Raw genomic sequence first — 54,346 nt, forward strand, 5'->3', positions numbered from 1 at the left:
AGGCTAACTAAATACTATAAGAGAGTAGGGAAGGTTGCAAAAGATTGGGAATATGATCCAAACACAGCTAAGCTTTTGGTAGCAGGTAGCAGCTAAAGCAAATTTATTAAATTTCTTATAAACAATAAAAAATTGAAATTTAGTGGTGAAAAATGATTTGCTAAAAATTAAAATTGAAAAGGGAGAAAATTTAGAAAAGCAGCAAACGTCATTTTCTAATAGTTTGGGAAAATTATTTCAGGAAGCTAAGGATAATGGTATTCTTAGAATAATTCTATATCCATCATTAGAAAACATTATTTCAAGTCTTATTTTATTCAATGTATCTTTGAATCTAAGCGTAAAGCCTTCAATTTCAATTAGGCTTAATCCACCTCAAAAAATAAATGAACCTACTATACTTATTGGTTATTCGAATCTGAACTATAAAACATCAGATATATCATCCGCGTTGATTTCTTTAGCTCACGAAATAAATAGTGTTCCAGTCGGAAATTCTACTTTTGTTGAAATAAACGGCAGTATAGGCTCTGGCATTTATCTTGCTTTAAAAGGATCAGACATTATTAATGTTAGACCAGAGTATGCTATATTATCAATGGCTTCATCATACGCAAGCAAATACGTTGATAATGCTGGGAAGTTTTATTCTCTCGATGAACTAGTTGTAAATAGAATTATATCTAATGATAGTAATTTGAAGATGGAAACAATTACAGGACTAAAAATATTCAGGCCTCTATCTATGGATTTTTGTAAATCATTATCTATAACTCTAAATCCTATATACCTTACCCTATCAAATGAAGATGTTTGCGAAAAACATCTAAGAGAAAATGGGTTAGAAGGTCTAATAAATAGTAACATAGGGAAAATAGATGACGAAACGATGAAAAATTTAATTATATCAATAATAAATTTGATGAAAAATATATCGAAGAGAAATATAGATCCATATGATTATGCAGGAGCTATGGAAATATCTACAGCTAGAATAGTAATGGAAGACCCTAGGGAAGTCATGTATTCAATAATGTTGCTTATGGATACAATGGGTTTTGATTCAGTTGTGGGATTGATATCTGATTATGAAAATGAATATCCTCCAATAATTCATCATCTTAAATATGCGGTGAATAAATCGGTAGATGTTATACTAAATAACAGATTTAGCAAAGTCAATCAAATAAATTTTGGAAAAGTTTATACAGTAAATGATGATAATCTTCCTATAGGAGCTATTCAACGGCAACTAAAGATTTTAGGACTTATTGAAAAGGATGCGATATTAGGATATTTAGATAACGGTATATTGAAACTGCCTGTATTATCTTTTGAAGAATCTATGGGTTACAATTCAGCTAGCAGGTTTGTACAAACTTTTAAGGCTGATTTTGATGGTGATTTTATATGGGTGAAGATAGCTTAGGTTGTACCGCTACATTAATTTTACCCTCAAAAGATGCATACATCTTAGCAAAATCGTTAAATCCGGATAATATTAAAGACGTTCCTAATTATTTGAGTATAGATTGTAAAAGTGATGATAAAAAGCTTATATGTGTAATAAAAGTTTTGGATTGTAATGATCCTAAAAGAATTATGTCTTTAAAAAACACTATCGATGATTTATTAATTAATATAAAATCTATAATAGATTCAATATAATTTTTTAATAAAAATAATGGCAAACCTACCCTCTAGGAGTAAGGTTTATGTTCTGAAAATATTAAATAAATGATGTTTCCTAAAGAAAAGTTGTAAAAGGCAATAATCTATTATAGTAGCCATAAATAGGTTAATAGAGTTTGGCCTTTATTGTGATTAGTAGTTACTTTTAATGACTATTAATCACAAGGCCTCATCACTCTTCTTCTCCTCCCCACGCCTAGGTTAGGGAGTATGGACTCCCAGCCACGACGTGGGAAGTTTCATTGGGTGCCTTCCTCCACCTCTCGACTGCTCATTGACTTCATTGTGGCACCTTCCGATTTAATGATAACGGAAAAGTTTATAAATTTTTCCGTGATTAATAACATATGGTAATAACATATGGTTCAAGTTATATTTCACTCAAAAATATCATCAATGGGTCATGACAAATATGGAGACCCAAAATACGCAATATACGTTCCAAAGAGCGTTCATGAGAAGATTAAGGGCTTATTGGACAGAGAGGTGATTGTAGTTGTTATCCTACCAGATGATTAATAAGCTAATGGGTTCTAAGGAAGCTATTGAAAACTTCCAATTCGTTACAATAAATGGTAGGGTTGAGTTTGATGAGTTGGGTAAAGTAACTAGAATTGCTTACTCTTACTCAAATGGTGTAAAGGCTGGGATTAACTTAGCTTTAAGAGGAGTTTCCCTAAAACGCGTTTTGCTAAGAAACATTTGCTAATTCACAGTGTTATTAAATCTTTAAGGTTGGGTTTTAACGCTGTGTTGGTTAATCCAAAGGGTACTACAAATTCTGAGGAGCATGAAAAGGTGATGAGGAAAAAGGGTTTTGATAGGCATATTGCATCAGCTTACTTAATAGCATTAAGGATTAGAAGTAATTAAAAATAACGAGTAGTTACGTAAAAATGTTACAGACTTTAGGAACCAATCAAGGAGAGAAGGAAGTCAGAGCACTTGGATGACTCTGGGATATCTCTTAAAAAGAAATTTTACTGTATTCCTTCGGTTTTCGGTAAGACAAAATATGTAAGTTAATTAAGGCCTTTCCTTATTTTGTAAACCCCTAATTAAGAAAGTGAAGAACACTTTTAACGTAACTAAAACAATTTACAAAACATTATTTAAATTTATCTATATTCTAGGGGGCTGGACTTTCAATATTTTGTAATGGTTTAGGAAGTTCTATAACCTTTTGTTTTATTATTTCAACTTTTCTAACATTGCATATTTTCTTGGCTGCTTTAGTTATTTCTTGAGCCAAACTTCCCTCTTGTTCGCTAAAAACTGCTAATTTTACAAACTCATCAAAAGTTAACTGGCTTCCTTTACTTTCTATTATATCTCTCATAATGTTTCTAATAGCCTGCTTTTGGCTTGTTTTACATCTATATTGTGTAAACACAGCTGATGTAACTCTTATCTTTGCGCCATCTTTTGTTGTTACATTTAATATTATAGCAATTTTGCTACTTCTTCTCCTAGTTAGGCTTCTTAAATAATCCCTTAGTAGTTCATGGCCTTTAAATACTGTATAGGCGTTATCCTCATTTATTGAATTGATTTGGAACTTAAGCTTAGTATTTACATGAGAGTAATCTCCTGTTATATCGAAGAGGGTTATTTCAACTGTTCTTTTAATAACTTTTTCTTCGGAATCTGCTGGAGTTAACCCTATTTGTATTTTTCCAAAAGCATCTGGAGATATTACATTATACCATCTCTTTAACTTCCAAGTATCTTTTACTGAAGCCTTTGTCCTCTGCCTTGGCAACTTATCACACCTTATTTCTTATCGCACATTTAGAAATAAAAGTTCGAGGTTTTAAATACTTTGTAGTGTATTCTTAATTTATGTTAATTTAATACAAAATTAAATAAGAATTAAATATTTTAAAAAGCTATATCATTAAAGATTATGGTAAAATATTAATGATTTTTAATGACTTTTTGTGTTTATAAAACTAGAAAACAATATATAGCTCTATTTTTAAATAAAATTATAACCTAGAAAGAGAGCCAATTCAAGAATAGGATGGTAAGTTTGGACGAAATTAATATTAAATTCTATAATAATGAAGAAAATATTTTGTGCGATATATGCGGTAAGAAAAAAGCATCATATAAATGCAAAATATGTAATAGAAATGTATGCGAAGATGATTTTTATAAAGAAGAAGGTATATGTAAGATCTGTGCTATTTCTTTATGCCAAATATGTAAAACAAGGCTTTCGGTAACTTATTGTCAATATTGTGGGAGATTAGTTTGCACAGAGGATTCAATTCAATTGGATAATGTAAGAAGGATTTGCATAGATTGTTATAATAAAAAGAAACATCAAGATATTATAACTAACAAAGAATATATTCAAGGAGCAATTAGGCTTGCAAAAAGAATAATAAAATTATAGATTAATTAGTTATTGCAAAGGGCATTCTACTGAGTCCCTTGAATCTGGGAAGGGGAGCTAGTAAGGGATAGGGGTAATTGGTTAAAGACCCAGCCATTGGTTTACCGCTGGACGAATGGAGCGGAGTGGGTAAAACCCGCAGCTATGAAGTGATGAAGGCAGTAAATTAAAAACCTATGAACTACTCTATAGGAACCCTCATCCTTTAGGGTGGGGAGAAATTCAGTAAAATTAAATAGTATTGAAAAATACTAATTATGTTTACTGTTTACAAAATAAATAGATATAGTTAATACCTTCCAGCTAAAATAAGATAACTGGGGGCTAAGGATTAATGAAAGCTAAAGACCAAATAAAAGTAGACATTGATAATAGTAAAATTATAGTAGATGGGAGAAATTATGATTCAACTCACGTATTAATACAGGGAGCTAATCAGGTATCAGGCGAGATAAATGCATCTCAAGTCAAATTGGCAGTAATATTTAAGGAAATGCCGCAAGTAGAGCCAACTATGGAGGAAGCGATAAAAGTAGTTTCAAGCGGATCAGAATTTTTTATAGATGTTTTGGGTGAAAAAACAAAAAATGAGGCAGAAACAGAGGAAGGATACATTCTCTCAGGTGATATAATAACAATAAAATTTGAATCTGATGAAAATGGTGAAGAGCTGTTAATGAAAGTACCAAACGTGGGTGCGTTGAGAACAAACAAGCTTTATATAGACCTAGAAGGAGAAATTTCATCAAACATAATAGTACAACCCTTTATAATAGGAGCGATAAGTGTAAGGGGTCCAATCAAAGTTAAGGTCCAAGTATCAGGTGATTCTGTAAGGGTATTAAGAGAAGATTATAAAGCAAATAATGAAGAAAAGAAAATAGTTAGTGAGTCTACAGCACAAAATTCGTAATTAAAATATTTAAAATATTTTTAAATTTATTTAAAAATCTTTATTGTAAATATTTAAAATATTTTAAATTATGCATCAATTTATATCGTCATTAGGAGATTCTTCTAGCTTTTTCATTACTACAGGATTTTTAACCTTATTTAGTTCTTCTTGAGGTACATATTTAGGCAAGCTATATCTAGTATGGGTTAGTTCTGCAATTTCGTTTTTAGCCTTGAGACCGCTTAAAATTCTCCTCAACCTGTCTTCTCCAACAATTCCTTGAAATATTACTTTTAGGTCTCTCCAACTGATGGGAATTTTCGCCTCTTCTAGCACAGCTAATACTAATTTTTCTATATCAGAGTCATCTAGAGCTGTTGTAACGCTAAGCCCTGATTCATCGACTAAAGATGATTGGAGGTTCTCATATTCCTTGAATATTTTGGCTCTAATTGATTCTATTAATTCTTTTTTGGTCTGGTCATCAGTAGATAACGGCATTTCGCTCACCTCTTTATCCTATATATATAGAATAACCAAGGTATATAAAGTATTATATATGTTTTAACTCTTATACCTATTAAATTTTTACTTAAATAATTAAAATTTATTTTAATTAAAAAGTTGAAATTTTTGGCTTATAGTATGGATTTTTTGGTGGAATTACTTTTAGCAATGCTAATTATTCTACTTAAGATAGAATTGATTTAACTTAACATTGTTTATGGGACAAAAGTCCTCTTATATAGGATATTATCCGTTTGTTCCCATAATTTCATTTTAATCATTTTTATTCATGATCAAGTGTAGGGACTTAGCCCTTACAACTGAAAGCCTCGCCCTTTAGGGCGGGAATGAAAAAAGTTTTTTAAGTTTAAATACTTAAAATTGAGATAGTTGCCAAAGGGGTATGCGTCACTGAAATATGAGTATGCATCTACCCCAACTAACAAGTGTAATAAAATAGGGTTCCAAGCCGATCAACTCTTAAGGCATGAGGAGCGGGAGCCGATTTCTCCCGCAATATCGGTTTGGGGGATAATAGAGTAGCACCCGTAAAGGGGTGTAACCCTTAAGACCTCAGGGAATTCCTGCCCTTCAGGGCGGGGAGGAGGTCAGTAATCCCATGCCTAAGTCTAGAATTTTTGTTACTCCCCATACTCTCCTTAGCCTTGAAAGAAAACTTACCAACGATAACCTTAGCCTTTAAATCCCTAGCCAGCTCGGTTATCCTCTTAACTTCCTTAGTATGTTTAGTTTACTCTATTATTTGCTTTTATTAATTTATTTACATTTAAATATTTCATGAGACTCTACGTCTCTATTAACGATGCATCCTGGGTATATTAATGCATAAGAACCTATCCTTTTCCCTGGCAATATAGATACATTTATACCTGTTTGCGCATGATCTCCTATTATAGAACCTAATTTTTCCATACCTGTATCTATAACATCTTGTTTTACCTTCATTTTTATAGGTTTATGATCAAATCTAAGATTTGCTGTTATTGTACCAGCTCCTAGGTTTACATACTCTCCTACGATGCTATCTCCAACATAATTAAAATGAGGTAATTTTGCATGTTTCATTACTATAGATCCTTTCACCTCAACTGAATAGCCAACGCTAGAACCATCCATTAATATAGTATATGGTCTTATGTGAGATGTAGGTCCTATTGAAACTTTTCCAGAGATGTAAGCCGGCCCTTCTATAATAGTATAAGGTTTTATTTCGGTATTTTTATCTATAAATACATTCCCTTTGATTATAACTGTTTCATGCACATCTCCCATAATTACTTTATCTTTTACCTCCTCTTCTAATGCTAATCTATTTGCAAGTAATAGTTCCCAAGGCCTTCCTATATCTTGCCATTCGTTTCTAGGTATTTTTAAAACTGAAACGTCAAATTCCTTAGCCATGTCATTTATTGCATCGGTTACTTCATATTCATTTCTAGGAGAAAGCCTTAAATTATCTAAATATTTTTTTGCTTCATAAGGGAGCCTAATTATGCCGGCAAAGATCATGTTGGATTGGTATTCATTGTTTTTAGGTTTTTCTTTTATTTCCTTAACAATTTCATTATCAATTTTAACTACTCCATAATTCACGGGATTATTTGATTCGGTAACAACTATGCCAGGTGATTTCAACTTTATCAAATTATTGTAAACATTGTTCGATAAATATAAATCAGAATAAACTATAAGGTAATCGCCTTCTCCTCCATATTCCATTGCTAATTTAATAGCATGTCCTGTTCCTTTTTCCTCTAACTGGTCTACATATGTAATGTTTTTGTTATTTTCAATACAATTATTTATAGTATCGATAACTTGTTCCTTTTTATATGATATTATAATTATAATTTGATCAAAGTTTAAGTTTTTAATAAGTTTTTCAAGGTGCCTGCATATTAAAGGTTTGTTTAATATAGGCATAAGCGTTTTTTGTTTTGTTTCTGTCAAAGGCTTCAGTCTTTCCCCTTTACCTCCAGCTAACAAAACAAGTTTCATTATTTTCACCTATATAATTTTTCTAATTCTCCATGGTTTATTATTTTTATCTACCTCGATTATTTTCATGCTTTCTAATGAATTTAAATAACCCAGAATGCTCCTTGCGGCTATATATAAAAGGGGTCCATAAAGATCTGGATAAAGTTTGGGTAATAACTCATCAATTGAAACCCAATCTCTATTTATTAAAGAACTTAGTTGCAACATTTTCTTTTCTTTGCCAGCTATTATATCGGTTAGCCATTGCTGGACTTCGATTCTTGCTATGTCTGGTCCGTGTCCAGGATGAATATAGTTCCAATCATTAAGAGTAAGCACTTTTATCATAGATTCTTGATATTTTAAAAAATCAAGGAGGGTAAGGCCCCCTCCCGGCAATATATTATCTCCTGGGAAGAAATGATCTGATATAAAATAGCATACATGATCATCGCTATGGCCTGGGCATTTTATATATTTAACTATATTTTGTTTTACAGGCTCACAGTCATCTATTGGAATATATTCATTGCTCTCTAACGCATTAATTACATTATCATAATAATTTATTGTTTTGTTGATTATTAGCTTTATTTGGTCGTTTATTTTTGTAGATTTTTCATCGTATCCAAATACCTCTGCTATTCTCATTGCGCTGTACTTGAAATTTCCTTGAATTAATTGTTTATACGTATCCGGGTTCATGCATACATTTTTATTCTTAATACCAGTTATTCCATAAACATGGTCCCAATGTCCATGAGTGATTAAAATATAATTAACCTGATCTATATATTTTACCAGACCGTTCTCTGATGCTCCACTATCAATAAATATATTATATTTGCTATTTTTTACCAAATAATAGTTTGCTGGTCTATCTAATGGGACATTATAGCTTTCTAGTCTGATAATTTCCATACTATTTTTCCCATGAAAGAGATAAAATTTAGGGGTTAAAAATATGAACTAAAAATCTTTTGAATCTAAGTTAAAAAAGTAGATATCTTTTTTGTTTTTAATAATTAGTCAGGTGGATTAGGACTCCTCATCGGTGTAAACCTTGGATAGTCCGGGTTCTTCACATCATCCATATATTTTGTATGTGATTAGGGTATTTAAATTGTAAGTTTATGAGAAATAAAAATTCTCTGAAACTATTAGACTATGCATAAAATATTTTTAAATTAAAGCAAAACATTTTTAAAAATTTTGGTAAATACTTTTTGAGCTTTAAGATGGAGTTTAATAAGGATACAAACTGAATTTTTACCTATTTTCCTTATATGAGTCGTAATATTATACTAAGATCGGTGCATAGAATTGTCAAGTGTTGATGAATTTAAAAATATCGATAATCTAATGTTCCCTCTAGGGCAGATATCAGATGAAGAAGGAAAAGAACTAATTAATCAAATAGTTAATTTGTTGAGTAGAGCAGAGACTCAAAGTGCAAATATTAAATTGCAGTTTTCAACATATGCTAGCATGTTATTTGATGAACTAATAACAAAAATAAATCTTAGGCTTTATGCACAGAAAGGATTAAGCGTTATAGGATATCCATTAGCAGATGCTGTCGATTTGATAGATTGTTTAGGTGAAAGAGCTATAATGAGTCTTTTGGTAAATGCTGTCAGGATATTTAATAATGAAGAGGCAGAGTTTGATAATGATATATTAGACATATATTCAGATTGTCTTGGTTGGCTAAAGAAGCCCTCTGATTTAGACAAAATAACTTTAGCTGCAGCTATCTTTGTTTCTTTTACAGGGGCATTAAATAAATGGCTTAATAGTTTAAATTAATTTTAATTAGAAATTAGTTTTATTTAAGTTTTAGTTTTAACTAAATTTCATAATAATTTAAAATTTTGAATAATATAAAAAATTTAAATATAACTTCATTACTATAAAGAACTAGGATAAGCCTTGGTTAATCCCATAGGTTCATGGGTAGGATTTGGCTATTGGGGAGAAAGAGTTCTTAGCATGGTTGGTATAGGTATTCATTGGGGCATCTTACAATACGTTTTAGGATTACCTTTTGCAGCATTTATATTGCAATTGATTTATTTAAGAACAAAGGATAAAGATTATTTAAGGATTTCAAAGACATTAGTTAAAGCTATGGCAATAGTTTTCGCAGTAGGTGCAGCAACTGGGACCTTAGTTGAATTTGGCTTAATTGTAGTATGGCCAAATGTATTGACTGCTGTAGGTAAGTGGCTTTATTTCCCTATGTACGCTGAGGTTTTTGCATTTATAATGGAAGTTATGATAACATACCTTTTATATTATGGGTGGGATAAGCTATCAGATGTTACTAGAACTATATTAACGTTTTTTGCATTTATTGGTCCTTGGTATTCAGGAGCAATGATACTTTCTGCTAATGCTTACATGAACGTCCCAACAGGACTACTCCCAGATTATAATGCAACAACAGGCCAATGGCTCTATTCTCTTGGATATCCTAAGCTTTTATTAGACGTTCCATCTGCATACGTTGCTATACTAAACGTTACGAAACTAGAATCATTGGGTATGACAATTAAGGGTACAGCAAGTGATGGAGTATTGGTATATGTTCCAGTCTCAATAGTTAATAGATTGGTATACGAGTCCTTTAATCATTATACTGTAAATCAAAGCATATTAAAAGCAGTCCTAAATAGTAATGTGTTGTCTAATCAAGCGGTATTGCAAACACCAGTATTGAATATCGTTAATGCCATAATGGATTCAACAGTAAAATATTTTGGGATATATACTTATTTATTCCAATCACCTGACTTTATACCAACATTGCTTCATAGTATAGGGGCGGGATTAGTAGTAACAGGCTTCACCATGATTGCAGGATTTGGGACTAGATATATGAGCGTTAAAGATGAAAAATATAAGAAATATTTAGAAAAGGCATTAAAATTTTCAATAGTATTTTCATTAATTGTAATAATATATGAAGGTTTAATAGCGGGAGACATGATGGGGAAAACAGTTGCTAAATATAATCCTGAGAAGTTTGCTGCTATAGAAGGAACTCAGCCAGGATTTACATCTATTGCTAGCTTATTGCATTTAGATAAAGCAGAAGCGTTTTTAGCATATGGTTCATTTTCCGCTCACCTACCTAACTACTCGCAAATACCACAACTTTGGGGGCAATTGGGTAATTTTGGTGTAAACGTGTCTAGCTATTTACCTCCGTTGATAGTTGACTACTCATATTATGCTATGGTAATTGTAGGAGTTTTGCTAGGATTTTATGCGTTAATATTAACTGGATATTTGCTATTTAAAGGAGTTAGCAAAATAAATAGATTCTGGTTATATTTAGCAATTCCAGGAGCGGTCTTAGCCCAGTTTGCAAGCTTAATGGGATGGGGTACGAGAGAGATAGGAAGATTACCATGGATAGTTTATGGTGTAATGACATTGAATGTTGGAAGCACTTTAAATCAACCAACATTATGGCAAGATATTTTGGTAAGCCTCTTCTATACAGTAATAGTTATTGCTTTGATTTACACCGTTTATAGATTCCTTTGGATACCGAGCAAAAGGGAGGTTTTAGAAGAGGTGAAATGAAATGTTTATGGTATCTGTTTTTTGGCTAGCGTTTAACTTCGGGATTCATATCGTTTTAGTAAATATAATAATAGGGTTAGCGGTATTGGTGCCTTTGTTTAAATATCTTGGTATGAAAAGAAATGATTCAGACTTAATTAATTTATCAAGAAAAATGATGAAATGGTATGCTGTTACATATGGTGTTGCAGGAGTATTTGGTACAGCTTTTACCGTGTTTTTATTTTCTTTTTACCCATTCTTTACAGATGTAATAGGTAATTTATTGCTTATTCCCTTTGGTATATCAATTGTATTTGTTGGTCTAAACTTCTTCAGTTTGATTGCATATTGGTATGGTTGGGACCACTGGAGTTCGAAAACGCATAACCTGATAGGAATACTTATGGGAGCTTCGGCTATTATGATTCCATTTGGGTTCAGGCAGGTTTTTGCATTTTTAAATGAGCCCACAGGATTAACTTTTACGTCAACTAACCAGCCATACTTAAATGTGCTTATGGCATATACTAATCCAACTTTCTGGCCAATATACTTTAAGAGTATAGACGGTGCCCTTACAGCTGGTATGATTTCTACTATGGGAGGATTTGGCCTTATATATATAATTAATAGTGAAAATAAAAAATATTTTGAAAAATCAGTCAACATGTTATTATTACCTTCGTTTATAGGTTTACTTTTAATGATTCCTTTAGGATTTTGGTACTTAGAATCTTTATCGGGAATACCATATAAATTTAACAATATAATGGGAGGACTAGGATGGATTGTAGGAAATGATGGGGTATCATATAATTTTAGCTGGCTTTTTGTGTTGAGTATGCTTTTAACTGCGATACAAGTGCTTGCATTAGTTTACATTTTCTATAAAGGAATTAAAGGATCTTTAATAACTAAAGGTACCGCATACTCATCCATACTCGCAGCAGCATCTGCTATAGGCACAATAGAAAGCATGGAAATGTTAAATGCATTTAGCCAATTTCCAAGGTTTATAGCATCTTTAGGAAATCAACAAATTGCATCACTTCCATATCCATGGAATGTTACTCTATCGAGCGCGTTGAACTTAATAGATTATAATACTTTGGCGGCAGCGCCTTTTGCAACCTTCTTTACATCAGTAATGATGGCATTAATGATAGTAGTTCTGGGAGTTTTCATCTATGTTATATTATTTAAAAAGTAATTTTTTTATAAAAATTAAACATATAATGCATAAAGTTAAAATTCAAATATATTTAAAAACAGATTAGAACAAGTTGAATATAAGTGGTGGTAAAGATGCCAAAAGAGATGATATGCAGCTTTTGCGGAAAATCAATAGAGCCAGGAACAGGGAGAATGTATATAGGGCTAAGAGGAGAAATTCTATGGTTCTGCAGCAGCAAATGCTATAAAAATTCAATTAAGCTTAGCAGGAAACCTAGGGAATTGAAGTGGGTAACAAAGCTTTCTAGGAAAACTATTTGATTGCAAAACAAATTTGTGTTGTTTAAATTATAGGATTTTAGCCTTATTTTAGAAGCAAATGTTATATAAGTATATTTAAATTCTCAGTATAACCTAAAATTTTGGTGAGAGATACATGGCAATGGCTGCACCTCCATCTGCATACGATAGGGCTATAACTATATTTTCACCTGATGGTGAACTATACCAAGTTAGGTACGCATTTGAAGCTGTTAAAAAAGGTTGGACGAGCTTAGGCATAATGGTTACTCAAGGAGTCGTTTTGGCTGCTGAAAAAAGAAAAATGCTTCCATTACTTGATCTTGAAGGAGTAGAAAAGATCTATAAAGTTGATGATCATATAGGAGTAACCTTTGCCGGCATGGGTAGTGATGGTAGAGTTTTGATTGATTACGCAAGGCAAGTATCTATAAGACATAGACTAACTTATGGAGAAGCTCCTTCAGTTGAGTATATAACAAAAGCAGTTGCCGATATAAAACAAGCTTATACTCAACATGGCGGATTCAGACCTTTCGGTGTCGCTCTAATATTTGGCGGAGTTAATAGCGATAACATACCAAAACTTTTTAGGACAGAACCAGGTGGTCAATACTTTAGTTATTATGCAGTTGCAATAGGTTTAGGAGGAGATGTTGCAAACAGCTATATGGAAAAACAATATAATAAGGATATGAGTTTAAGCGATGCTATAGAGTTAGCTGTCAAATCTTTATTTAAGAGCAGGGCTGCAACAAGCGATGAAAAGAAAGAAGAATTAATAAACAACTTCGGTCAATACGTAGAAATAGCATATATAGATACGAAACAAAAAGTATTTACAAGATTAAGTGAAAAAGAAATAAATGATATAGCTATTGATAATAAAGGGGAATTATTGAGCTAGCTATTTTTAAAAGATAGAGATAAAATTTAGTATATCTGTTTTTAATATATTAAGATGTATGGTGGTGAAATTGACAAAGAAACAGGAATTTATAATAGCATGGATTGAAATAAAAGGTCAAAAATTTGAAATTCCAGTAAAACCAGATTTGGCATTTAAATTTAGAGAAGGCGAAAAAGTTAGTATATCAGAAGTTTTGTGGGCCGATACTATTTTTAAGGATGTTAAAAAAGGATTAAAGGCAAGCCCCGATTCATTAAAGAAAGCTTTTGGAACTGATGATATAATTAAAATAGCAGAAAAAATCTTGAGAGAAGGTCAAATTCAGTTAACTGAGGAAGAAAGAAAGAAGATGATTGAAGCAAAGCGAAAGCAGATAATTAATTATATTGTAAAAAATACTATTGACCCTAAAGCGGGAAAGCCGATTCCAGAACAAAGAATTGAAAATGCTTTGGATCAAATTAGATTAAACATAGATCCCTTTAAAGCAGCTGAAGCACAGGCATTAGAAGCAGTTAAAAAGCTGTCTATACTAATGCCAATTAAAATAGCCAAAGCTTTATTGGAAATATCTATACCTTCAGAATATTCGTCAAGAGCTTATAAGGAAATTCAGAGATTAGGAGAAGTGAAGAAGACTAATTGGGGATCTGATGGTAGTTTAAAAGTAGAACTTGAAATACCCGCAGGTGCCCAACTAGAGGTGATAGATAAGATTCAAACGCTTGCAAAGGGGCAAGCAAATGTATCTGTTAAGGTGGTATAATCATGAATGTAACCAGAAGGGTGTTAGTTCCAGGAGAAAAAATAGAAGGGGTAAATATTTCAGATTTTTATGTTTATGATTATAAGAACGAAAAAAGGGTTTCAATAATAGGCGTTATAGATCTAAAACAAGAAGGGCAGGTGTCTTATTCTCCTCTGAATGGAGTTTATTTACCTAAAGAAGGCGATACGGTTATTGGATTAGTTACATCTCACGGAGTAGCTAATTGGTTTTTGGATATAAATTCTCCTTATCAAGCTATATTAAGCGTTCAAGATTTCTTTGGGTCTAAACAAAGCAGCCAATTACCAGATGATCCTTTTAAATATCTTCAGATAGGTGAGTATGTTAAAGCAAAAATCGCGGCGTTTGATAGGATTAGAAACCCTTTATTAACAGTTCAGGATAAAGGTTTGGGAAAAATTGTTGAAGGCATAGTTGTTGCTGTACATCCAACTAGAGTTCCAAGAATTATAGGCAAAAAGGGGTCTATGATAGAAATGTTAAAGAACACAACAGGCTGTGAATTTTTTGTTGCTGTTAATGGTATGATTCATATAAAATGTCAAAATGAACAATTGGAAAATATAGCATCAAATGCAGTTAAAATGATAGAATTACAATCTCACATAACTGGACTGACAGAAAAAGTTAAGAAATTCATAGAGGAGGAAAGGAAAGTAAGAGGTGCGTAAAATAATGGCAAGACCACAAAGGTTTATAGATGATGAAGGAAAAAGACTTGATGGTAGGAGGCCAGATGAGATTAGGCCTGTAAAAATGCAAGTAGGTGTGCTATCAAATGCTGATGGCTCTGCATTAGTCGAATATGGATTAACAAAAGTTTTGGCAGCCGTTTATGGCCCAAAAGAGTCTCAAAAATCCATATCATTGCCTGATAGGGCGTCTCTAAGGGTTAGGTACCATATGGCTCCATTTTCTACTGAAGAAAGGAAAAATCCTGCCCCGAGTAGGAGGGAAGTGGAACTATCAAAGGTATTAAGAGAATCTCTTGAGCCTATTGTTATAACTGATTATTTTCCAAGAACATCTATAGATATTTTTATAGAGGTCTTACAATCAGATGGAGGAACTAGGACAGTTGGTGCAACTGCAGCATCTTTAGCTTTAGCTGATGCAGGAATTCCCATGAAAGCCCTAGTTGCAGGGGTAGCTATAGGTAAGGTAGACAATGTATTAGTAGTAGACTTAAATGAGGTTGAAGATATGTATGGTGATGCGGATATGCCGATAGTTGCAGCTCCAGATTTGGGCCAAATAACTTTATATCAATTAAATGGTGTTTTAAGTAAAGAAGAGTTTCATAATGCCATAGATATGGCTATTAAGGTAATTAGTAAACTTGTTGATACCGAGAAGGAGACTTTAAGAGACTCATATAAGGAGGTTGGTGAAGAATGAGTACGACACCGTATAGAGTTCAAATAATTCCCAAGATAAAGAGGGAGTCTTATCTTAATTTATATAGAAAAGGTCAAAGAGCAGATGAAAGAGATTTTTATTCCCCCAGAAAGATAACAATTCAAACAAATGTGTTAGAAAAAGCTAATGGATCTTCATTAGTAAAATTGGGTAACACCCAAGTAATGGCTGGAATAAAAATAGAACCAGGGGAGCCATTTTTTGATACCCCAGATCAAGGAGTATTACAAGTTCATGCAGAATTAGTTCCGTTAGCTTCACCTCAATTTGAGCCAGGACCGCCCGACGAAAATTCTATTGAATTGGCTAGAGTAATTGACAGAAGTCTGAGGGATCCAAAAGCAATTGATTTAAACTCCCTTGCAATAAGGCATGGAGATAAGGTTTGGATGATATGGCTTGATTTATATATTTTAGACTATGATGGTAACCTCTTTGATGCAAGTATGTTAGCAGCTATGGCAGCACTTTTAACAGCTAAAATGCCCGAATATGAAGAGCTTGAAACGGGAGAAATTAAAGTAAGTAAAAATATTTCAAATAATCCAATAAAGATGAATAAAAAAGTTGTTACGGTTACAACTGCTAAAATAGAAAATTATATTTTGGTAGATCCTAATTTAGATGAAGAAATAATATCTGATACAAAGTCTGTAATAGCTTTTGATGAACAAGGTAATATAGTTGGAGCCCAGAAAACTGGCATGGGTTCCTTATCCCAAGAGGAAATTGATAATATTATAAACGTATCAAGTTCAGCAGCTCAAGTATATTTTAAATTGCTAAACGATGCACTAAAAAGTGAAGTGAAAGAAGAAAAAGGGTGATAAATAATGGTCTACAGCCACACAAAAATAGTAGGTCCCTCTGGTAAGTATGGTCCTAGGTATGGATCTACTTTAAGAAAAAGAGTAAAGTCAGTCATGGAAAAAATGTATCAAGATCACCAATGTCCCTTCTGTGGAAGTGTTGGTACAGTAAAAAGAGAATCTGCTGGAATATGGGTATGCAAAAAATGTGGTCATAAGTTTGCTGGAGGATCTTTTACACCAAGATCTGAGCTATCAATATATCTTCCTAGATACTACAAATCAATGTAACTCGTGATGTATATTGTTTGATATACCTTCGAAAATTAGAGAATTTTTTAATAAAAATACAATTATACAACCCATTTTGATAACAAGTAGTAGAGATCCGAGCCAAAGGACAAGAACTTTTATAAATGAAATATCAAGTGTTTTACCAAATAGTATAAAAATCACACGAGGTAAGCTATCTTTAGAGGATTTAAATTATATAATTTTAAAATATAATATAGAAGAATTAATTATAATAGGAGAGTTTAAGGGAAATCCAGGAAGGATAGAAATATACATTCCAAATAAAAATTATGATAGGCCGAAAAAATCTTTTGAAATGATTATCAATGGTGTTACTTTAAGGAAGGAATTAGGTATAAATGAGAAAATAAAAGTGAAAGGGGTTGTTATTAAAAAGTTAAATGAATATAACGAAATAGATCTTAAATATATTGAATTTTTATCTAAAATATTTAAGATTCCGCTTAGTAACGAAAATTTAAAAGATAATGAAGCTTATCTTCTTGTTAAATTTAATTTACCAATGTTAGATATTTCGGTTTTTAATAATAAAGGTAAAAACATAGGTCCAAATTTTAGGTTAAAACTTAAAGGCGTATAATAATGGAGATAATATTTAAAATTTGTGTAGGTAATGTGGCAAACGCTTTATATAGGTCTTTAATCGCTGAAGTTAATCAAGAAGCTCCAAAAAAAGGGAAAGTTAGTATTGAATATAATAATGATTGTTTATATTTAACAATTAGTAGCGATACATTATCAGGTTTGCGTGCTTTATCAAATTCGTATTTAAATCTTATTTATGCTATGCTGACCTCCTTCCCGTCTTGAGGGGCTCCTCTAGGCGTTTCATAGTTTTATAGTTTGCACCTTTATTTTCATTATTTAATAGCTAGTTGGTAAAAGCCAACTTGTTCCATTTTCAACATTATAAAAAGGGTGGTCTTCTGTTCATTATTTATCCTTAATCTGAAGAATCCTTCTGCTTTTTTTAAGACTAGGATATAGTTATTTATGTCTACCCAAAAAGATGCCTTATTTAATCCTTTCAAAATTAAAACCTACTCATAATATGGGATATTTTGTATTTGTTATAATTAAAATCATGTTAATTTTTACAATATAATTTATTTATAGAATGGTTTTAATACATCATATCTATTGTATCGAGCCACCATTTTATTTCATCATTAGACATTTTTTTATGGTAATTTATACCTTCGATTTCGGCCATGACAACTTCAATATCATCATTTTTATTTTTTCTTAGTACTATATGCATGCTTCTATTATAATCTGATGTATCATCCAATTCAGAAGCTTCTTGAAGAGAAGGTGTATTAAAATAAATCTCTATTAAATCATTTTCTTCTTTATATGAATAAGTTGGATTGTTTTCTAAAAATTTCATAAGTTTTTGATATTTTATCAATTACCTTCACCACCAATAGTTGTAAAGCCCGCCCATCTGAGCGGAAAGTTTATTGACTCAATATTGTTAAGAATAAAAAAGGTTATAAATTTTTGATTTTTTTGAAGTTGCTACACGATAAGTCTAATAGACTATGAGCCATATGCCACCCTTAGCAGAGGGGGCTCTGATAATTTATGCAGACCCTGCGAGGAGTGCTTGAGGTGAGAGATACCTATGGGGCAAGAACTTCCAATCTTTATCGCAGGAGCAGTTATATTTGTTTATTTTAGTAATTGGAGTTAATATTTATAGATATAATTTTCCAAAATGTTAAAATAAATATTCTAACTTTTTAACTTTATTAAATTATTATTATTGGATGTAACATGAATTCGAAAAATCTAATAAATTTGCTAAAAGGTATTAGACCATGGAGCCTACCTATGACTTTGTTTGACTATATCTGACCTCTTCCCCGCCCTGAAGGGCGAGTTTCCTGAGGTCTTAAGGGTTACACCCCTTTTATGCTACTCTATTATCCCCCAAGCCGATATTGCGGGAGAAATCGGCTCCCGCTCCTCATGTTTTAAGGGTTGATCGGCCTGGAGTCCTATTTTATTACACTTGTTAGTTGGGGTAGAGGCGTACCTCATGTTTCAGTGACGCATACCCCTTCAGCAGCTGTATCAATTTTTAATAAGTTTCTAAACTTAAAAAACTTTACCCCGCCCCTAGAAGGGGTTTGTCGTTCGCTTTATCATATTCTATATCTCTTATGTTATTTATGTTCATTACTGTGAATAAATAAACCGAAGGTGGAAGCCCAACTATTAATGGTATATAACTAATCCGGCCAGTTGCCAAATAGAAAGCTCCTAATGGAATGACTACTCCCCAAGCTAAGTAAGCTGTTAGCTCTCCCAAGGCGTTATATTTCAAATAGAGCGGAAATCCAGAGTAGCCGTAGGCTAAAATAAAACCTATTAAACCTAAAATTATCGATAAAGGCCTTCCCTCAAGCGTCAATATTAAGCCAAGAGAAATCGCTATAGCAGACATAGCATATCCAAACATTAGTGTGGCATCTGGACTTAGTATTTTATGTATAATTAAATGAAATCTTCTAACCATACCTTTTTCGCTATCTATACCTTTTTTAAAATCGAAATAATCATTAAAAACGTTTGAAGCTATATGTAAGATGATAGAGCCAATTAAACCAATAATTGTTAGCCAAAGACTTATTCTATGAAATATTATTGACGATACTATTATAACTGATAAAGCGAACGACAAACCCCTTCTAGGGGCGGGGTAAAGTTTTTTAAGTTTAGAAACTTATTAAAAATTGATACAGCTGCTGAAGGGGTATGCGTCACTGAAACATGAGGTACGCCTCTACCCCAACTAACAAGTGTAATAAAATAGGACTCCAGGCCGATCAACCCTTAAAACATGAGGAGCGGGAGCCGATTTCTCCCGCAATATCGGCTTGGGGGATAATAGAGTAGCACCCGTAAAAGGGGTGTAACCCTTGAGACCTCAGGAAACTCGCCCTTCAGGGCGGGGAGGAGGTCAGAGAAACGCTGGGGCTAAAACAATTGCCATACTATTAGGTAAAACTAAAGCAAAAGCTTTATTCTTAATTGAATTATTTATGCCTTATGCCTTTATATATTTAGGTATTTTTATATTTAAAATTTTGCCGATAACAACCATATTTGCTAACGTAACATTAATATATAATTATTTCATAATAAAAAATTTAATTAAAGACAGATTAGCGACATTAGATGTAATTACAGCAATGCAGGCATTATTCTTTGGAATTTTTTATTCTATCAGTATTGGTGTATTCAAATTATTTTAATAGAAACCTTAATATTAATTAAAAAGAACGATAGCTAACTTTAAAAATTCCTCTTCTAACTTACAGTGTAGAGCTAAGAATAAGATAAATGATGAGGTAGAAAATTATGTCTAAATCTATGTACCATTATATAGCAAATGCATGGAAAAAACCCTATGAAAAAGAGCATGCGGTATTAATGCGCCAAAGATTGATTGCATGGAGAAATGAGCCTACTATAACTAAACTTGAAAAGCCTACTAGACTGAATAGGGCAAGAGCCTTAGGATATAAAGCTAAGCAAGGAGTAATTGTTGTTAGAGTCAAGGTAAGAAAAGGTGGAATGAGAAAGCAAAGACCAGTATCTGGTAGAAGACCTAAAAGAATGGGGGTAAATGCTATAACAGTCGGTAAGAGCTTAAGACTAATTGCTGAGGAAAGGGCGCAGAACAGATATCCTGATTTGGTGGTGCTAGGGAGCTATTACGTTGGTGAAGATGGTATTCATAAATGGTATGAAGTAATCCTAGTTGACCCAAATAATCCATCAATAAAGAACGATAAAGATTATTCATGGGTTATAAATAGTTCTAGCAAATACGGGAGACCAAATCGCGGACTTACATATGCAGGCAAGAAGGTGCGCGGGATTGCTAATGGAAGAGGGCTTAATAATAGTCATAGCCATAAATGGAAGAAAAAAGAAAAGGAAAGGAAGTTAAGAAAAGGACACGAAGCAAATAGGCATGTAAGATATTTTAATACGAGTAGGGATTAAACTATTTTTTGGTGCAGGTGTTGATTAAATCTGTAGAAATAAGAGTTTTTGTTCACGCTACAGAAGATAAGGAAAAGATTATAACTGCTTTAAAAAACATTATTAAGGATGATTTTAATATTATAGAAGAACATTACGAAGGTTATTATGGTAACTCGATTGTTGTAATAAGTTGTTCTATAGAAGGTGAAAATGCGGAAAAAATTCTTGATAATATACTAGATAATTTGTCAAGGCCTGATAAAGATGATATTTTAAAGACATTTTATGATAGGATTGGAAAAGGTAGTGCATTTCATATTAGGCTTAATAAGCAAAAAGCATATCTTGGAGAATATGCAATAAGTGATTCAGATGATGTAATTAAATTGGTCTTTAAGTTAGATAATAAATTCAGCTTAGAAAAATTAAGACAGTTAATAGTAAATAAGCACAGTAACGTGGGAAAATGAATTATATAGACCTTTCAGTAAATCCGAAAAGCTATGATGAATGGGTTAAAATGGCTGAAAAATTAAGCAAATTAGGTTTTAATTATGTCGGTTTGGAATCAAAATTTATTAATGACAAAATTATGAAAATTGCAGAAGAATACTCAATTAATATAATTAAAAGGAATACTTATAAAATAAATAATAAAGAAGAATTAAACGATATACTAAAAATTAACAGAAAAGATTTTATGTTAGTTGTTGAGCCTAAAAATAATCATATTTTAAATTCATTGAGTCTAATTCAAGAGGTTAACTCTATAAGAATAAATGTTGAAAATAATATTAGAATTAATAAGAGCCTAAAAAATTTATTTAATATCGCTAAAAAAGGAGTTATTGAAATAAGCATGAGACCTCTTTTATATAATAATAATAATTTATTTTTTTTAAGAGAATTTATAAATTTAATTAGGAATTCTGTTAAATTAAAAGTTAAGTTTTATGTAGTTAGTGATGCAACCTATGAATACGAGCTTTGGCATCCAGCTTACATTAAAAGTTTATTTATGATCTTAGGTATTGAAAAATCCCATGCTATAATGGCTTTAACTACTTATCCATATAGTGCTTTTCTTCAATCGAAATCTTAACCATATTTAATTATTTTATAAGCAATTCTTGTTTTTAGAACATCAGGTAATTATTGTTTATTGTTATATAATAGAAATATTTTAAAATTTCTTATGCTATACAAATTTGGTGAATTTTGTGGAAGAAAAAGTTGATCTTAACATAAAAGTTTTATTGGTCGAATATACTAAAGATGCTCCAAAAATTATAGCTTCTGCTTCAAAGATGAGTACTTCTAAAAAGACTGTTAGAGGACTTCTTGAAATAAAACAAGATGAAATAGATACCTGGATAAAAGAAACGTTTAAAAGAAATCACTTTAGCCCATGGGAACATAGCTCCTATACATTTATGATTGAAGGTTGTTCTAGAGTGTGTTCTCATCAGCTTGTAAGGCATAGAATTGCAAGCTTTACTCAACAAAGTATGAGGTATACAGAGGCTTCTCTAAGGGATATGGCTTTATTATTAGGCTCTAAAATTAATATGAATTGTCCTGAAAAACCAAAAAAAGGTGATAGAGAAGCTTACAAGTGCTATAGTGAAGCTCTTAGAAATTCAGTATCTATGTTGAGTACTAAGGAATTAATAGATGCAGCAAACTTAGCATATGTATTTCCTCCAATGATGAAAAAAGAAAGAGCAGAAATCTATGCGAAATCATTGATAATAGCTACGGCAAACTATTATCATCTTCTCTCGACAGGATTATCAAAAGAAGATTCAAGATTTATAATACCGATGTCTGTAAGAACTAAAATTACAGTAACTATGAACGCTAGGGAACTTATTCAAACTTTCTTCCCATTAAGGATGTGCACAAGAGCCCAATGGGAAATTAGAAAAGTAGCATGGCTACTATGGAGTGAATTAATTAAAGTTCACCCAGAATTATTTAAATATGCAGGGCCGAGTTGTGTGCATCTTGAAAATATAAACAGGGATGAACCACAAACTTTAAAGGATTTTATAGAAGGTAATAGTCTCTTTACTATAAATAGATGTCCAGAATTAGTTAAAAATAATGGAATAAGAGCTTGTCTTTTAACAGCTTATAATACTTTAAACTTATAATTTTAAATAAGAATTGACAAAAATCATAAAAAGTTTTAAAAGATATAATGCTAATAATAATAATTAGCCGGGTCGTCTAGCGGCCAAGGATTCGGGGCTCTGGACTCAAATATGGGAGAACCCCCGAGACCGGGGTTCGAATCCCCGCCCGGCTATAATTAAATTGCAAATGGGTTTCAATGTTTAATAATTGGTTCAATAATTTTATACAATTCTGGATCGGAATTTCTAATCTTATCAATGCTCCATGGTTTCCATTTTCCGTTCTTTACTTTACCAATAACATTAATTATCCACGATTTATAAATTTGTGAGCAATTGTTATAATTTTTACAGCTATTGTTTATAAATTCATAAATTTGACTTATAGCTTCTTCATCGCTCATTCTCTTAATATTTATAAGATATCTTGATATTACATAGAGTATTAACCTAGTTCTGCCATCGGGAACGCCGCTCTTTATTATTTTATCAATCCAATTGAATTTTTCTATTAAGCTTTCTCTATATATTGTGATAGCGCAATCCGAAGGATTTGGGCAATATTTTTTTATTAATTCTTGAACTGATTTATTGCACTCATCGTCGGATTTTTGACAATTATTAATTATTTTTTCAAATTCCACTTTACAAGCACCAGAATTTTTTATTGCTTAAGAGGATAATATCTTCATAGTTATAAAGCTGCGAAGGTTTTTAAATAACCTATAATAATTATGTTCCAAAGACCATCTGAATTCTTGCTATTTCAGGTCCTGTTGTATCTTCTCCGACTATAGCTCCTTTTGTATTAACTATTAGTCCTGTTCTTATAAATGATACTCCAAAGTTAACTGTTCCTGTTTTAAAAGGAACTTTAAATATATCTTCTAAAAACTTTATTTCTTCATCTGAAACATCAGGATGAACCAAACCACCTACATTGGTCACGGCTATGATGGCTCCTACAGTAGGTATACCAACTACGCTTCTTTTAAATACTTCTACACCCAAATTATCTTGGATTTGTTTAATTATATCGTCCTCAAAATAAGGATAAACTAGTGCTGCTTTATCATTAGCTACAATTAAATTTCCAACAGCGTTATTTCTGCTAGATAAAACTAATACATTTAAATCTTTAGAAGACTTTTTTATCAAATCAACTTCATTATCAGTTATGCTTCTAGATAAAATTAATCCATTATTATTACCAGACATTAAAACTCCGATGAGTCTAGTGTTAGCTATAGAGATTTCTGTTATATCTGTTTGCAATATTTGGCTTATCTCTTCTACATCTTTCTTTTGAAGCCCTTGGGGAATAAATGTTATTTTATCATTACCATACACGTAAACTCCTATATTGCTATTCCCAAAAATAGACATTTTAGCAATTTCGAAAGGCAAAAACTTCACCTATAATTTTATTGTTTATTTTTTATTTCATATTTTCCTACTCTTACTTTTTCTCCGGCAAGTCTAACTAACACTTTTTTAACAGATTCTCCTTCTTCAGGTTTGAATTCCTTCATTTCAACTATTATTTTTACCCTTCTTGGAGGTTTCTCTATGCTGTTTTTCCATATAAATGAGTTTACATCGTCCATAATAACTACATCTTGGAGACTAACCTTTACATTTTTTGACACAAATTTCCTAATATAATCAACAGCCCTTTTTGCTCTATTACTCCTTCTTCCGAAGTAAATTCTTTTTAATGGCACAACATAAACAAATGCCTCTCCAACTTCCATAGACCATCCCTCACACTTTCAATTTTGAGGTCCTCCAATTTCTTCTTCTAGGGTTGCTTGTATATTTTCTTAATGTTTTAACCACGACCCAAACTGGAACGGATTCATTACTTTTATTGGCTTTTGCAAGTCTCAATTTTCTTGCTAAATGCTTATTCCTTGCCATTGTTTTTCACCTACTTCCACTTAAATTTGAACTCGTACTCCTTTCTAGATCTGTTGTCTAGTTCTATTAATATATTTTTTACAACATCTTCAGTAACTGGGGTATTTAATCTACCCATTTGGACTAGTCTAATTATAGTTTCTTCTGCAATTTTTGCCAAATCTGGTTTAACTAGCTTTAAGTTATTTAACCTATCTAAGGCATTTGGTTCCATAATAGCCCTTAAAATAGCTAGCTTTTGTGCTTCTTGTTCTTCTTCCATTCTTTTCCTTCTTTGTTCTTCTTCCATTCTTTTCCTGAGTTCTAATAGTCTTCTTTGTTTTATAGCCTCTAATTCATCATCATCGCTGTAATCGCTAAAGTCATCACTCAAACTTCTCACCACTAGTTTTAGTTAAAAATGAGCCTAATAAACAATTTTTTGTTTATTAAAAATTTCTGAGATTCATTATGCAATGTTAAACATAACAATGATTTTTTATAAATATAAATTTTTATGGAGCTAACCTCCTTCCCGCCCTAAAGATCGAATTGGTTGTAAATAAGTTTTAATAGATTTATAATTTAAATATATATTAAGGGCGAATTAAAAATTGGTCAGAACATTCATCGCAGTAGACATGAATGATGCTAGTATTATAGGAAAGATTGAAAAAATTATAGATCATTTAAAAAGCTTTAATGTTAAAATGAAGTTTGTTGAAACTGAAAACTTACATATAACTCTAAGATTTTTGGGAGAAATAAGCGAATCCGATGTAAAGGTTATTAAGGAAAATATAATAGATAAATTAAAATGCAGTCCTTTTAATATGACTTTAAAAGGTGTAGGGGCATTTCCCAGTACCGAAAATCCGAGAGTAATATGGATAGGTATACTAGAAGGTTTTGAAACACTTAAAAATATAAAAAAAGAAATAGACAATATGCTTGTAAAGAACGGATTTAAGATAAATTATGAAGAATTCGTTCCTCATTTAACCATTGCAAGGGTAAAATTTGGAAAATCGAATGCTTTATCTAAGTTTTTAATTGATTATAAGGATATTGAATTTGGCAATGTAAATATTAATTCTATTAAGTTAAAGAAAAGTACTTTGACTAAAAACGGTCCTATTTATAATAATTTAGCGGAGGCAATTTGTAAATGAATTGCAACAGGTCAGAATTAGAAGCATACGTTTTAGATAAAATTAAGCCAAATAAATTCCAAAGAAATATATTAGAAAAATTTTCGAATATAATCAAACAAAGACTTTATAGCTGTATGGAAAAGAATGGTTTAGAGGTAGAAATAGAAGAAGTAGGTAGTTTTGCTAAAAATACATTATTAAATGATAAGTGGGAATCTGATATATTTGTCTTAATAAAAAATAAAGATGATGATTGGATCAATAATAAAGGGAAAGATCTTTTATTATCATGTTTAGGAGATTTTCCTACAATTATAAAATATAGCCAGCACCCTTATGTAACAGTTTCATATATGGGACTAGAAGCTGATGTTGTTCCAACAGTATTTGTAGAAAAACCAAGGAAGAAAGGAATGGGAGTTGAAAGAACTCCGTTTCATACTAGATATATAAATTCTAAACTCAATGAATGTCAGAAAGATGATGTAAGGCTGTTAAAGTCTTTTCTAAAAGGTATATCAATATATGGCGCTGAAAGCCATGTAGAAGGATTTTCTGGATATCTTTCAGAGTTGCTAATAGCATATTATAAATCATTTCACAATACATTAATAAACGCATCAAAATGGAGAGAACTAGTATACATAGATATAGAAGAAAATGGAGATAAAGATTACTTAGTTAAAAAATATCCTATGTCTAGGTTGATAGTTGTTGATCCTATAGATCCTTATAGAAACGTTGCAGCTGCTGTTAGTATAAAAAGTTTGTCAACATTTATATTGGCTTCAAAACTTTATCTAGAAAATCCTAATGCAGCATTTTTTCATAGATTCTCATATAATATTAAGTCAAATATAAATGCACCTTTATTACTAATATTACTCTATGGAGATTATTTTAATTATCCACCCACAGATGTTTGGGGGAAATTAAAGAAGATTTCGGAAAATTTAGAAAAATTTGTAGAAAATTTTGGAATTAGAATACTTAAGGTATCTTATTATACAAATGAAACAAATTTGGGAGCTATAGGTTTTTTAATAGATAACCCGACTATACCTAAGATAGATTTTCTGGAAGGGCCTTCAGTTTATGATGATGTTAATAGCATAAAATCTTTTATCAAAAAAAGGATTAGTGAGGGAGGTATATCATTTATTAAATATAATAAATTATATGGAGGGAGGGATAAGAAAATTAGAGACTTAATTGATTATATAAAGAACACTATATCAGAATCAGGTGTAAATTACACTAAAAAAATTGAAGTTGATATTTTCGAGAATTATGAAAAAATAAGAGTTAATGGTGATATCAAAGAATGGGTGAAGAACTCTCTTTATTCAACTCCTGCATGGATGGTAAATATATAGGAGATTTAATTTCATTAAACATACTTTGTTATCCAAATTATAAAAAATGTAATATATATAATAGGTTAGATCAAGCTGAACTTTTGGGAATAGAAAAAATTTGCAATTTTGGGGATTATCTTATTTTTAGTAATAAATACAATAAATTTCATATATTAGGAAAAGGCCATTCTAGTATGGTTTTTCTGGGCTATGTTAAAAAGTTAGGATTAAAGGCTATTAAGGTTAGAAGGACTGATAGTAAAAGAATAAAACTAATTGATGAAGGAAAAATTCTAGAAAAATTATCTAAATATGGCATAACACCAAAGGTATATGGATACTCAAATGATTTTTTAATTATGGATTATGTCGGCAGGATTAACCTAAAATACATAATACAGAAAGAGAATAAATTAGGCATTTTAAATTATGTAATAGAAGGTCTCCAATCTGCTAAAATTATGGATTATACGGGTATAATACATAATGAATTAAATAGGCCGTGGAAAAACGTATATTATCCTAGTTATCCGAGGGCTTTTCCAGCTCTTATAATAGACCTAGAATCCTATTCAACAGGGTGTGGTAATATAAACAAATATGTTGGAGGCATAATTGGGAAATTAAATCTTATTAAATATTCAGTTAATTTACAAAAATTACTTTATAGGTATAAGGCAAAAAACTGTGATCCATTAATGTTTAATTATTTAAGAAAAGAATTAATAAGAATCATTAACATTAGCTTTATCTGAATCATTCATGTTGGATTTGCCACTTATGTTATCTGGTACACTGCTTTTTGTATTTTCTAATAGGGCATAACCATTATCAGAGTATAACTTATTAAACATTGATAATGTGAAAAATTTTATGCTCTTGGGTTTCATGCTTAAAGGTTCACCGCAAACTGGGCAGGTGTGCCCATCAAAACCGCTTAGAGCTTTTTTAGGCACTGGAGGTCCATTAAATTTATTTTTATCTTTTTTGTCTCCTATGGCATATCTGTATAGAATTGTTCCGCATTTTTTACATACTATTAATATCTTTCCCTCGCTTGAAGCCTGATTCAATTTTGGTCACCAATAACGCCTGTAATCCTCAGTATTACTTATTTCTCAGAATATATTAATAAGTAACCTATTTGCATAATTTTAAATAGAGCAAGTAATTCAATAATTAAAAAATAAAACATAATTGAAAGTTTGCATAATTTTAATATAAATGAGTTAGTATTACTGAGTAGAAAATTTAGGTAAACGTAACTCAGATTTAATTAAAAAATAAAAAAGATCTCATAGAATTTGCTTTTAAAAATATCAGGAAAAAGAACAAAATTAATTTAACTATATAATAAATTTTTATGGTCTTTTTATTATCGATGAAACTAGAATATGCGTTAGAATTTTTAATCTCATAATGCGAACTAGAAAAAGGAAGGGGCCGTCGTCTAGCTTGGTAGGATGCCAGCCTGGGGAGCATTTCCCTATCCACCAGAGATATGCCTAGATCGCTGGTGGTCCGGGGTTCAAATCCCCGCGGCCCCACTAGGGTGAGAAAATGAGTTCCAATATAATAAAGGTGGGAAATAAGCAGATAGAGATAAATGATGAAGTGCTATTGAAGATAAGGAAATATGCAAATACAGAGATGACTTTAGAGGAGCTATCTAAACAACTAGGTCTAGATGGGTGGGAAGAGGCTTATGAATTTATCAAAAAGGTTCCAGCTTGGTTACTCAGAAGTTACAGCAAAAGTTTAGTTAAGGGAAGTTGAAATCTTAATCCAATATCAAATCAGGTTTTAATGATAAAATTTTATTTTGCAGTTCTCTTCTAATAAATTTACTCATATGCACCAATGCAGCTCCTTTATTAGGTATTCCGTATATTATTAAAGAATTATCAGGAGCACAGGATAGTACAGGTAATGCGAGAATATCCTCCTCTCCGTTAACATAAATTATTGTTTTTTTACTGTCATTTAATATTTTGCATAAATTGTCTAAATTATCGTATATTAATATTCCTGCCGGATTTTTTACATTTATAAAAGTGTATTGATTAATTAATTCAGAATTTAATGAAAAAACTTCTTTATTTCTAAGAGTTTTGCCATCGATTATAATTATATCTGGTTTTCTATTAGCCTTAAAACAATAATATGTAACAACGTCTCCTACACATGCAACTTTTTTCCAATTATATGAATCTATGTACTGACTTAGTTCCCCGTAAACCAGTTTTCCTCTTGGTTGTGAAAAATCAAATCTTACTTTTTGAGGTATTGTTAATCCAAGTAATTTCATAATTAATATCCTCATATCATTTTATTATATAGGAACCTGAAACTTTGATAGCAAACGTTCCTTTTTTGTTAAACTTTAAATCTTTAGCTATTTCCGATTCATTACTTATTACAATAAATAAACCTTCCCAATCTTCAGTAAAGCTATTTCCACCACAAATAGGGCACACATTGGCGTCTCTTGGAACTAGATACCCACAATTCTTACAAGCCTTCATAGCTATTTTCTTTGTAGGCGCTTTTCTTGGCATAGTAATCACCAATCTCTTAATTTAAAATAAAATTAATATGTTTTTATTAAATCTTATATTTTTTATAATAATTTATTAAAAATTATTAAAAATTATTTTATATCATAATTTCAAGTAAGTTTATAAAATAATGATTTATCTAATATAACATAAATTTGTATTAACAGGTAGCAAAATATCTATTCCTAATTTCTATTGAAAATATGTCTAAAAAGAGGTTGGGATAATGCCTAGAAAGGAAGAGGAGGAAGAGGAAGAAGAGTCAAGTGAAGAAGAATTCGAAGACTTAGACGAAGAATGGGAAGAAGATGAAGAAGAATTCGAAGACTTAGACGAAGAATCGGAAGAGGAGGAAGAGGAAGAAGAGTCAAGTGAAGAAGAATTCTAGACCTTAAATATTATTGCTTAATTTTTTGATTTGGTTGTATTTTAGTTTCTAGGTTTATATAATTTATAATTATTTATTTAAAATTTTCTAAAAATAATATATAAATATATAAAAGCACTGCTATGATATTAATAAGCAGAGAATAGAGAGCGTTTACACTATGTCTGAGAATCAAGATAAATGGTATATTCAAAATGGAGGTAAAAACAATCTTTTTGAAATAGCAGATACATCAAAGAACGTTAAATTAATGGTTTTTAGACTTCTTGGAGCTCTTAAATATTTTTATTCTTTTAAAGAATTAGAAGAGAGATTAAATGTACCGGCACAGATCCTATGGAGATATGTAACCTTAAGAACTGTGCCAGAAAGGACTACTGCAGAGAAAATTTTAAACAAAATACGTTCAACGCATATAATAGATGACATATTAGCTAAATATTATATAGAAAATGAAGAACTTTGGTCTCTTTTAAGTAATCCAGGTATTATGACATTAGCTGGTCTAAGGGCTTTAGATGATCTAAAAGATGAAAAAATTAATGTAGTCGTTACAGCTCCAGACAGTTATGCAGCTGCCTTAGGAGCAACATTTTCATCATTATTTCATGCTAAGTTATGTGCGGCATCACATAGTCCCTACTCTAAGCATATAATATCTAAAAACTACAAGCTAACGTCAGAATTTTTTGACGTTTTACTTTTACCTAGAGAATGTGTGGCAAGGAAAAGTAAAATAATAATTATAATGATTGATGGAAATAAAACGGCTCTATTGAGCTCAATGTTAGATTTGGCAATAACAAGGCAGGCTCATGTAGAAGGGATAGTAGCTGTCATAGGTTCTAAGAGTAAAATAGATGAGCTTTCTAAGTCTAAACTTAAATATAATACAAAATCTATAGTATTGATTAACACTGATGATATAAAAGAAACAAAGCACAAAGAACAGAATATTAAAATGGATTTTAAATAATTAAAATTAAATTTTCTCAATAAAAATATATAAATTTGTTAATCTAACAATTTAAAATTAAATTAAGCCTTTAGTTGGTTAAAATAAGTTAACAAATTCCTTCATGAAGGTATATATTTTAATGCTTATTCTGACCTCTTCCCCGCCCTGAATAGCGGGAATTCCCTGAGGTCTTAAGGGTTACACCCCTTTTATGGTACTCTATTATCCCCCAAGCCGATATTGCGGGAGAAATCGGCTCCCGCTCCTCATGTTTTAAGAGTTGATCGGCTTGGAGTCCTATTTTATTACACTTGTTAGTTGGGGTAGATGCATACTCATGTTTCAGTAACGCATACCCCATTAGCAGCTGTCCAATTTTTAATAAGTTTTTAATCTTAAAAAAAAACTTTACACCGCCTCTAGAAGGGGCTTGTCGTTCTTTTTATCATGATAATGAATCATAAATTGAATAATTTCGATACTAAAGCTTTAAGATCTTATTTTTTAAGAGTTAGATCTTATTAAGGGCTTGATCCAAGTCGTTTATTATGTCTTGTACGTCTTCTAGACCTACAGATAGTCTGATTAATTTTTCAGAAATGCCTAATTCTTTTTTGTCATTTTCACTAATATATCTTGAAGCAGTTATTGAAGGTAATGTAATAAGGCTTTCAGTTCCACCTAAGCTTGGGGATGGTTTGACTAACTTTAGATTTTTTATGAAATCTTTTGTTTCTTTCACATTACCCTTAATTTCAAATGATAAAACCCCTCCAAAATAGGGTTTTTCAAAAACTTTTTTAGCTACACTATTGTAGGGGCTATCTTTTAGGCCTGGATATAAAACCCTCGAGATTTTACTTTTATCCTGTAAAAATTCTGATATAGCCTGTGCATTTTCCGATTGCTGTTGAATTCTAATAGGCAAGGTTTTTATTCCACGTAGTGTTAAATAAGCTTCAAACGGTTGTTGCATATTACCTAATAATCTTCTCCACTCCCATAAATCATTAATTAAACTTGATTTACCAGATATTGAGCCTCCCATACTATCATTATGACCAGACATGTATTTGGTAGTACTGTTTAATATTAGATTGAAACCATATTTAGACGGTTTTAACAATATTGGAGAAGCAAACGTGTTATCAATTATTATATTTGACTCTGTCTTTTTTATTATTTTTCCGATTTCAGAGACATCTAAAACTTTTAAGGTTGGATTTGTTAAGGATTCTATTAAAATCAGATCATAATTATTGTCTTCTATTTCCCTAATAATGCTTTCATGACTAGGAAATACTTTTTTTATTGTGATACAATATTTATCGGATAGATTTTCAAAAAATTGTATCGTCGAGCCATACATTTCTTTTAATAGTAATACTTTTGATCCCTTATTTAAAAAATTCATTCCTAAAGTTGATATTGCTGCCATTCCACTGCTGAAAACCAAGGCATCTTCCGTTTGCTCTAAAGAAGCTATAACTCTTTCAAGGACTCTTAAAGATGGATTTTCTTCCCTATAATATTTTATTACTATATTTCTATCGCTTTTTTTAGATAATTCCTCATCTATGTATTTATAAACAGATCCTAAATATATAGGGGGAATAATTGAGCCGAATTCATCCGAATAATCATTTATTATGGATTTTGTTTTGTCTCCCATCTTAATCCCCTCAGTGTTTTGAAGTTAAGAATTTAAGTAAAAAACGTTTGTAGTATATTTCCTTATAAAATATTTATTACTGTTTTGTTAAATTTTTTGAAATAAATAATAAATATTCTTGTTTTTATATAGCGAACTTATAAACTTTAAAAAAACAATTTACACGGATCAAAATGGTATTTGATGAGAAACTTAAAATATTAAATAGGTTGCCAGTCTTAACATATAATAGAGAAAATGTAGCTATAATTAGTGATATACATCTTGGATACGAAGAAGCTATGGCATCCCAAGGAGTATATTTACCAAGGTTGCAATTAAAGAGGGCAAAAAATATTATAAGTGAAATAAGTAAATATAATTTTAAAAAAATTATAATAGCAGGTGATTTAAAACACGTATTTGAAAAATTGACAAGGCAAGAAAGAGCAGAGATATTGGAATTTATGAGTAGTGTAGCAAAATTGAACATTAAAGAAATTATATTGGTTAAAGGTAATCATGATACTTACGTATCAAATTTACTAAAAGACTTGGGCATACAAGTAGAAGAAAACTACTTAGATTTAGGTGATGGAATAGCGGTTGCTCATGGTCATAAAATTTTTGATAATATTGAGAAATATCAATTTATTGTAATGGGTCATGAACATCCCAGCGTAGAGATTAATTTATCTGGTAGCAAAATAAGGTTACAGGCATTACTAAAAATGCCTCTAAAGAATGGATCAATCGCATTAGTTTTACCCCCGATAGGCTTATATCAAACTGGCACTGTTGTTAATCTAGATAAAAATTCGTACTTATCCCCAATATCTAGAGAATTAGGGGATATAGAAAATGTTATACCAATTATAGTTGATAGAGAAATAGGGATTATAGAATTACCCAAGTTAGGAAACATATTTAGAAAACAAGATATATAATAAATGGATAAATTCCTATGAAAAATTTAAGTTTATATTTTAGGAAAATTAATTTTATTATATATTTTAGTTATTAATTAATCTGAATATTTTGTAGTATAACAAATTAATTTTTATTAAATAAATTTAACCTTTTTTGCGACTTTTTAACATGGTTAAAGGTGATTAAAATGAGCTTAGTTAAAATTGAAAGACTTGCAACAGGGGTTATTGGTTTTGACAAATTAATATCTGGAGGAATTCCAAGAGGATTCTTTGTTGCTGTGGTTGGAGAACCTGGAACTGGAAAAACTATTTTCGGTATACATTATTCTTGGCAAGGTATAAAAGAGAATGACAAAATAATATATGTAACGACGGAAGAGAGCAGAGAAAGTATAATCAGACAAGCAAAGATGTTTGGGATGAACTTAGATGAGGCTGTAGATAATAATAAGATGATAATTATAGATGCCCTCATGAAATCAACTAATGATGAATGGACACTTACAGAAACTGATGTGGACGAGCTTGTTAAGAAGATAATAGACGCTAAAAGAAAATTGGGTTATGGTAGAGCAAGGCTCGTTATAGACAGTATGTCTACATTTTGGCTGGATAAACCTGCAATGGCCAGAGTTTATAGTTACAATATAAAGAGAGTATTATATAAATGGGATTTTACAGCGTTATTAACAAGCCAATATGCAATAACAACTTCAAGCGCATTTGGTTGGGGAGTAGAGCATGTAGCTGATGGTATTATTAGGTTTGGAAGAAGAATTTCTAATGGAGAATTAAAAAGATATGTTCTTGTAGAAAAAATGAGGCAGACTCCACATGATTTAAGAGTACATTACATTAAAATAGAAGATAAGGTAGGCATGAGAATAGAAGAGGCAACAAATTTAAGGCATGAAGATATATCTATGCCAGACAAGTTAAAAAAGAAAATTCAAGATAATAAAGATAATTTTTAACACAAAAAATTAAATATTTTTGAACATCTTAATAAATCTTTTATATTATTTTGGTTTGAATTTAAATTTTCAGATTTTTATTATAAGTATTTATTATATCCTTTTTAAATAATTTTTTAAATAATTTTTTAAATTTTTTCTTATTCCTTTATCTATTAAAATTACTATTAAATAAAATATTAATGCTTGTATTAATCCAGGAATAGCCAAATATTTTATATCGATTAAGAGTCTGTTTGAAGGAGATCCTAAGGGCCTTATTATATAAGATAAGATTGATGATACCATTATATATAATAACAACTTTGGAGTTAATTGTAATGCAATACTTTTGTTAACGTTTTTTGGTATAAAAAACCAAGAGGTTATTATAACAGATAATAAATATCTTATAAAATATACTATTCCCCATATTAATAATATATCCTGCAGAGGCATTTTCTTAAATAATATAAATACAAAGGCTAGCATGGCTATATAAATAATTGATGGCAATACTCCAAGCAGATTCATCTTTGCAAAACCCTTAGCGGCTTTTATTCCGCTTTCTCTTATACTTCCAGAAGCTATTTGCGATATACCATTATTAACTATTTCTATAATAGCAGTTATTAAGAAAAAAGAAACTGCTATAGATGCCCAAGAATAAATGGGATTATATATGTAAATTACGTATTTAGGGTACATAATGCCGTATATTAATAAGGGCAAGACCAATGTTAATGAGATCTCTAGATTCCTAATTGCCGTTTTAAAATCTCCTGTTCTTAGAACATATGAATGCAGATACCTAAGTCCCACATTTGTTGAATCTCTTAATAAAGTAGATACTGAAGATGAAACAAAAAATGCAGCTACAATTAATGATCCTACAAGAGGATAAGCAATCATAGCATCTAAAGAAGGTATCAATCCAAATCCAACACCTAAAGCTGTTGCATGAGATCCAAGGGTCCATTCTTTAAGTGTATTTTTAATATTTTTTGCATTGTCTTTTGATACCCTATCTCTAATCCAATATAATCCAATAATAGAACTTATAATAAATGATACTAAAGTTGATAAAAAGGCTAATAATAGAGAATTTGATATTAGATATAGCGCTATAAATATCAATGAACTATATAATGTTCTATATAACAATTCTAATAGAGAAAGCCTTACAGGCCTTGCTGCATCTATGGCTGTCCTTATTACATAATAGAATGATTGAAATGATATAGACAAGGCCGCAACTATTAAAGTTAATAAACTAACTTTAGAGTAAAATATAAGGAATATAATTCCAATTATCAATGTGAAAATCCATTGAATAAATGCAAATACTACGCTAGAGATATACGCTCCACTTTGTTTTTCTACAATGTACCTGTATATCCATAAAGAAAATAGGCTAAGGGGTATGGTTGCATAAGAAATTATTCTTTTCGTTGCTAGTTGATAAATAGCATAATCTGTTGGGATTAATTTTCTAGCTAAAACAATTGTAGCAATAAGGTTTATTAAAATAGATATAAAGTAAATTATTGTTCTTGATGTAGAAACTCTTATAGCCTCTAATCTTTGCGATGTTTTTTCTTGATTCACTTCATAATTCAAATAAAGTCCCCTAAGTTGTGTAAGGAAGTTGAGATAAAACGTATTTTCTTATTTCATTTAATGATGGCAAACTTTCCACAAGCTTTCCATTATCAATATATTTTTTCATTAGGTTTATAGGTTTGTCTTCTTTATTGATACAATGTGGAAGTTCGTTATCATCCCAATATTTAATGTAATATTCGAGAGGTTTACAAGAATAAACTTTTTTAGCTCCGGGAAGTTTTCCTCTCTTCGTATAAGGTTCCCATCCTTTTCCTCTATCTATTTCAACTATATCCATACTTAAGTCAACACTTGGAGCCATAGCTATAGAAGTTCCAACACCAAATCCGTCAACTATATCTCTAAGATTAGCGATGCTGTTTTCGTCTAAACCCCCGCTAACAATTATCTTTACATGTTTAAAGCCATTAATATCTAAGGTCCATTTTATTTCTTCAACAATATCTCTCATATTCCCTCTCCTGCTAGCGGGAGTATCTAATCTAATCCCCCAAAGCTTATCACCTAATAATTGAGCAGCCATTAAAGCCTCTTTTCTTTCATCATCTAAAGTATCTGTTAATGCCACGAGATTTATCTTTCCTTCATATACTTTTGCAAACCACTTCCATGCTTCTTTTTGATCTCCAAAAACTAGTATTAAAGCATGAGGCATTGTGCCCTGAGGCTTTAAGCCAAGATATTTTTCAGATAAAACGCCGCTTATCGAATCTGCACCTCCTATATAAGCTGCTCTATCAGCTGCTGGAAAGACTGCGGGATGCAGAGCCCTTATACCAAAAAATAATAAAAGTTTGTCCCCGATTACTTTCTTTAAGCTAGCTGCTTTTGTTGCAATGCTGGAAGAAAACCTTAAAAGTCCTAAAAGAGGAGCTTCAAGTAATGCAAAATCTAAATATTTACCTTCTACAATCATTAGAGGCATCTTTCTAGTAAATATTGTGCCCTCTGGAACAGAATATAGAGTAAATGGCTTTTCTTTAAGTAAGGCGATAGCCTCTTCTAGCCCAGCATAAACTGCCCATTCTCTTCCCTCTGGAGGTCGCCCATAGAGGTGGACTTCCATCCTAACCCTAACATCAGTTAGTCCAGCTTTTTCTAAGACTTCCTTAGTCCTTTTGAAGTAAATATCAGTTGCTTCTCCATTCATAATCTCTTCTAGGCTTGCCATATATATCCTAGGTTCTTTGTTCTCGTTCATAATTACTACCCCCTATTTAAATTATTTAAAAGTTATTTAAAATCTTTGAGTTTTAGCAGTTATATAAAACCAGATTCGGATTCCAATTAAATACAAGATTTTAGTTCTGACCTCCTGCCAGCCCTGAAGGGTAGTTCACCCCTCCATAAAGTGAGAAGCTTGTCGCTCGCTTTGTCAGAATAATTGCTTAAATAAGTTTAAAGGTTTTTAATATTTAGAATTAAAATTATAGGAGCGCTAGCATTTTAAAATTGTTTAGATTTAGAAAATTTATATTGATAAAATGAACGGCAAACCTCGCCCTTCAGGGCGGGGAAGAGCTGTGAATGTATGATAATATTTTATTTTCTAGTTTTTCTTTGCTTGTTTGTCCCACTATTGAGTCTACAACTTCGTTATTCATTATTATAATGATTGACGGTATATGTTTTACCTTATATTTGTCTGCAATTGAATAGCTTGAGTCGACATCAACTTTACCATATAAAACACCAGGAGTAATATGCTGAGCAGCAACTTCTTTAAAAGTTTGTAGGAATGTTATACATGGTCCGCACCATTCAGCTGTAAAGTATAAGAATATTAGCTTATTATTTCTTAATAATTCATTAATGTTTTCTGATTTTACTTCTACGACTATTTCCTTAAGAGAGTCTTCCAACTTCTTTGCTCTTAGAATTAATAGTTTTGATAGCTCTTTTCCTAACTCTTCTGTTTTTTCCTGATTCATCTTTTACCCCTTTGATATATTAAAATTTGGGAATAAATAGATTCCTTTTACAACATTACAAGAGAATTGCTCTTTATAGTAAAGAAGTTTGTGAAGTAGTTTATTGGATTTTATATTAAGAACTTATTTAAATTGAAATAAAGAGCGCCGGGGGAGGGACTCGAACCCTCGACCGCCCGGTTAACAGCCGGGCGCTCTACCTGCTGAGCTACCCCGGCTAGCCAAAACTATTGTTCAATGCTTGGGTTTAAAGACTTTGCGAATTTAAATAATATAATAAAATTTTTATACCTTGGCTTATGGCCTCAGATCTTTTAAAAATAGGTATTTACTTAGTTTTTATTAAAATTAAATATTTAGTATTAGCTTAAAATTTTTTCAACTTTCCCCAATATTTTTGCTTTACCTCCAGTTGGTTTTACAAGTAAGGCCCCACAAGATAAGCATCTTGCAGAAAATGATGAATGGCTAAAAACTATTTGTTTATGACCACAATTAGGACATTCTACTATAAGGAATCTGCTCCTTGGCTGGGGGACAAGGATTCTATTTCTTGAAAGATTCGATTTCATTTATTTCACCTTGTTGGTTCTACCAATTCTATTTTCTTTAACCTAATGCCTAGTATAGTTCTCTTAAATCCGCACTTGCTACATGTTATTAAAAGACTGACTTTCTTAGTTGTTTTAGCAAATCTTTTTTGCTCAGGCTTTCTTTTGCTTCCATAGCCTTTATTTTTCCTTAAATATCTCCTCTGACCTTCAGATAATGTTCTTCTTTTACCAGATTTATAAACTGCAACGCTATGTTCAGTGTGCTCATTACACCTAGGGCAATATGTCCTTATTTTCTTTGGGAACTTCATTTTAAACTCACTCTCTTTTCCCATATTGGCTTATGCAAAGCTCCTTATTAATCTTTCTTCTGCAGGTTATTAATAATTTTATATGGCAAAGTTTTTACTAAGTTAACATAATTGAGCGATGATAATAATAGGGCTTCTTCCAAGGGTATTAATGATACTTCATTTTTTTCCATAAATTTTCCGTTTAATAATGTTAAATCTCTGTTAAACTTTGCTAAAACGAATTCTCCAAATGATATGATACCTCCTGATAAATATAAAGAATAATTGTTTTTAATAGTTTCCACAACGTTGAGAAATTCCTTATCTATTCCTTGATAATTTTTTACATCTATATCTTCCAACCTAGCTTCAGAAATAAGGTTTGTCATACTTATTACTACATTATAAAATCTTTTGCACAATTCTAGATCATTTGAGCAGTATGTACTCCATAGTTTTCTTGAATCCTTAATATCATCAGCATTAATTTGTTCATGAATTCCAATTGCAGCCTTGTATGGGCCACCAGCCGGTATTCTTTCTGACAACTATTTTCCCCCCTGTTATTACCAAGTAACCTTTTGTGGCTAAATAAATAGCTTGCTGCGAAGGAAGGCTTAGTTCTTCGTTTTTATTAAACTTCACATTATATCCTAAAATTCTTATATTATCTAGGTCCAATTTTGCTTTAACATCAACTTCACCATAAAACGGGGAGACCCATTTGCCTAATTTAAATTCTCCACAAACCGGTAACACAAGCAAAGAAGATTTTCCGTTCAATGTACCAGGGATTCTGGTCAATCTACTTGGATCTTGCGTAACCATAGAATCTATTTCAACTCTTATATTTTGAACAGCATTGTTAATATCTTCTTTACTAACCTCTTTAATCCCAAAATTAGCAATTAACCCTCTCCATCCAGGATCCTTCACTGTAGGCAGAGCTGGTTTTTTTCCTTTGCTACTTTTAGGAAATATTATATCTATATCTAAATCTTGAGCCATAATGAACTTTGCTATTTCACTCCTTTCTTCCCTTCCAAGCTGTTTGCATAACTCGCAAAAGCCTCTTACATGATAACCCCTGTTTCCTGTAAAATAAATTTGGTAGGTTCCCCCAAAATAATTATTTATTATATAACCAATAGTTTCCGCATATTTTAACCCTTTTTCTATACATGAATCATCAGTTATATCGTTTTTCATTATACAATCTTTTTCATGGTCTAAATCAATATCGAATAAAAAATCTGACCCTTTCCAACCTTTTTCTTCCATGGATCCAGCTTCAGGTAGATCGTAAACGGCGATAGAGTAGTAAACATGTCTTGGTGTGTTTTTAATTAAATAATCGTAAAGTTTTTTAAGGCTGTCAAATGATAAATGCCTCACATACGATTGTTTTTCAAAAGGTTGAAAGGCAAATTCTCTCCTTTCCATATCCTTTGGTATTATTAATGGTGGATTTAAAGAATAATATTCTCGATATAGATATTTTAGTGTTAGGTCTCCATTCCATTCTTTTATTTTGATTTCTTTTTCTTCTTCAACCATTTTTATTTCCTTTTGTTATATATTAGTTTAAAATTTATAGCTATTCTGGTTCTTTTGAATAGATCCGATCTTCATGAAAATGAGTATTTCTTATTTTTAATATTTATTCTGAGCCCTCCATAAAGGATTTTCTAAGGTCTTAAAGGTATAACCTTTATAGGTGCTACTCCTTTATGATAATGAGAACGACAAACCTCGGGATGGATGGCCTCCTTATAGAAACGTTTTTATATCATAACTGTGTATAATTTATTAGACCTCTGGCTAAAAATCTACTTATACCCTCGGGACTGAGGAACTTACGCCTGTGGAGATTGAATCCTCCATAACCTATCTTCCACACTACAAAAGAGTTATTTTGATGGAATTTCCGCTTAAAGGGGGATCGAGGTTTCTTTAAGGAAATCCTCTTTGCAAGGTGAGGATGCCCCTTCCGTAAGGATGGGGTAGTTAACTCTTAATCTATTCTAGGAGAAACATAGAAAGTTATTTTTCCACCATTTTGATATTCCATTTCAACTTTTACTGGAGCATCTTGAGAGTACATTAGAGTTACTAAGTCGGCTTCTTTTGCGGCTATCAACATATTAGAGAAATACTCAATACTATATGTTGATGAATCGGGGGAATCTATATTTAATTCTATTATATTTTGCTTTTCTAATGATAATTCTATTTCAGCACTTTCTATATCGCCTCTTCCTGTTATTATTAACTTATCTTCTTTATCATTGGCGCTTATAGTTAATGAATCACTGATGGCTTCTATATCATTGATTATATCAATAAAAGAATTGTTTGTTAGTTTAGCTCTTACAGTAAAAGTTATTTTTGGCTCTGGTAGTTTATCCTGACTTAAACTGAGCTGTGGTATTCTAAAGATTCTTTCTCCTTTTCCAATATATTTTAAAGTTATGTTGTTTTCGTCAGTTATAAGTTCGAGCATATCGTCTTTTTCTGCTCTTTTCAAGACATCAGATAATACAGAAAAAGATACGCCTATACTTTCTTCATTATTTACTTCAAATTCATCAAATGAAGACTTTGGGTAGATAAAATCAACCATAACAATCCTGCTCGTATCTAATGCTCTAAAATGAAGTCCGTTATCGTTTGCTATAAAAACACCTTCATCTATTATTTTTTCAATAGATCCTATTATATATCTCCAAGTTCTTGGCTCTTTGAATTTTAATTTCACAATCTTTCCCCAATTATATAAATTGTAAACTAATATTTTAGTTTTTTATGCTGACAGAACTGATGACTAGCTTAAAGTTTTAGGTCAAACAGAATGCCATTCATTAATTAAGTTATGTTTTTAAAAATTTTAAAATTTTATTAACTATTAAACACTTTGGTATTTCTATTATCTTGCTGTGTTTTAATACTATATTAATATTCCCTTATAAATAGTTTAAAAAGATTTATATAGCTCAAGTTGGTTTTAAAATATGTGAGTTTAAAAAGCAGGTGAAGGTTTTGGAGAATGAAGATAATGAAGATGAATCTTTTGAAGAAGAAAATGTAAATGAAAAAGAAGAATCAGGCAAACCTACAGTCAAAATAGAAAATATAGTTGCAACTGTAATATTAGATACTGCTTTGGATTTAAATTTAATCGAGACTAGGATACCAGATGTAGATTATAATCCAGATCAATTCCCAGGATTAGTTTATAGGTTGCAAAACCCTAAGATAACGGCTCTTATATTTAAATCTGGGAAAATGGTTGTTACAGGCGCAAAAAGTGTAAAGCAGCTAGTATGGGCTGTAAAAACAATATTAAAGAAGCTTATGATAAAAGGGGTTCCTATGCAAGGTAAACCTCAAATACAGATACAAAACATCGTTGCATCGGCAAATCTTAATGTAGTTGTTGATCTGGAAAAAGCTGCGTTTACTTTACCAAAGAGCATGTATGAGCCTGAACAATTCCCAGGACTGATTTATAGAATGGAAAAACCAAGGGTAGTGCTTTTAATATTCAGCAGTGGAAAAATGGTAATAACTGGAGCTAAAAGAGAAAGCGAAGTTGAAGATGCTGTTAATGGGATATATGACATATTAAAAAGCAACAAATGCATAAAAGAAGAAGGCAGTTTTTAAATTAAAACTTTTTTTATCTGAACAATAATATTTAAAATTTTCTCTGGTTAGAGTATAGCTAAGTTTATTAAATGTATTTATTAATCCGAGAATAGTATACACCAATGGGTGCAATGAGAATTGACATATCACGAAACAGTCTTGTCAGAAAAGAGAAAGATGTGTTATTGGATTTATTTAAATAGACCTGAAAAATTAAATGCTCTAGATACTAGGACTTGGGAAAAATTAATATATGAATTAAACAAGGCTTGCGAATCTGATAGCGTTGCGGTTGTTTTAACGGGTAAAGGTAGAGCTTTCAGCACAGGAGACGATATAGAAAACATGCTTAAACTTAATACAAAACAGGAAGCTCTTAATTTCTTCAATGGAATTAAGCAATCTTTAAATATAATGTTATCATGTAAAAAACCTATTATTGCATTGGTCAATGGATTAGCTGTTGGTGGGGGTGCGGAGCTTCTTTTAGCAGCAGATATAGTTGTTGCGGCAGAAAATTCATGGTTTAGTTACCCAGAAATTAGTTTGGGAGTCATACCTCCTATACTAATAAGTGTTGGTGGGGGGGTCTTTGGTTTTAGAAGGGCTAAATATTTGGCCTTAACAGGTACTAGATTCTCTGCTTATGAAGCTAAAAATATGGGGTTAGTTGATGAAATAGTTCCTCAGTCAGATTTAGAAAAAGAAGCTTTTGCTATTGCAGATACGTTATCAAACTATACGCCAGAATCGATCAGATCAATCAAAAAAATAGTTTACGAAATTTATTGGAAAGACATAGAAAAGGCTATAGATGAACTAACAAACTTGGTAATAACAGAAGATGCAAAATACAGAATGGAAAGTTTCGAATCCCATAAACTAAAACCTGTAAAAAATCATAATATAATAGGCAATAAATAATATAAATTTTTGAGATATGATTAAAAACCCTATTATTCAATAATAGAAATGTGCCGGGGTGCCCGAGCGGTCCAAGGGGACGGGCTTGAGACCCGTTGTCCCAAGCGGGACGCGTGGGTTCAAATCCCACCCCCGGCGTTCCCGTCCCCATGTTTTTTATATTTTCCTGAGCTTTTCCAAGCTCTAGGATAAATTCCTCTTTCCATAACAATTCTTGTAGGCTGGAATGCAAGTCCTTTGTCATTTTGTTTTATTTCATTCGAGCTCATTAATGCTTTGGCTAATCCAATTAACTCTCCTTTTAATGTTAGCAGCGCAACTATATCTCCTCTATTTATCCCTTCGTTAAAGTACGATATTCCAGGTACTGCAAGAGGAGAACCATTTATTACGCTTTCTACAGCAGTATCTCTAACTAAAATTTTCCCCAATTCGCAAACACTAAATTCTCCAGGTATAATAACTTTCCTAAGTAGGTCTTCTTTACCAGTTTTTTTAAATTGATATATTGCTTCTGAAATTTCTTGCATCGTTACTGCGCTGTCTTCGCTAAAAGGGCCTGTTTTTATCCTTCTTAACTCCCTCATATGGGCGCCAGTCCCTAAAACCAACCCTATATCCCAACATAATTTTCTCATATAAGTCCCGGCTTCTGATTCTATAGTTAAAAGTACTTTTCTATCATTTATTTCATTTATTTCTATATTAAATATTTTTTTAGTTCTTAAAACCCTTTTTACATGACTTCTTATAGGGGGCCTTTGATATATTTCTCCTATAAATTCATTTATTACATTGTTAATTGATTTTATATCAGCATCTTTATGCAATTGCATTAAGCATACGTAGGCTTTTTTTGAGTGAGTTACAAAGCCTATAATCTTTGTCATGGATCCAAGAGCTACAGGCAGGACGCCTGTTACTTTAGGATATCCCTGCCTTACTCTTAAGAGTAAGGCTCTAGGGTTCCTCCATGTCCTGCCTTATCTATATTTAATAATTTTTTTATCCATGCAACTACTTCATGGCTAGTTGGGCCAGGCGGTTTATCCAAAACTATAATCCCATAGTTAAGATATTTATTTAGAGGTCTTTCTAATGGATAATAACCGTAGTTCTCATCAGTACCTTCTGGAAATTTTTCTAAAAATGGTTTAGTGTTATTACACATTTGGTTTATTTTATTTATAAATTCAAAGCCTTTTTCGTATATCCCTTGCAAAATATTCACCGCATTATTAAGGATTGGGTTAAGCTAATACAACTTTTTCTCTAGCCTTCATAAATTCTATTAAGTTAGAATTTTTTAATTGAGCTAATACTTCCTCATCGTTTGCTCCTTTTTGTATGTTTATTAGTTTATCTAATGGTATTAGGTGTTTTATATTTACTCTTCTCCTTTTAATTCCGCTAACTGATTTTGGACCAGTTACTAATACAAAATTTTGATCAATAATATCTACCACAACACACTTTCTTCCTGACTCTTTTCCAACACTTTTTATACAAATTCTCCCTATCTCAATTGCAGGCATTCCTATCACCTAATATTTATCTTTGCTTGTGTTCCTTTTTAAAACTTTAATTGATAAAACCAATAAAATTTATACAGCTAAACATATAATTAAAATTTAAACTTTTTCGTCTCATCTGCTTTGATTTGATCTTCACCTAATATGAAATATTTTCCGCTCTCTCTATACTCCTGCTTCCATATAGGCGCTTCATGTTTTACTTCATCTACTATTTCTTCTAATGCTGGAAACACGTTTTTTCTAGATTCCCCGGAAATAGCCACTATCATCGTTAAATCTCCAGGTTTTCTTTCACCAACATAATGATATATTAAAACAGAAAATAAATTGAATTTATTTATTTCTTTAATAGCAATTTCTTTAAGTTTTTCTTCTATTAACTCTGCTGAGTGTTCATATAGCAGTTTATTTACTTTTTCATTTTTGTTTATTTTTCTTACTATGCCTATAAATATGGCAATGGCTCCAACGTTTTCCTCTGTATATAGTTTATTTATTAGATCATTTAAATCAATATGTTCATTAGTTAAAATTCTTACATCTATAACGCCTCCAGACGATGGTGGTAATAAAAATATTGTATCAACGTTATTAGGTATGATTTCATTTCCCGATAATGATTTGCCATTAGCTACTAATTGTACTGAATTAAATAACTGGCTTAGTTGGGTCGAATTATTTCTTGTTGCTATTTTTCTTTTTATCATATCTAATACATCATTGGCTTTGATATTTTCATGTTCAAATTCTATAATTATTTCATTGCTACCGAAAATTTCTTTAAATATTGAATAAAGCTTAATTTTTATTGATTTCATGAGATCACCTTTTTTGTTTGTTTTTGTTTTTCTTCCCTTATTTTTTCTAATTCTTTTATAAGGTCCTTGCTACTTTTTTCGAAACAAGATTGGTCTATTCTTTCTGCTAATAACTTGAAAAAAGATGCAGCGCACTTACTGCTATGAAACTCTAGCTTTAAGGTTCCTTTATTTATAATTATTCCCTGGCCATCGCTGAACTTCCTTCCACATACTATGCATTCGTGATCTCGTTTTGCCATGTTTATCTCCAGAGTGAAATAGAAACGTAGAGTTAATAAGAACTGACTGCTAACTTTTCTTAGGTTAACCAGATGTGGCTAGACATAAAATGGTAGATGTAAAATGGAAGAAGTTCAACAATCGATAGCTGATAGGTTGCATTCAAAAGTAAGGCAATTAATTGAAGAGAGAGGATGGAAGAAGCTCACCGAGATACAAGAACAATCGATACCTTTTGTCTTAGCAGGATATAATACATTAATAATGGCTCCTACAGGAGAAGGAAAGACTGAAGCCGCATTATTACCATTGTTATCAAAGCTTTTAAATGAAAAGCAAGAACCTGTAGATATATTATATATAACGCCTATGAAGGCATTAATCAACGATATACATAAAAGGGTGTCTTGGTGGGCTGAAAAGTTAGGTTTCAGAGTATCTAAAAAACATGGTGATACTCCAGCAAGCGAAAGAACGAAAAGAGTTAAACAAGTACCTAACATATTGATAACAACCCCTGAAAGTTTAGAAATAGATTTGGATTGGGCGCCCAAATTCAGACAATATTATAAAAACGTCAAGTATGTAATAATAGATGAACTTCATGAATTGCTCAGCTCAAAAAGGGGAGCTCAATTATTGCTATTGCTTGAAAGATTGAAATATTTATCTGGCTATGATTTTCAAAGGATAGGGCTATCGGCTACTATAGGCTCTCCTAAAAAGGCTATAGATCTATTAAGCGGTAGTAGCAAAAGAGAAAGGCAAATTGCTTCAGTTGATTTTTCAAAGGAATATAAATTTGAAGTAAAATATATAAATGATAATAGTGAAGATCCTTGGTTGGATCTAGCTAAATCTTTAACACAGACTATAGAGAAGCCAAGTTTGGTTTTTGTAAACAGCAGGTATATTGCAGAAAGGGTTAAACATTCTTTAGAAACCATTGGGGCTAAAGATATATTTGTTCATCATTCCAGCGTATCTGCCCAGCTAAAAGAAGAAGCAGAAAACAAACTAAAACAAGGACAACTCTCGGCAATAGTATGTACGAAAACCCTTGAATTAGGTATTGATGTAGGATCTGTTAGAAAAGTCATACAAATTAAGTCTCCGGGAAAAGTTTCTAGCCTTATACAAAGGGTTGGAAGAAGTGGTCATATTTCTGGGGGATTGTCTGTAGGAGATATAATATCTATAGGGCCAATAGATTTTGCAGAAGCAATATCAGAGGCTAGCCTAGCCAAGCACAGTTTTGTGGAAGATGAAATAATGGATGAAGCTCCGATAGATGTCATAGCAAAAGAAATAATAGGGTTTACTTTAGAAGAAGGGCAAACCGATTTAAACATAATTTATGATATATTTTCTCAATCTCCTATATTCAAAATGGATAACAATAAATTTAAAGAATTGATAAACTATATGGAACAAAACGGCGTAATTAAAAATGATGAAGGTATAATTTCTCCAGGAAATACATTCTATAAAATATGGAAATTTAAATCAAAGGATCAAGTGAAAGTATGGTGGTCAAGGAGCTTTTCAGAATTCTTTACTACTATCCCAGAAAAGGATGTTTTTGTTGTTAAAAGTGGGGATAATACAATAGGTTATATAGATTCCCTTTATGTTTACAGAAATTTAAGAGTTGGAGATGTAATAAGACTAGCAGGAAGTTCTTGGGAGATTAAAAGGATAGATGACATGAACGGAAGAGTAGATGTAATGAAAGCTACTGGAATAGCTGAAATACCACTATGGAAAGGGGAAGGGGTAAAAAGAAACCAAAATATTTCAAGACAATTTATAAAAATAATAGTTGGCGATATACCGAACGATATTGTTATTGATAAGACGGGTTTGGTAGAACTTGAAAAAATTAGAGAAAAGTATCTAGAAAGAAATATAATTCCCGACGAAAATAAAATTATTTATGAGCAGCACAACGGAGAACATATATTTATTTATCCTATAGGGAGCGGAGCAGCAGAAACCATAGCACTTATATTAACTAATATGGCATCTAAAATTGAAGGATTAAACGTCTATTACAGGTTATCGTTTTTCGGATTCAGTGTTAATATAGGTAATCTTAATCCATTTGAACTACTTGAAAATATTAATATAGAAAACCTAGAAAACGAACTTTATGATGCATTAAATAAGAGCCCGTACTTATATCAAACCCTTAGAGAAATACAGTTACACTTAGGTAAGATAGGTTCTATAGACGAAGAAAACGATTCATTTTTAATTGAAGAGGCTAAAAAGCAGGTTTTAAGAGAATATTTTGATATAGAAGGTGCCAAGAAGTTCTTAAAATTATTAAAATCAAAGAGCTTGCAGGTAATAAGTTTAACTAGCCCAGAACTTTCACCGCTTGCTAAAGGTATCTTAGAATTACCAAGTATAAAACCATGGATACAGGACTTAGCCATTAAAATAGGTAGATTGCTAGAAAATAATGGATTGACTAAATTTGAAATTGCAGATATATTAGAATTGGCTGAAAAAACTGTAGAAAATAAACTTAAAGATATGAGAAAGCCTGAGTATGGAGATATTAGAGTGATAAGGTTTTTGGATGTAGACGAAGATGATTACAGATGGACTTTATTAAAATCTTTGGATAACATAATTTCTTCTGATGAATTTAGAATATATTTTATGCCTAAGAAGTTAAACGAACCTATGAGAGTTCACATAAGAATATCCCAGCAATCAAAGCCAAAAGAATATATTATAACTCCAAAGTTTTTAATGGAGCAATGGAATGATTTAGAAAAATTACTACCCGAAGAGATATATGAGGTCAGAATTACTTCAGCCTATGAATATGGTACCAGAGAAGATAGTAATATATTACATTATTTTGTAAATATCAAATCTTTAAAATACTTGATTTTGAACGCAGCAGCATATATAGAAAAAAAGCAAATAAGAAAGTTCTTTTAGCTAATTTTGTTTCATAAACATGATTTTAATACTAATGTTTAAAGATAAGGATTATTATCTTAACAATTATTGGATTTTCAATTTGATATATTTTTTGATAAAAAACAAAAAACCTTGCCTATTAATTATGGTAAATTTTTAAATTAACATATTAAAATCATGAGATATTTCTATACCTCAACTAACATTGCAAGCGAGGCAAGGCATAACTCTTTAATTAAGCTTTAAAGGATGAGAAGCAGAGCTATTCTTACCTTGGCAATACGAGAGGCTAATAAACACATAGTCTGACCTCTTCCCCGCCCTGAAGGGCGAGTTTCCTGAGGTCTCAAGGGTTACACCCCTTTTACGGGTATTACTCTATTATCCCCCAAGCCGATATTGCGGGAGAAATCAGCTCCAACTCCTCATGTTTTAAGAGTTGATCGGCCTAGATTCATATTTTATTACACTTGTTAGTTGGGGTAGATGCATACTCATGTTTCAATGAAGCATACCCCTTTAGCAGCTATCTCAATTTTTAATAAGTTTTTAATCTTAAAAAAACTTTACCCCGCCCCTAGAAGGGGCTTGTCGTTCGATTTATCACCATAAAAGAATGTAACTCTCAAGACCTCAATAAACCTTCAAGGCTAGAAGGAAGTCAGAACAGTTAATAATTTTTGTTTTTATTATTATAGTGGTGCTTGCATTGGCAAAAGAGTGTGTAGACAAATTACAAAACCTATATTTTTCAAATGCTTTGATTTATGAAAAGAAAGGAGAATGGGAATATTTAAAAGCAAAATTAAATGATGCAATAAGGTTATCTGAGAAGTATTGCTATAATGAAGTCCTAAACGATAGTACTATCGAAAATCTTAGTAAAAATCTATTACAATCCATAAAAAACGATGATTTATTAAATGCTAATAGATATCTTTTTGATATAATAAATTTTCTTAAAAATAAATCTAAAAAATATGTGATTAATGCATCCTTTAAAATATCAAGGCTTGCAATATCGATCTCTTTAATTGTTTCGTCGCTTATAATAATGCTTTTTTCTACTATTAACATATATCAATGGTTGGTAAATTTATTAATTCTCGGAGCATCTATGGCCTCGGCAGCATTGATTTCATATGAAGTGACACAAAACTTTCTTTTATTAATTACACTTTTTCAATCGATTAATATTTATTTCTTTAATAATGCTATATTGTTTATTAGTCAAATTACTATAACTCTGGTAAGCATATTTAATTTAATTTTAAATAAAAAAATAAAAGCAAATAAATAGCTTACAAAACAAAAAACCATTTTATTTAATAAGATCCAATTACTATTAATATTTTAAAATTTGTTTTATTTTAATAAAAGTTAAAAACACGGGTACATTTCTGGTCTTCCAAAAGCGAGAACGTTCCTTTATAACTGTTTATAGGTTTATAATTTACACCTTTATTTTCATGCTAAATAGATAATAGAAATTACCCAACCAGTTCAATTAATCCAGTAATAGATTAAGAGCTTAACCTTTATCCTTTAACGAGTTGTATCTGCTTGCAGATCTTAGATATTAGGGCTGAATCCTTTTTCACATTAATATAAACCTATATTTGTTGTAACTATAAATTGATGACCTCTCATGTTAATGTGGGCTATGTTTAAAAGGGTTAGAGTTATATTAGAGATGTGAGCCTCGTGCCAATGTGCTTATAGGAGTCCCACGACCATTTACCGTTTGTAGGTGGCTAAGGGCTAAGTTCATACATTTTATTATGAATAAAAATGATTGAAATGAAAGTGTAGGGACAAACGGGATATAATTGTTTATGCCTCAGAGGAGACGCTTTTTATTTAATCTTTTTAATTTTAAACCTGCTTAATCAAGAGAGACAAAGTTTGTTATGCTTTCCTTACTATCAATAAATTTAAGCATAGCTTACGGGATTGTTAACTTAGCTAATGAAAAGACTACTTTTGATAGGAGATGGAAGTTAACGGTAAAGTATACTTTTTTAACTAGACCTCATCTTCAACACCAACTTGACTTAAATTTAGCAAAGCGCCATTTTCTTCTCCATGTATTTCTCCCCATAGTTCATGTTTTAGCAATTCTCTTATTGCAATTCTGATAACTTCGCTTCTGCTTGAATAATTTCCAGCCTTTACTAATTCATCAATACCTCTGACATATAAATCGGGCATCTTTACTGTTATTAACTTCATATATAGACCACCAGAGTAAAGTTTATAAGGTCTAGAAATTTAAGGGTATAACCTTAATTAAATTTTGGCAGCTTATAAACTCTCTTTTAATTTTAAATGAGTTTGTTAACACAGATTAATATTATTTTAAATATAAATAATATAAAATATTAAAACTATAGCAAATTATTTTATTGAAAATTAATATAGCGCATTGTAATCAATTATACTGGTTATGAGCTTTGCAATAAACAAATAAATGTAAAATATAAATAAGGTTTTACGAATAAATAAATGTAAAGGTAGAAAACTATGTCTGAAAGGGTATTTGTAGAAACTGGAAGCAGATTGCATGCAGGATTCTATTATGCTGGAAATGAGTGGAATGTAAATTGGGGGTCTGCAGGGTTTTACATAAAAGATCCATCATTTGTTGCTGAATTCTCTCATGGTAATAATGAAATTATAGGACCGGATTTTATAAGTAAAAAGGTAATAACTATTTCGAAACTACTAAATGTTGAAGGATATAAGGTAAAGGTTTTATCATATATTCCTGAGCATGTAGGGCTGGGAAGTGGCACCCAGATAGATCTCGCTATATTTAACGCGTTTAAGAGGCTATTTAATTTAAAGGTTGATAAATCAGATCTTATTAAAAAGTTAAATATAGGGATATTTAGCGGAATAGGATATTTATTATTTTATAATGGTGGTTTTGCAGCTGATTCGGGTTCTCCATCAAAAATAGAACCAAAGCCACTGATACAAATTAAGATACCAGAAAAATGGAGATTTGTTTATGTTATACCAGAATTAAGGAGGGGATTAACTTTTAACGAAGAAGAAAATATAATGAAAAATCCGTGGAATCCTTCCGAAGGTGTTAAGAAGCTAATGTCTTATGGGTTGTTAAGGCTAGCTACTGGCATTATAAGAGAAGATATTGAAGATACTTTAGAGGGTTTAAGAATGATGCAAGAGGGAACTGGAATTTATTTTTCAAAAATACAAGGAGGTCAATTTAGAGAAGACGTGGCAAAAATAACTTCAGAATTATGGAGATCTAGGATGATTATGGCGCAATCAAGTTGGGGACCGACTCTATACACTATAGCGCGTGATAATGAGGCAGAAGGAGACGCAGATCTTATAAAACAAGTTTTACATGAATTAAGAATAAATGGGAAGGTATATATAAGTGAGCCCAGAAATATTGGATTTGCTATATATTCATAGTTTTCAATGTATTTTTAAATAATTATTCCCTGCTGTTTCTAAATTTATGCTACCCTGAAAGCTGCTGTTTCTTTCTTTAATTCTGAATTACATCTAAATTTGAAGTCAATCGATTAACTCATATAAATCCATCTTTTCAAATTTATTATTGAAACATTAATAAGATCACTCTCATAATACAAGAGTACTTAAACAAATGATAAGAAAATTTTATTATTTTTATCAGGGTTTAGAAGTTATAGAATATGTATGAGATTAGCGTTAATCAAAGATAACATTTCTCAGCTTAAACTAAATTCAATATTGAGTTCTACAAATGAAAGCCTCGCCCTTTAGGGCGGGGATGGATAGAAAAGCTTATAAGAGCTATTTCCTTATAGTTAGTAGAAATAGGTAGTGGTAAAACTTAAATGTCCTAGGTGTGGATATGTATGGGACTACAAAGGTAAGAAACAATACTATGCAACATGCCCAAATTGCATGAGAAAAGTCAATATAGCCAAATACAAGGTTGAGTAACTATGCCTATGGGCAGTGAGGGTTTACTAACCTTAACAGTTAATATAAAGGTTAGCCCTGAGCCCGATTTATATCAAAAAATTGTAGATTTGATGAAAAGGTATAGGGAAGCCCTCAACTATTCTATAAAAGTTATAATAGAGAATAAAGCAATAAGCCTTGGAAAAGCCCATAGACTTTTATACAAAGTTCTTAAGGAAAAATATGGCTTGCCCTCTAAAATTGCTCAGGATTGTTATAGAGAGGCTATTGCTATAGCTAAGTCTTGGCTTAAAAATACCAATAAAGGCAAGATACCCAGATCTAATAATTTTAGGATTTGGTTAACATATGGGCATAGCTATAGTAAGGTGATTATGTTGAGCTATTGGGAGGCTATAGGCTTAAAATTATTGGATAGGAGATATGACAGCTATCCAAACAAAGATGCTAGACTATTGCTTAAAGATGGTAAGTTTATTCTTAAGATATCTAAACATGTGCCTGAGCCAGCTAAGTATAGCCCTAGTGGAGTCTTAGCTGTTGATGTTAATAAAAGACAAATAGTTGTAGGTAATAGAAAAAGCGAATATAGGTTTGAAACGTATATTGAGAGAGCTCTGCATTATAGACAATTAGCTGAAAGGCTTCAGAAAAGGTATTCCTATCCTAAATACAATGCTTGGCTTAGGAGAAGAGGTATTAGGAAAAGGGTAAGATACTTTTATGGAAAGGCTAGGAACATTATAGAGGATTGTGCAAAAAAGACTTCGCAAGAAATAGTAGCTTTAGCTAAGCAATACCAACATGAAGTAGCTAGAGAAGACCTAACAGGCTTGGTAGAGAACTTAAGGAAGCTTCCAAAAGAACACAAAGTATCTTTGCTTATTCTAAGCTACAGAAGACTAGAGCATTGGATAGATTGGCAATGTGAAAAGCATGGGGTACCTATAGCTGTTATCAATCCTAAAGGTACATCATCAATAGCTGTTATCAATCCTAAAGGTACATCATCAATATGCCCAATATGTGGCTCAAAGCTTATAGAGGTTGGTTATAGGAGATTTAAATGTACTAAGTGTGGCTTTGAAGCTGATAGAGATACTATAGCAGTAATAAACATTGAGA

Annotated in this window: 72 protein-coding genes, 4 tRNA genes and 2 pseudogenes; 44 read left to right on the top strand and 34 right to left on the bottom strand. The window is 31.4% G+C overall.

The genetic code is table 11. From position 1 onward, the window contains the following. The first annotated feature begins 142 nt into the window (after nucleotides 1-142). The 5 genes and pseudogenes from RXO53_RS00505 to RXO53_RS00525 form a co-directional block, all read left to right on the top strand. Nucleotides 143-1,429, top strand: a complete 1,287-nt coding sequence (locus tag RXO53_RS00505; protein WP_410712329.1) for a hypothetical protein — start codon at nucleotides 143-145, stop codon at nucleotides 1,427-1,429. Further along, nucleotides 1,411-1,668: a KEOPS complex subunit Pcc1 gene (locus RXO53_RS00510; RefSeq protein WP_410712330.1), complete on the top strand. Its 258-nt coding sequence runs from the start codon at nucleotides 1,411-1,413 to the stop codon at nucleotides 1,666-1,668. Before RXO53_RS00505 ends, RXO53_RS00510 begins: the two co-directional genes overlap by 19 nt. 384 nt (nucleotides 1,669-2,052) lie before the next feature. After that, the gene (locus RXO53_RS00515; RefSeq protein WP_410712331.1) at nucleotides 2,053-2,211 is read left to right on the top strand and encodes a hypothetical protein; all 159 of its coding nucleotides are present in this window, start codon (nucleotides 2,053-2,055) and stop codon (nucleotides 2,209-2,211) included. Further along, a complete protein-coding gene (locus RXO53_RS00520) occupies nucleotides 2,189-2,401 on the top strand; it encodes a hypothetical protein (protein ID WP_410712332.1) in 213 nt (70 codons plus the stop codon). The genes RXO53_RS00515 and RXO53_RS00520 overlap by 23 nt, the downstream gene beginning before the upstream one ends. Then, nucleotides 2,374-2,565 (top strand): annotated as a pseudogene (locus tag RXO53_RS00525) (hypothetical protein); the annotation flags it as partial. The gene RXO53_RS00520 and the pseudogene RXO53_RS00525, both read left to right, overlap by 28 nt. Nucleotides 2,566-2,821: 256 nt before the next feature. On the opposite strand, the gene RXO53_RS00530 reads toward RXO53_RS00525, so the two are convergent. Beyond that, on the bottom strand, nucleotides 2,822-3,454 hold the full coding sequence (locus tag RXO53_RS00530) for a 30S ribosomal protein S3ae (RefSeq protein WP_410712333.1): 633 nt from the start codon (nucleotides 3,452-3,454) through the stop codon (nucleotides 2,822-2,824). Nucleotides 3,455-3,724: 270 nt separating this feature from the next. Here RXO53_RS00530 and RXO53_RS00535 point away from each other — a divergent pair, with 270 nt between their 5' ends. Next, nucleotides 3,725-4,093, top strand: coding sequence for a hypothetical protein (locus RXO53_RS00535; RefSeq protein ID WP_410712334.1), 369 nt, complete (start codon nucleotides 3,725-3,727; stop codon nucleotides 4,091-4,093). Nucleotides 4,094-4,427: 334 nt separating this feature from the next. Continuing rightward, complete coding sequence (locus RXO53_RS00540) at nucleotides 4,428-5,006, top strand: hypothetical protein (RefSeq protein ID WP_410712335.1); 579 nt, start codon at nucleotides 4,428-4,430, stop codon at nucleotides 5,004-5,006. A 75-nt stretch (nucleotides 5,007-5,081) separates the two neighbouring features. Here RXO53_RS00540 and RXO53_RS00545 read toward each other — a convergent pair whose 3' ends face one another. Beyond that, entirely contained in the window at nucleotides 5,082-5,489 is a 408-nt protein-coding gene (locus RXO53_RS00545) for a hypothetical protein (protein WP_410712336.1), read from the bottom strand. 396 nt (nucleotides 5,490-5,885) lie between these two features. Between RXO53_RS00545 and RXO53_RS00550 the strand changes: the two genes are divergently transcribed. After that, nucleotides 5,886-6,038: a hypothetical protein gene (locus RXO53_RS00550; RefSeq protein ID WP_410712337.1), complete on the top strand. Its 153-nt coding sequence runs from the start codon at nucleotides 5,886-5,888 to the stop codon at nucleotides 6,036-6,038. Nucleotides 6,039-6,108: 70 nt separating this feature from the next. On the opposite strand, the pseudogene RXO53_RS00555 reads toward RXO53_RS00550, so the two are convergent. The 3 genes and pseudogenes from RXO53_RS00555 to RXO53_RS00565 form a co-directional block, all read right to left on the bottom strand. Beyond that, a pseudogene (locus tag RXO53_RS00555) lies at nucleotides 6,109-6,234 on the bottom strand (IS200/IS605 family accessory protein TnpB-related protein); the annotation flags it as partial. A 38-nt stretch (nucleotides 6,235-6,272) separates the two neighbouring features. Then, entirely contained in the window at nucleotides 6,273-7,514 is a 1,242-nt protein-coding gene (glmU, locus tag RXO53_RS00560) for a bifunctional sugar-1-phosphate nucleotidylyltransferase/acetyltransferase (protein WP_410712338.1), read from the bottom strand. Nucleotides 7,515-7,523: 9 nt separating this feature from the next. Further along, nucleotides 7,524-8,417, bottom strand: coding sequence for an MBL fold metallo-hydrolase (locus RXO53_RS00565; protein ID WP_410712339.1), 894 nt, complete (start codon nucleotides 8,415-8,417; stop codon nucleotides 7,524-7,526). A gap of 402 nt (nucleotides 8,418-8,819) precedes the next feature. Here RXO53_RS00565 and RXO53_RS00570 point away from each other — a divergent pair, with 402 nt between their 5' ends. The 12 genes from RXO53_RS00570 (at nucleotide 8,820) to RXO53_RS00625 (ending at nucleotide 17,598) form a co-directional block, all read left to right on the top strand. After that, complete coding sequence (locus tag RXO53_RS00570) at nucleotides 8,820-9,305, top strand: hypothetical protein (protein WP_410712340.1); 486 nt, start codon at nucleotides 8,820-8,822, stop codon at nucleotides 9,303-9,305. Between the two features lie 123 nt (nucleotides 9,306-9,428). Beyond that, a complete protein-coding gene (locus tag RXO53_RS00575; RefSeq protein WP_410712341.1) occupies nucleotides 9,429-11,090 on the top strand; it encodes a cytochrome ubiquinol oxidase subunit I in 1,662 nt (553 codons plus the stop codon). A 1-nt stretch (nucleotide 11,091) separates the two neighbouring features. Next, nucleotides 11,092-12,282 carry a cytochrome ubiquinol oxidase subunit I gene (locus RXO53_RS00580; protein WP_410712342.1) on the top strand — a complete coding sequence of 397 codons (1,191 nt, stop codon included), beginning with the start codon at nucleotides 11,092-11,094 and terminating at the stop codon, nucleotides 12,280-12,282. Between the two features lie 95 nt (nucleotides 12,283-12,377). Continuing rightward, nucleotides 12,378-12,566, top strand: coding sequence for a 50S ribosomal protein L24e (locus RXO53_RS00585; protein ID WP_410712343.1), 189 nt, complete (start codon nucleotides 12,378-12,380; stop codon nucleotides 12,564-12,566). A 115-nt stretch (nucleotides 12,567-12,681) separates the two neighbouring features. Then, nucleotides 12,682-13,452, top strand: coding sequence for an archaeal proteasome endopeptidase complex subunit alpha (gene psmA, locus RXO53_RS00590; protein WP_410712344.1), 771 nt, complete (start codon nucleotides 12,682-12,684; stop codon nucleotides 13,450-13,452). Nucleotides 13,453-13,522: 70 nt separating this feature from the next. Further along, on the top strand, nucleotides 13,523-14,221 hold the full coding sequence (locus tag RXO53_RS00595) for a ribosome assembly factor SBDS (protein WP_410712345.1): 699 nt from the start codon (nucleotides 13,523-13,525) through the stop codon (nucleotides 14,219-14,221). A gap of 2 nt (nucleotides 14,222-14,223) precedes the next feature. Next, nucleotides 14,224-14,916 (top strand): exosome complex RNA-binding protein Rrp4, encoded by a 693-nt coding sequence (gene rrp4 / locus RXO53_RS00600; protein ID WP_410712346.1) that lies wholly within the window; start codon nucleotides 14,224-14,226, stop codon nucleotides 14,914-14,916. 4 nt (nucleotides 14,917-14,920) lie between these two features. Next, a complete protein-coding gene (rrp41, locus tag RXO53_RS00605) occupies nucleotides 14,921-15,643 on the top strand; it encodes an exosome complex exonuclease Rrp41 (protein WP_410712347.1) in 723 nt (240 codons plus the stop codon). After that, a complete protein-coding gene (gene rrp42 / locus RXO53_RS00610) occupies nucleotides 15,640-16,491 on the top strand; it encodes an exosome complex protein Rrp42 (protein WP_410712348.1) in 852 nt (283 codons plus the stop codon). Before rrp41 ends, rrp42 begins: the two co-directional genes overlap by 4 nt. A gap of 6 nt (nucleotides 16,492-16,497) precedes the next feature. After that, entirely contained in the window at nucleotides 16,498-16,764 is a 267-nt protein-coding gene (locus RXO53_RS00615) for a 50S ribosomal protein L37ae (protein ID WP_410712349.1), read from the top strand. A 76-nt stretch (nucleotides 16,765-16,840) separates the two neighbouring features. Beyond that, the gene (locus tag RXO53_RS00620) at nucleotides 16,841-17,368 is read left to right on the top strand and encodes a Brix domain-containing protein (protein ID WP_410712350.1); all 528 of its coding nucleotides are present in this window, start codon (nucleotides 16,841-16,843) and stop codon (nucleotides 17,366-17,368) included. A 2-nt stretch (nucleotides 17,369-17,370) separates the two neighbouring features. Continuing rightward, nucleotides 17,371-17,598, top strand: a complete 228-nt coding sequence (locus tag RXO53_RS00625; protein WP_410712351.1) for a KEOPS complex subunit Pcc1 — start codon at nucleotides 17,371-17,373, stop codon at nucleotides 17,596-17,598. A 50-nt stretch (nucleotides 17,599-17,648) separates the two neighbouring features. On the opposite strand, the gene RXO53_RS00630 is transcribed toward RXO53_RS00625, so the two are convergent. The 4 genes from RXO53_RS00630 to RXO53_RS00645 all read right to left on the bottom strand — a co-directional run bounded on the left by RXO53_RS00630 (nucleotide 17,649) and on the right by RXO53_RS00645 (nucleotide 19,477). Then, a complete protein-coding gene (locus tag RXO53_RS00630; protein ID WP_410712352.1) occupies nucleotides 17,649-17,819 on the bottom strand; it encodes a hypothetical protein in 171 nt (56 codons plus the stop codon). 92 nt (nucleotides 17,820-17,911) lie between these two features. Beyond that, nucleotides 17,912-18,199 carry a hypothetical protein gene (locus RXO53_RS00635; RefSeq protein ID WP_410712353.1) on the bottom strand — a complete coding sequence of 96 codons (288 nt, stop codon included), beginning with the start codon at nucleotides 18,197-18,199 and terminating at the stop codon, nucleotides 17,912-17,914. A 509-nt stretch (nucleotides 18,200-18,708) separates the two neighbouring features. Then, nucleotides 18,709-18,834, bottom strand: a complete 126-nt coding sequence (locus RXO53_RS00640; protein WP_410712354.1) for a hypothetical protein — start codon at nucleotides 18,832-18,834, stop codon at nucleotides 18,709-18,711. Between the two features lie 67 nt (nucleotides 18,835-18,901). After that, nucleotides 18,902-19,477, bottom strand: a complete 576-nt coding sequence (locus tag RXO53_RS00645) for a prenyltransferase (protein ID WP_410712355.1) — start codon at nucleotides 19,475-19,477, stop codon at nucleotides 18,902-18,904. 89 nt (nucleotides 19,478-19,566) lie between these two features. On the opposite strand from RXO53_RS00645, the gene RXO53_RS00650 reads away from it, so the two are divergent. From RXO53_RS00650 to RXO53_RS00680, 7 genes are all read left to right on the top strand, one after another. Next, the gene (locus RXO53_RS00650) at nucleotides 19,567-19,692 is read left to right on the top strand and encodes a hypothetical protein (protein WP_410712354.1); all 126 of its coding nucleotides are present in this window, start codon (nucleotides 19,567-19,569) and stop codon (nucleotides 19,690-19,692) included. A gap of 23 nt (nucleotides 19,693-19,715) precedes the next feature. Then, a complete protein-coding gene (locus RXO53_RS00655; RefSeq protein ID WP_410712356.1) occupies nucleotides 19,716-20,051 on the top strand; it encodes a hypothetical protein in 336 nt (111 codons plus the stop codon). A gap of 106 nt (nucleotides 20,052-20,157) precedes the next feature. After that, nucleotides 20,158-20,808, top strand: coding sequence for a 50S ribosomal protein L15e (locus tag RXO53_RS00660; RefSeq protein ID WP_410712357.1), 651 nt, complete (start codon nucleotides 20,158-20,160; stop codon nucleotides 20,806-20,808). 20 nt (nucleotides 20,809-20,828) lie between these two features. After that, nucleotides 20,829-21,260, top strand: a complete 432-nt coding sequence (locus RXO53_RS00665) for an RNA-binding domain-containing protein (protein WP_410712358.1) — start codon at nucleotides 20,829-20,831, stop codon at nucleotides 21,258-21,260. After that, complete coding sequence (locus RXO53_RS00670; protein WP_410712359.1) at nucleotides 21,257-21,892, top strand: RNase P subunit p30 family protein; 636 nt, start codon at nucleotides 21,257-21,259, stop codon at nucleotides 21,890-21,892. Before RXO53_RS00665 ends, RXO53_RS00670 begins: the two co-directional genes overlap by 4 nt. 118 nt (nucleotides 21,893-22,010) lie before the next feature. Further along, on the top strand, nucleotides 22,011-22,946 hold the full coding sequence (thyX, locus tag RXO53_RS00675) for an FAD-dependent thymidylate synthase (protein WP_410712360.1): 936 nt from the start codon (nucleotides 22,011-22,013) through the stop codon (nucleotides 22,944-22,946). Between the two features lie 65 nt (nucleotides 22,947-23,011). Continuing rightward, nucleotides 23,012-23,101 (top strand) — tRNA-Gln (locus RXO53_RS00680). Between the two features lie 21 nt (nucleotides 23,102-23,122). Here the strand turns inward: RXO53_RS00680 and priX are convergent. The 5 genes from priX to RXO53_RS00705 all read right to left on the bottom strand — a co-directional run bounded on the left by priX (nucleotide 23,123) and on the right by RXO53_RS00705 (nucleotide 25,230). Beyond that, nucleotides 23,123-23,572, bottom strand: coding sequence for a DNA primase noncatalytic subunit PriX (gene priX, locus RXO53_RS00685; RefSeq protein ID WP_410712361.1), 450 nt, complete (start codon nucleotides 23,570-23,572; stop codon nucleotides 23,123-23,125). An 88-nt stretch (nucleotides 23,573-23,660) separates the two neighbouring features. Beyond that, the gene (locus tag RXO53_RS00690; protein WP_410712362.1) at nucleotides 23,661-24,335 is read right to left on the bottom strand and encodes a translation initiation factor IF-6; all 675 of its coding nucleotides are present in this window, start codon (nucleotides 24,333-24,335) and stop codon (nucleotides 23,661-23,663) included. Nucleotides 24,336-24,352: 17 nt separating this feature from the next. Then, nucleotides 24,353-24,682 carry a 50S ribosomal protein L31e gene (locus RXO53_RS00695; RefSeq protein ID WP_410712363.1) on the bottom strand — a complete coding sequence of 110 codons (330 nt, stop codon included), beginning with the start codon at nucleotides 24,680-24,682 and terminating at the stop codon, nucleotides 24,353-24,355. A gap of 10 nt (nucleotides 24,683-24,692) precedes the next feature. Further along, complete coding sequence (locus tag RXO53_RS00700) at nucleotides 24,693-24,848, bottom strand: 50S ribosomal protein L39e (protein WP_292319258.1); 156 nt, start codon at nucleotides 24,846-24,848, stop codon at nucleotides 24,693-24,695. 10 nt (nucleotides 24,849-24,858) lie between these two features. Continuing rightward, on the bottom strand, nucleotides 24,859-25,230 hold the full coding sequence (locus tag RXO53_RS00705) for a DNA-binding protein (RefSeq protein WP_410712397.1): 372 nt from the start codon (nucleotides 25,228-25,230) through the stop codon (nucleotides 24,859-24,861). A 211-nt stretch (nucleotides 25,231-25,441) separates the two neighbouring features. Between RXO53_RS00705 and thpR the strand changes: the two genes are divergently transcribed. Genes thpR through RXO53_RS00720 form a run of 3 tightly spaced genes read left to right on the top strand, consistent with a single transcriptional unit; the run spans nucleotide 25,442 to nucleotide 28,094 of the window. Further along, the gene (gene thpR / locus RXO53_RS00710) at nucleotides 25,442-25,999 is read left to right on the top strand and encodes an RNA 2',3'-cyclic phosphodiesterase (protein ID WP_410712364.1); all 558 of its coding nucleotides are present in this window, start codon (nucleotides 25,442-25,444) and stop codon (nucleotides 25,997-25,999) included. Beyond that, nucleotides 25,996-27,357, top strand: a complete 1,362-nt coding sequence (cca, locus tag RXO53_RS00715; RefSeq protein ID WP_410712365.1) for a CCA tRNA nucleotidyltransferase — start codon at nucleotides 25,996-25,998, stop codon at nucleotides 27,355-27,357. The genes thpR and cca overlap by 4 nt, the downstream gene beginning before the upstream one ends. Beyond that, nucleotides 27,306-28,094, top strand: a complete 789-nt coding sequence (locus tag RXO53_RS00720; RefSeq protein ID WP_410712366.1) for a hypothetical protein — start codon at nucleotides 27,306-27,308, stop codon at nucleotides 28,092-28,094. The genes cca and RXO53_RS00720 overlap by 52 nt, the downstream gene beginning before the upstream one ends. Here RXO53_RS00720 and RXO53_RS00725 read toward each other — a convergent pair. Then, the gene (locus tag RXO53_RS00725; protein ID WP_410712367.1) at nucleotides 28,062-28,412 is read right to left on the bottom strand and encodes a hypothetical protein; all 351 of its coding nucleotides are present in this window, start codon (nucleotides 28,410-28,412) and stop codon (nucleotides 28,062-28,064) included. The two genes, RXO53_RS00720 and RXO53_RS00725, sit on opposite strands and share 33 nt — an antisense overlap. Before the next feature lie 366 nt (nucleotides 28,413-28,778). Here RXO53_RS00725 and RXO53_RS00730 point away from each other — a divergent pair. Then, a tRNA-Pro gene (locus RXO53_RS00730) sits at nucleotides 28,779-28,886 on the top strand. A 13-nt stretch (nucleotides 28,887-28,899) separates the two neighbouring features. Next, entirely contained in the window at nucleotides 28,900-29,115 is a 216-nt protein-coding gene (locus tag RXO53_RS00735; protein WP_410712368.1) for a hypothetical protein, read from the top strand. A 4-nt stretch (nucleotides 29,116-29,119) separates the two neighbouring features. On the opposite strand, the gene RXO53_RS00740 is transcribed toward RXO53_RS00735, so the two are convergent. Further along, complete coding sequence (locus RXO53_RS00740) at nucleotides 29,120-29,647, bottom strand: GTP-dependent dephospho-CoA kinase family protein (protein WP_410712369.1); 528 nt, start codon at nucleotides 29,645-29,647, stop codon at nucleotides 29,120-29,122. A gap of 16 nt (nucleotides 29,648-29,663) precedes the next feature. Next, nucleotides 29,664-29,897 (bottom strand): transcription elongation factor subunit Spt4, encoded by a 234-nt coding sequence (spt4, locus tag RXO53_RS00745; protein WP_410712370.1) that lies wholly within the window; start codon nucleotides 29,895-29,897, stop codon nucleotides 29,664-29,666. A gap of 226 nt (nucleotides 29,898-30,123) precedes the next feature. Between spt4 and RXO53_RS00750 the strand changes: the two genes are divergently transcribed. Together RXO53_RS00750 and RXO53_RS00755 are read left to right on the top strand one after the other, a co-directional pair. Then, complete coding sequence (locus RXO53_RS00750) at nucleotides 30,124-30,285, top strand: hypothetical protein (RefSeq protein WP_410712371.1); 162 nt, start codon at nucleotides 30,124-30,126, stop codon at nucleotides 30,283-30,285. Between the two features lie 160 nt (nucleotides 30,286-30,445). Further along, on the top strand, nucleotides 30,446-31,261 hold the full coding sequence (locus RXO53_RS00755) for a hypothetical protein (RefSeq protein WP_410712372.1): 816 nt from the start codon (nucleotides 30,446-30,448) through the stop codon (nucleotides 31,259-31,261). Nucleotides 31,262-31,379: 118 nt separating this feature from the next. Here RXO53_RS00755 and RXO53_RS00760 read toward each other — a convergent pair whose 3' ends face one another. Both RXO53_RS00760 and RXO53_RS00765 read right to left on the bottom strand, forming a co-directional pair. After that, entirely contained in the window at nucleotides 31,380-31,604 is a 225-nt protein-coding gene (locus RXO53_RS00760; RefSeq protein ID WP_410712373.1) for a hypothetical protein, read from the bottom strand. A gap of 150 nt (nucleotides 31,605-31,754) precedes the next feature. Further along, entirely contained in the window at nucleotides 31,755-32,915 is a 1,161-nt protein-coding gene (locus RXO53_RS00765) for a cystathionine gamma-synthase family protein (protein WP_410712374.1), read from the bottom strand. Nucleotides 32,916-33,088: 173 nt separating this feature from the next. On the opposite strand from RXO53_RS00765, the gene RXO53_RS00770 reads away from it, so the two are divergent. Continuing rightward, the gene (locus RXO53_RS00770) at nucleotides 33,089-33,841 is read left to right on the top strand and encodes a metallophosphoesterase (protein ID WP_410712375.1); all 753 of its coding nucleotides are present in this window, start codon (nucleotides 33,089-33,091) and stop codon (nucleotides 33,839-33,841) included. A gap of 170 nt (nucleotides 33,842-34,011) precedes the next feature. After that, nucleotides 34,012-34,800 (top strand): KaiC domain-containing protein, encoded by a 789-nt coding sequence (locus tag RXO53_RS00775; RefSeq protein WP_410712376.1) that lies wholly within the window; start codon nucleotides 34,012-34,014, stop codon nucleotides 34,798-34,800. A gap of 93 nt (nucleotides 34,801-34,893) precedes the next feature. Here RXO53_RS00775 and RXO53_RS00780 read toward each other — a convergent pair whose 3' ends face one another. From RXO53_RS00780 to pcn, 9 genes are all read right to left on the bottom strand, one after another. Next, entirely contained in the window at nucleotides 34,894-36,399 is a 1,506-nt protein-coding gene (locus tag RXO53_RS00780; protein WP_410712377.1) for a hypothetical protein, read from the bottom strand. Nucleotides 36,400-36,409: 10 nt separating this feature from the next. After that, entirely contained in the window at nucleotides 36,410-37,606 is a 1,197-nt protein-coding gene (locus RXO53_RS00785; protein ID WP_410712378.1) for a nicotinate phosphoribosyltransferase, read from the bottom strand. A 304-nt stretch (nucleotides 37,607-37,910) separates the two neighbouring features. Continuing rightward, nucleotides 37,911-38,336, bottom strand: coding sequence for a thioredoxin domain-containing protein (locus RXO53_RS00790; protein ID WP_410712379.1), 426 nt, complete (start codon nucleotides 38,334-38,336; stop codon nucleotides 37,911-37,913). Nucleotides 38,337-38,481: 145 nt separating this feature from the next. Beyond that, a tRNA-Asn gene (locus RXO53_RS00795) sits at nucleotides 38,482-38,554 on the bottom strand. A gap of 144 nt (nucleotides 38,555-38,698) precedes the next feature. Then, nucleotides 38,699-38,908, bottom strand: coding sequence for a 30S ribosomal protein S27e (locus RXO53_RS00800; protein WP_410712380.1), 210 nt, complete (start codon nucleotides 38,906-38,908; stop codon nucleotides 38,699-38,701). A gap of 5 nt (nucleotides 38,909-38,913) precedes the next feature. Then, nucleotides 38,914-39,201: a 50S ribosomal protein L44e gene (locus RXO53_RS00805; protein ID WP_410712398.1), complete on the bottom strand. Its 288-nt coding sequence runs from the start codon at nucleotides 39,199-39,201 to the stop codon at nucleotides 38,914-38,916. Between the two features lie 47 nt (nucleotides 39,202-39,248). Continuing rightward, entirely contained in the window at nucleotides 39,249-39,731 is a 483-nt protein-coding gene (locus RXO53_RS00810; RefSeq protein WP_410712381.1) for a hypothetical protein, read from the bottom strand. Further along, the gene (gene priS / locus RXO53_RS00815; RefSeq protein ID WP_410712382.1) at nucleotides 39,676-40,740 is read right to left on the bottom strand and encodes a DNA primase small subunit PriS; all 1,065 of its coding nucleotides are present in this window, start codon (nucleotides 40,738-40,740) and stop codon (nucleotides 39,676-39,678) included. Before priS ends, RXO53_RS00810 begins: the two co-directional genes overlap by 56 nt. Before the next feature lie 457 nt (nucleotides 40,741-41,197). After that, nucleotides 41,198-41,941: a proliferating cell nuclear antigen (pcna) gene (gene pcn / locus RXO53_RS00820; protein ID WP_410712383.1), complete on the bottom strand. Its 744-nt coding sequence runs from the start codon at nucleotides 41,939-41,941 to the stop codon at nucleotides 41,198-41,200. A 281-nt stretch (nucleotides 41,942-42,222) separates the two neighbouring features. Between pcn and RXO53_RS00825 the strand changes: the two genes are divergently transcribed. From RXO53_RS00825 to RXO53_RS00835, 3 genes are all read left to right on the top strand, one after another. Continuing rightward, entirely contained in the window at nucleotides 42,223-42,849 is a 627-nt protein-coding gene (locus RXO53_RS00825; protein ID WP_410712384.1) for a TATA-box-binding protein, read from the top strand. Between the two features lie 120 nt (nucleotides 42,850-42,969). Then, nucleotides 42,970-43,755: an enoyl-CoA hydratase/isomerase family protein gene (locus RXO53_RS00830; protein ID WP_410712385.1), complete on the top strand. Its 786-nt coding sequence runs from the start codon at nucleotides 42,970-42,972 to the stop codon at nucleotides 43,753-43,755. 52 nt (nucleotides 43,756-43,807) lie between these two features. After that, nucleotides 43,808-43,893 (top strand) — tRNA-Ser (locus tag RXO53_RS00835). On the opposite strand, the gene RXO53_RS00840 is transcribed toward RXO53_RS00835, so the two are convergent. From RXO53_RS00840 to RXO53_RS00860, 5 genes are all read right to left on the bottom strand, one after another. Next, nucleotides 43,875-44,645 (bottom strand): RNA-guided pseudouridylation complex pseudouridine synthase subunit Cbf5, encoded by a 771-nt coding sequence (locus RXO53_RS00840; protein ID WP_410712386.1) that lies wholly within the window; start codon nucleotides 44,643-44,645, stop codon nucleotides 43,875-43,877. The genes RXO53_RS00835 and RXO53_RS00840 overlap by 19 nt on opposite strands. Before the next feature lie 56 nt (nucleotides 44,646-44,701). After that, nucleotides 44,702-44,977 carry a tRNA pseudouridine synthase A gene (locus tag RXO53_RS00845; RefSeq protein WP_410712387.1) on the bottom strand — a complete coding sequence of 92 codons (276 nt, stop codon included), beginning with the start codon at nucleotides 44,975-44,977 and terminating at the stop codon, nucleotides 44,702-44,704. Nucleotides 44,978-45,005: 28 nt separating this feature from the next. Beyond that, nucleotides 45,006-45,290, bottom strand: a complete 285-nt coding sequence (locus RXO53_RS00850; protein WP_410712388.1) for a 50S ribosomal protein L14e — start codon at nucleotides 45,288-45,290, stop codon at nucleotides 45,006-45,008. Nucleotides 45,291-45,379: 89 nt separating this feature from the next. Further along, nucleotides 45,380-46,108 carry a molybdenum cofactor biosynthesis protein gene (locus tag RXO53_RS00855; RefSeq protein ID WP_410712389.1) on the bottom strand — a complete coding sequence of 243 codons (729 nt, stop codon included), beginning with the start codon at nucleotides 46,106-46,108 and terminating at the stop codon, nucleotides 45,380-45,382. After that, entirely contained in the window at nucleotides 46,105-46,350 is a 246-nt protein-coding gene (locus RXO53_RS00860; protein WP_410712390.1) for a hypothetical protein, read from the bottom strand. Before RXO53_RS00860 ends, RXO53_RS00855 begins: the two co-directional genes overlap by 4 nt. Nucleotides 46,351-46,453: 103 nt before the next feature. Here RXO53_RS00860 and RXO53_RS00865 point away from each other — a divergent pair, with 103 nt between their 5' ends. After that, entirely contained in the window at nucleotides 46,454-49,288 is a 2,835-nt protein-coding gene (locus RXO53_RS00865; protein WP_410712391.1) for a DEAD/DEAH box helicase, read from the top strand. A gap of 691 nt (nucleotides 49,289-49,979) precedes the next feature. Beyond that, entirely contained in the window at nucleotides 49,980-50,570 is a 591-nt protein-coding gene (locus tag RXO53_RS00870) for a hypothetical protein (protein ID WP_410712392.1), read from the top strand. Between the two features lie 725 nt (nucleotides 50,571-51,295). Here the strand turns inward: RXO53_RS00870 and RXO53_RS00875 are convergent. Then, nucleotides 51,296-51,502, bottom strand: coding sequence for a ribbon-helix-helix domain-containing protein (locus RXO53_RS00875; protein ID WP_410712393.1), 207 nt, complete (start codon nucleotides 51,500-51,502; stop codon nucleotides 51,296-51,298). A gap of 291 nt (nucleotides 51,503-51,793) precedes the next feature. On the opposite strand from RXO53_RS00875, the gene RXO53_RS00880 reads away from it, so the two are divergent. From RXO53_RS00880 to RXO53_RS00890, 3 genes are all read left to right on the top strand, one after another. Further along, complete coding sequence (locus RXO53_RS00880) at nucleotides 51,794-52,720, top strand: hypothetical protein (protein WP_410712394.1); 927 nt, start codon at nucleotides 51,794-51,796, stop codon at nucleotides 52,718-52,720. 396 nt (nucleotides 52,721-53,116) lie between these two features. After that, nucleotides 53,117-53,239, top strand: a complete 123-nt coding sequence (locus RXO53_RS00885) for a hypothetical protein (protein ID WP_410712395.1) — start codon at nucleotides 53,117-53,119, stop codon at nucleotides 53,237-53,239. Nucleotides 53,240-53,241: 2 nt separating this feature from the next. Next, nucleotides 53,242-54,346 (top strand): zinc ribbon domain-containing protein (locus RXO53_RS00890; RefSeq protein WP_410712396.1); only part of this gene is annotated, 1,105 nt, incomplete at its 3' end.

Origin of the sequence: Caldisphaera sp., from assembly GCF_046536515.1 — an archaeon.
Taxonomy (GTDB): Archaea; Thermoproteota; Thermoprotei_A; order Sulfolobales; family Acidilobaceae; genus Caldisphaera.

Coding starts and splice junctions, on each gene's coding strand:
- RXO53_RS00670 (WP_410712359.1), top strand. CDS start 21,257: ATGAATTATATAGACCTTTCAGTAAATCCGAAAAGCTATGATGAATGG.
- RXO53_RS00800 (WP_410712380.1), bottom strand. CDS start 38,908: ATGAAATCGAATCTTTCAAGAAATAGAATCCTTGTCCCCCAGCCAAGG.
- RXO53_RS00755 (WP_410712372.1), top strand. CDS start 30,446: ATGTCTGAGAATCAAGATAAATGGTATATTCAAAATGGAGGTAAAAAC.
- RXO53_RS00750 (WP_410712371.1), top strand. CDS start 30,124: ATGCCTAGAAAGGAAGAGGAGGAAGAGGAAGAAGAGTCAAGTGAAGAA.
- RXO53_RS00865 (WP_410712391.1), top strand. CDS start 46,454: ATGGAAGAAGTTCAACAATCGATAGCTGATAGGTTGCATTCAAAAGTA.
- RXO53_RS00615 (WP_410712349.1), top strand. CDS start 16,498: ATGGTCTACAGCCACACAAAAATAGTAGGTCCCTCTGGTAAGTATGGT.
- RXO53_RS00765 (WP_410712374.1), bottom strand. CDS start 32,915: ATGGGAGACAAAACAAAATCCATAATAAATGATTATTCGGATGAATTC.
- RXO53_RS00695 (WP_410712363.1), bottom strand. CDS start 24,682: ATGGAAGTTGGAGAGGCATTTGTTTATGTTGTGCCATTAAAAAGAATT.
- RXO53_RS00785 (WP_410712378.1), bottom strand. CDS start 37,606: ATGAACGAGAACAAAGAACCTAGGATATATATGGCAAGCCTAGAAGAG.
- RXO53_RS00580 (WP_410712342.1), top strand. CDS start 11,092: ATGTTTATGGTATCTGTTTTTTGGCTAGCGTTTAACTTCGGGATTCAT.
- spt4 (WP_410712370.1), bottom strand. CDS start 29,897: ATGCCAAGAAAAGCGCCTACAAAGAAAATAGCTATGAAGGCTTGTAAG.
- RXO53_RS00565 (WP_410712339.1), bottom strand. CDS start 8,417: ATGGAAATTATCAGACTAGAAAGCTATAATGTCCCATTAGATAGACCA.
- rrp4 (WP_410712346.1), top strand. CDS start 14,224: ATGAATGTAACCAGAAGGGTGTTAGTTCCAGGAGAAAAAATAGAAGGG.
- RXO53_RS00585 (WP_410712343.1), top strand. CDS start 12,378: ATGCCAAAAGAGATGATATGCAGCTTTTGCGGAAAATCAATAGAGCCA.
- RXO53_RS00720 (WP_410712366.1), top strand. CDS start 27,306: ATGGGTGAAGAACTCTCTTTATTCAACTCCTGCATGGATGGTAAATAT.
- RXO53_RS00540 (WP_410712335.1), top strand. CDS start 4,428: ATGAAAGCTAAAGACCAAATAAAAGTAGACATTGATAATAGTAAAATT.
- RXO53_RS00805 (WP_410712398.1), bottom strand. CDS start 39,201: ATGAAGTTCCCAAAGAAAATAAGGACATATTGCCCTAGGTGTAATGAG.
- RXO53_RS00660 (WP_410712357.1), top strand. CDS start 20,158: ATGTCTAAATCTATGTACCATTATATAGCAAATGCATGGAAAAAACCC.
- RXO53_RS00775 (WP_410712376.1), top strand. CDS start 34,012: ATGAGCTTAGTTAAAATTGAAAGACTTGCAACAGGGGTTATTGGTTTT.
- RXO53_RS00700 (WP_292319258.1), bottom strand. CDS start 24,848: ATGGCAAGGAATAAGCATTTAGCAAGAAAATTGAGACTTGCAAAAGCC.
- rrp42 (WP_410712348.1), top strand. CDS start 15,640: ATGAGTACGACACCGTATAGAGTTCAAATAATTCCCAAGATAAAGAGG.
- rrp41 (WP_410712347.1), top strand. CDS start 14,921: ATGGCAAGACCACAAAGGTTTATAGATGATGAAGGAAAAAGACTTGAT.
- RXO53_RS00855 (WP_410712389.1), bottom strand. CDS start 46,108: ATGAAATCAATAAAAATTAAGCTTTATTCAATATTTAAAGAAATTTTC.
- RXO53_RS00740 (WP_410712369.1), bottom strand. CDS start 29,647: ATGAAATTACTTGGATTAACAATACCTCAAAAAGTAAGATTTGATTTT.
- RXO53_RS00640 (WP_410712354.1), bottom strand. CDS start 18,834: ATGAGGTACGCCTCTACCCCAACTAACAAGTGTAATAAAATAGGACTC.
- RXO53_RS00510 (WP_410712330.1), top strand. CDS start 1,411: ATGGGTGAAGATAGCTTAGGTTGTACCGCTACATTAATTTTACCCTCA.
- RXO53_RS00760 (WP_410712373.1), bottom strand. CDS start 31,604: ATGGGGTATGCGTTACTGAAACATGAGTATGCATCTACCCCAACTAAC.
- RXO53_RS00650 (WP_410712354.1), top strand. CDS start 19,567: ATGAGGTACGCCTCTACCCCAACTAACAAGTGTAATAAAATAGGACTC.
- psmA (WP_410712344.1), top strand. CDS start 12,682: ATGGCAATGGCTGCACCTCCATCTGCATACGATAGGGCTATAACTATA.
- RXO53_RS00840 (WP_410712386.1), bottom strand. CDS start 44,645: ATGACAAAGATTATAGGCTTTGTAACTCACTCAAAAAAAGCCTACGTA.
- RXO53_RS00860 (WP_410712390.1), bottom strand. CDS start 46,350: ATGGCAAAACGAGATCACGAATGCATAGTATGTGGAAGGAAGTTCAGC.
- RXO53_RS00770 (WP_410712375.1), top strand. CDS start 33,089: ATGGTATTTGATGAGAAACTTAAAATATTAAATAGGTTGCCAGTCTTA.
- RXO53_RS00875 (WP_410712393.1), bottom strand. CDS start 51,502: ATGAAGTTAATAACAGTAAAGATGCCCGATTTATATGTCAGAGGTATT.
- RXO53_RS00790 (WP_410712379.1), bottom strand. CDS start 38,336: ATGAATCAGGAAAAAACAGAAGAGTTAGGAAAAGAGCTATCAAAACTA.
- glmU (WP_410712338.1), bottom strand. CDS start 7,514: ATGAAACTTGTTTTGTTAGCTGGAGGTAAAGGGGAAAGACTGAAGCCT.
- RXO53_RS00625 (WP_410712351.1), top strand. CDS start 17,371: ATGGAGATAATATTTAAAATTTGTGTAGGTAATGTGGCAAACGCTTTA.
- cca (WP_410712365.1), top strand. CDS start 25,996: ATGAATTGCAACAGGTCAGAATTAGAAGCATACGTTTTAGATAAAATT.
- priS (WP_410712382.1), bottom strand. CDS start 40,740: ATGGTTGAAGAAGAAAAAGAAATCAAAATAAAAGAATGGAATGGAGAC.
- RXO53_RS00515 (WP_410712331.1), top strand. CDS start 2,053: ATGGTTCAAGTTATATTTCACTCAAAAATATCATCAATGGGTCATGAC.
- RXO53_RS00850 (WP_410712388.1), bottom strand. CDS start 45,290: ATGCCTGCAATTGAGATAGGGAGAATTTGTATAAAAAGTGTTGGAAAA.
- RXO53_RS00880 (WP_410712394.1), top strand. CDS start 51,794: ATGTCTGAAAGGGTATTTGTAGAAACTGGAAGCAGATTGCATGCAGGA.
- RXO53_RS00545 (WP_410712336.1), bottom strand. CDS start 5,489: ATGCCGTTATCTACTGATGACCAGACCAAAAAAGAATTAATAGAATCA.
- RXO53_RS00735 (WP_410712368.1), top strand. CDS start 28,900: ATGAGTTCCAATATAATAAAGGTGGGAAATAAGCAGATAGAGATAAAT.